This window comes from Asaia platycodi JCM 25414 (genome assembly GCF_000614545.1).
Lineage (GTDB): Bacteria > Pseudomonadota > Alphaproteobacteria > Acetobacterales > Acetobacteraceae > Asaia > Asaia platycodi.
In genome coordinates this window covers 401,717-452,832 of record NZ_BAKW01000001.1, presented here as the reverse complement: position 1 = coordinate 452,832, position 51,116 = coordinate 401,717, and the positions used below count along the sequence as shown (strand labels likewise).

The following is a 51,116-nucleotide window of genomic DNA, read 5'->3' as shown; positions in this document are numbered from 1 at the left end:
CTCCATCGGCGCAGCGAGCTGCACACCGCCAGAGCGACGGGCCGTCTCAGCGGCCTCGAGCGGGGCGCGGCGTGCCGCTTCCTCGCGCTCACGCTCGGCGACACGAATCTTGCGTTGTTCTTCGAGAGCCTCCTGCTTCGCCTGATCTTCGGCAGCAGCGGCCATCTGGCGCTCATGCTCTTCCGCCTCGCGAGCCATCTCGGCCTCACGCGCCACGGCCTCGGCACGCGCCTCTTCTTCACGCTTCGCTTCTTCAGCGGCGGAAAGAATGCGGATCTTTTCTTCTTCGATACGCGCCGCTTCGCGAGCGGCTTCCTTGCGCTGCTCTTCAAGCACGCGCTGGCGAATCGCGAGTTCGGCGGGCGTCAGGGCGCGACCGGCACCGGCGCGGCCACCACGGCCACCCGCTGCCCCACGACCATCCTTGCGCTCATTCGTCTCGCGCTTCTTGCGCACTTCCACCTGGACCACTTTCGAGCGGCCATGGCTGAAGCTCTGACGCACTGATCCTGCGTCTACCGTCCGCCCGAGTTCCATGCGCCCGCCCGGACGCAGGGACAGACGTCCCTTACCCTGGTCACCCTGAGCCTGGCGCCCTGATCCTGGACATTCTGGCCTTCTGTCTGGCCGCCCTGAGCCTGAGTGCCCTGGTTCCGTTCGTTGCCTTCGCTCATATACCTGCCTGTTCCCGTGCGAGCCGCTCAGTAGGCGGCTCAGGAACCAACCCATCGGTCAGCCCCAAAAATCGTTCATGCTCAGCCATCAGACGCTGCGCGAGCGCCCCTGGCGCTATCACAACATAGACCGCATGTTCCCGCCCGAATGCCGTCGCGAGCATCTGGGCCGGTAACGTCAGTACCGGAAGTTTATTATTTCCCGATATCAGACGCCGCAACTCATCCGGGCTTCCGCCCGATCCCTGGATCACCAGACCGGCTTTACCGCCAGCAATCCATTCGCGACACTTAACAAACCCACAGAGAGCCTGACCGGCCCGACGCGCGAGGCCAAGCCCCTGCACCAGCCGCGCTTCTATTCCTGAAACCAGTACCTGCGCAATATCCTCAGATACCTTTACCGGCTGACGCGCGGCTCTGGAGAAGAGATTGCGCGTCCGCGCCGTATCTAGCACATCCCGCCCGGCACTCAACCAGATTCCCCGCCCTGGCAGCTTTGCTGCCAGATCGGGGACCACCATGCCATCAGGCGAGATGACAAAACGCAGCATGACATCGGGGTTTCCACTCTTTCGAGTGACGATGCAGCGCCGCTGCGGGCCTTTCTCGTCATCTAGCTCGATCGGATCGAGCTCGTCTGACGATAGGGTGGCCTGTGCCTCTGTTTCGTGAAATTCAGACGTCGGAAGCCTCCCCTTCCTCGGGGGACTCGACTTCCGGCTCACCATCGAACCAGTGAGCACGCGCTGCCATGATGATCTCATTGGCAGCATCTTCGTCTATATTGTCATCCCCGAGCATTTCGACAAGCTCGTCACCGGCAAGATCAGCCAGATCGTCGAGGGTTTTCACCCCCTTCTCACCCAGCGTCACCAGCATGGCGTTGGTGAACACGCCCAGTTCGGCAATTGCGTCCTCAACGCCGAGTCCACGACGCTTGTCGTCAAGCTCCTGCTCCTTCTGCACGAGGAATTCTTCGGCACGGCGCATAAGCTCTTCGGCTACGCTTTCATCAAAACCTTCGATCGCGTGCAGCTCATCAGGATCGGCATACGCCAGCTCCTCGATGGTGTGGAAGCCCTCTGTCACCAGAAGGCCGGCAATCACATCATCGACATCCAGCGCATCGACGAAGAGCTGGGTGCGCTTGCGGAACTCTTCCTGTCGACGCTCCGATTCTTCCGCTTCGGTCAGGATATCGATATCCCAACGCGTGAGCTGGCTAGCCAGACGCACATTCTGGCCCCGACGACCGATCGCCAGCGAGAGCTGTTCGTTCGGTACCACCACTTCGACGCGACCGGCTTCCTCATCCATGACCACCTTGGTCACTTCGGCGGGGGCCAGTGCGTTCACCACGAAAGTCGCCGCCTGCGGGCTCCAAGGAATGATGTCGATCTTTTCGCCCTGCAATTCAGCAACTACCGCCTGCACGCGCGAACCGCGCATACCGACGCAGGCGCCCACCGGGTCAATCGATGCATCCTTGGAGACGACGGCCATCTTGGCGCGTGAGCCAGGGTCGCGGGCAACAGCCTTGATCTCGATGATACCGTCATAGATCTCGGGCACTTCCTGCGCAAAAAGCTTGGCTAGAAAGGCCGGATGGGTACGGCTCAGGAAGATCTGCGGACCACGCGTCTCGTCGCGCACGTCATAAATATACGCCCGCACACGATCGGAATTACGGAACGACTCGCGGGGGATCAGCTCATCGCGACGCAGCAGAGCCTCGGTATGGCCGATCTCGACCATGAGATTGCCGTATTCGGTGCGCTTGACCGTACCGTTGACGATCTCGCCGACGCGGTCCTTGAACTCGTTATACTGCTTTTTGCGCTCATATTCGCGCACGCGCTGCACGATGACCTGCTTGGCAGTCTGGGCTGCGATACGCCCGAAATCGATCGGCGGCAGCGGATCGACCAGATGCTCGCCAATCTTGATCTCAGGCTGGAATTTCAGCGCGATTGCATGTGGGATCTGCGTGTCTTCGTTTTCAACGGTCTCGACCACTTCGGTCCAGCGAGACAGTCGCACTTCGCCAGAGCGACGGTCGATCGTCGCTCGGATATCCTTTTCGTGGCCGTATTTGGCGCGCCCGGCCTTCTGGATGGCCTGCTCCATCGCCTCCAGCACTTCTTCACGATCGATGTTCTTTTCACGCGAAACGGCGTCTGCCACCAAAAGCAGCTCAGGACGGGTAACGGAGGTGTCCATCAGACGAAATCCTCAAATACGGAGCGCGAAACCGCGCAGAACGGCAAAAACGGGATAAGCGGAAAACTCAGTGTGTCTTGCGTCCGGGCTTGGATCCCTTGCCCGGCTTGGCAGGATTGAGCTTTGGCGTCTTGCGGCGCGTAGCCTCTTCTTCTTCTGCCCCTTCGTCTTCCGATGCAATGCCCAGCATGGCGGCACTCGCCTCGATCAGCGCATCGGTTAGCACGAGACGCGCCTTGCGAATGGTGTCGATCGGCAGAACGGCCTCTTCCCCGTCATCGAGACGGATGACAGCGGCATTCTCACGCGTTCCGGTGATGATGCCGGAGAAGCGCTTGCGACCATTGAGCGGCAGATCGAGTTCGGCCTTGACCAGGTGACCGGCAAAACGGTCCCAGTCCTTAAGGCGCGTCAAGGGGCGATCGATACCGGCAGAAGACACTTCGAGCGTCCAGGCGCCGGGGATCGGATCGTCAACATCGAGCACAGCGCCAACGGCATGGCTGATCTGCTCACAATCTTCGATGCCGATCAGCGAGCCATCGGCGCGATCTGCCATGATCTGGATGGTCGGGGTCTCACGCCCCAGGACGCTCAGACGCACGATCTCATAGCCGAGATCGGTCAGAGTCGGCTCGATCTGCTGCGCGATACGCGCCTCAAGACCGTTCAGGCTGGGAATTTCATTGGCCAAGACAAAAAAAGGCGGCCCGTCAAGGCCACCCCCCGATAAGACGAAAGATGAAAGGAATGGAGACTGTTTAGGCCAACATGTGGAAAGAAGCAAGACTCGCGTCCTAGATACCCAGAGCTGGAAGTCGTCACCAACAAACGTAACTTTTGATTACACTCCTTATGTAACACAGCTCTTGCCCAGACGCTGCGTCTCCTGCCAGACTTGGCGGGATGAATGACACTCCCGAGCCTCAACTCAAGCCGCTCCTCGACCGGTCGGGCAACCCTCTCCGGCAGTCCGGGAACGAACGCATGGGTCTGACACCCAAGCTTGTGATGGCAACAGCTATCATGGCCGCATGCATGGGTGGCGCGATGTGGCACAGATCAGCGCCCGGGACATCGTCTTCAGCCGCGGGAGCCCAGACAATCCAAACGGCCTCGCCCTCCCAAATCCGTTCAGATGCGGCCCATTTCGATGCACAGCTAGCGCTTATACCTACGGACAGGGCCGAGGCTGCGCTGGCAGAGACAGGATTCGACAAACAGCAGCGTACCGAGATCGTCGCGGCAGTCAGAAACAAGCGTATGCGTCTCGTGCGTATGCCGATTGCTCAGGTCTCTGGCGCTTTGGGACAGTCCGTCGCCATCACCTCCGGCAGTATGACGCAGAACCTTCTTCTCAAACCCGAACTGCAAACGGTCGTGGTACCCATCTACATGGCTGGAGAGATTGCGATCAATCCTTTGACCTCTCCCGCCGCAGGCGGTCTGGAATCAGGCATACTCACAACACTGGGGCCACTCATTCTGCCCCGCCTCACCAACATCAATCAGCAGATTGTTCTGGACGTTATCGTACAATGAAAGCTCTGCTGCCCGCCTTGAACCGTCTCATGCCCGTGATGATGGTGATCTTCCTGATACTCGCGAGCATTCAGGCCGCCGTCTCGCTTCATCTGTCCGGCGGGATGCTGCTTCGTTTCCTATCCTGGGCGAGAGACGCCTATCTTCCGGTCGCGGGTTTTGCGGCATTCCTCACTGTCTCCGGACTTCTCTATGAAGTTCGTTCTGCAAAACTGGCCCGCAAGGGACTTCGTCGTCGCAAAGGCTTCGTTATGGACATTCTTGCCCGCCTGACAAACCGTGTTGCCCTTGAGGAGCTTCTGGCCCAGGAGCAGAAGGAGGTCGCGATCAACGCCGAGGAACTCGCCGCAGGTCTGCGCGCCAAAGTTGTCGGGCAGGATCAGGTCTGTGAAGACATCGCCCAGCAACTTCGCCGACGCCTCGCATTGACGATACGAAACAAACCTGTCGGAATTTTTCTGCTTGCGGGTCCGCCAGGCACCGGCAAGACCTATCTCGCCAAGCAGATCGCCCGCCAGATGGAGCGCCCCCTTCTGCATTTCGACATGACCCAGATGTCGAGCCCCCACGCAGCCACGATGCTGTTCGGATCGCCCAAGGGCTATGTCGGCTCAGACAGCTTCGGCAAGCTCACCGGTGGGTTGCAGGAAAAACCTGACGCCATCGTCTTGCTCGACGAAATCGAAAAAGCCCATCCGGATGTGTTCAAGAAGTTCCTCACAGCCTGGAACGATGGCCATGTTACGGAAGCCTCAACCGGTGCGCAGATTTCCACCACGCGCGCGATCTTCATGCTCACCTCGAATATCGCCACCGAAGCCCTGACAGAAATTGCCGATCGTCTTCACGACGATGCTGACCGCATGCGCGCAGAATCGACGGAAGCGCTGCGCAAGGCAGGATTTGCACCTGAAGTACTCAACCGTCTCGACCGTATCTTCGTTTTCAGGCAGCTGCGGGATCTGGATCTCGCTCGTGTGGCCGCACTGGAAATCGAAGCCATGATCAAGGGCTATGGTCTCAATGTTGAGGCTGGCGGCATTGATGCCTATCTACTGTTCCAGCTCATGCAACGCCAGCAAAAACTGGGCGCCGGCGCTCGGCACGCGATCTTGTGCGCTCGATCGAGGATATGGTCAGCGAGAGTCTGATTCTCGCCCGCCAGAACGACGCCAAACTCGTTCGCCTGGTCATGGGAGAAGACGGCGTAAAGGCTGAAATTGCTGATGACAGCAAATCCCTGACAGCCCGACTTAGCCCCTGATCGCCACCAGGACGATAAATAGTGTCAGCTTTTCCTCGTTTATGGCGCCGAGCGCCTCTTTGGCGCTTCGCATTTTATGTGATGATCGTCTTCACAGTGTTGGGTCTGCTGTTCCCTATGCCCTGGATGCTTGCAAAGGCACCATGCTAAGCCGTATACCTGGCATGCAGCCTCCTGCTGGCACAGCACCATCCCGTACACAAAATTCGTCGGACCAAGAGGCTGCCTCACAAGACACTCAGGGACAGCAGAATACGCCCGATGACGGGACGAGCCGTTTGATCGCGCCGGACATCACTACCGCAATGGTCGGTTCTATCCCCTTCGGTGGTCATACGCTTCCACTTCCTGCCGGTGTCTGGCATCCCGTCGTAACCGGCCAGTACGGTGCCGGCGGACGGATGCTGATCAATATTCTTGTCAGAACAGACCGGGGAGTCGTTACGGGCGTCATCGTCGCCCGGACGGCGACCGAACAGCTTCCAATCGACATTGTGCAAGCAGCAACGAGCCACTGTCATGATGATCGCAATTACAGCGCGCAGATATTCGCAGATCGGCCAGATGGACGTAATGAATGTGCGTTTGTTGCCAACGCGGTCATGGGGCCCAACGGAGTAATCTCCTCTGACGAACTGATTCAGCTCGCTTTCAAACGTCTCTCAGCCCTCGGCTTTCCAATGCCATCGCTCTTCATCGTCGCGAACTGGATTCAGAGCAGCGGTGCAACGGATGCCAGCAAGGGCACGTCAGCGGTCACCTATCTCCTTTCCCCAACCAAGACGGGGACAGTTCAGCTTCTTGCTCCCCTGCCCTATTGGGACAAGGCGGCGCTTGCACAGGTGCCTGCTGCAGAGAGTTTCATACGCAAGTCCGACCGCTGGTTTACGCAATGGATTCCGCTGCTGCGTCGTTACATGACACATGACACCTCGACCGAGCCTGTACCGACAGAACTTTCGCGTGATCCAGCAGCGCCGCCACAATAAGGCAGCGATCATTGACCGAGATAGTGCACGTGGCGCGTTCTCATAGGTGTCTTTTGTCGAATATGTTTAATGGTTCGCGCGGGACAAGGCATTTACTTGGAAATCCCGCCAGAATTCCGGCGTTCCACCTACTTTAAACACCCGTCTTCTTTCCCGACGTTATTGTAGCCGAAATTCTGAAGCTTTCATGCTTGAAAGAAACGTTATCGGTGAAATCGTCGGTGCTCCCTCCAAGAAGCAGATGATCCTTCGAAGTCATCCTCCCGCGCCGCGCTATACCAAGGGGCTTACCCGCCCCGACGCAGCAGGATCACGCAGGCAGCCATCGCCACTCTTGTGGTACCAAGCTATTCCTATGCGATTACAGATACAAAAAACTCGCCGACGGGCATAGCGGCGTCATGAAATGACCCAGTGCTCTGCCTACCGGGTAGAAACACCCTCATCAGAGACAGCCCGTCACTTTGTAACAATACGGATCAGTGATGACCCGAGCGCATGAGGCTACGGCCGAGTCTTCGTTCGACGTGACGGGCAAAACGAACAAAGGGGAGGCCGAGCAGGAGATAGGCAGCACCGATCAGGAGACCTGTGCCAATATAGTCGTAATAAGTCGAAGAGAGGCGGATATAGGTCTTGGTCAGCTCGGTCAGCGTAATCACGCTGACGAGCGATGAATCCTTCAGCAGGGCGATGAAATCGTTGGTCATCACCGGCAGCACCGTGCGGAAGGCTTGTGGAATGATGACGAGGCGCAGCGCCTGACGCTGGGTCATGTTCAGCGCAATGGCGGCTTCCATTTGGCCACGCGGCACTGAAGACAGGCCTGCGCGATAATTCTCGGCTTCGTAGGCCGCGTAATTGAGACCAAGCGCAATCACACCGGCGAAGAACGGCGAGAGCTTTATGCCCATTCCCGGCAGGCCATAGAAAATAAACAAGATCTGGATGAGCAGCGGCGTACCGCGCACGATCTCGATATAGAGGCCGGTACCCCAGCGCAGCCAGGATGGCCCATAATGGCGTCCCAGAGCCAGCGTCAGCCCCAGACTGACGGCAATGACCATCGACAGCGCCGAGACCACCAGGGTCAATAGCGCCGCTTCGCCGATATCAGGCAGAAAGCCTATATAGCGCTTGAGCTGCCCTACCCAGCCGGTCTGGGCGCGCATCGCATCCCGATATCGTAGCCACTCCACAGGCTTTACGTCACGAACGACATGATCGCCCGTCATCTGGGCCATTTCCGGCGTCCAGAGATTCCAGCGCGCCAGAATGATCTGCAACGTACCGTCCTGCATCATCGCGCCCAACGCGCGATCGACCTCGTCATGCAGGGCCGTATTACCCTGCTTGAACGCGATGCCGTAACGGGTCTGGCCTACGGGGGGGCCGACAATCTCCAGATCGTCGGTGATACCGGCATAATATAGCGCGATCGGACCATCGAGCAGGAGCGCGTCGAGTCTGCCATTGCGCAAATCGGAAAACGCGTAGGTCTCCTCCTCATACGAACGCACCGTGATGCTTGATTCCCGCTGAAGCAGACGCTCTGCCAGGGTCTCCTTGATCGTCCCCACCACATGGCCGCGCAACGCCGCGAAACTGTTCAGATCCATGCGGTCGCGACGCACGACGATACGATCGCCTGTCACGTAATAAGGGCGTGAGAACAACGCCGCCTGAAGATGGTCCGGCGTCATCTCGATGCCATCGACCACCATCTGATACATGCCGCGTTGCAGGCCCGGAATCAGCCCGTCCCAGTCATTCTGGACAAATCTGGCCTTACGGTTCAGACGGCGGGCGATCTCCTGCACCATGTCATATTCGAACCCCTCAAGATGATTGAGGTCCGCAGGATCATGGAACACGTAAGGCACATTGGCCTCGCCATCCGACGCCCAGCTTAGCTCGGGCTGAGCCCTGTTCTGGTCTGAACCCGCAACAGCGGCCGTGGCCGCGCCGGGAGTCGCGGCGTCGGAGGCATAAGCGGGACGGCAGAACGCAGCCAGACACAGCGCCACGAGAAGAAACAGGGCGGCCCCAGACAGGCGACACCGCGCCTCAGTCGCTGCGGAGAGGCAGAGAGTCACAGCAACGTCCTCAGAAAGCGGCGTGTTCTTGGGTCTTCAGGAGCTGCAAAAAAGTTCTTCCGGGTCGCCACTCTCCACGATATGGCCGCCCTCGACATACAGAACCCGGTCGGATGCGGCCCGGGCAAAGCGCATGTCATGGGTCACGACGATCTGGGTCATGCCCTCGTCATCGAGCCTGCGCATGACCTGGAGCACCTCCTCAGCGAGTTCCGGGTCGAGCGCCGAAGTCGGCTCGTCATAGAGCATGACGCAGGCTTCATCGCCAATGCTCGCGCAATGGCAGCACGCTGCTGCTGCCCGCCGGACAAGGTCGAGGGATAGCGATCCGCCATGCCCTCCAGCCCGACCTTGGCAAGAAGCGAACGCGCCAGGGGCTCGATCTCGCCGAGTGGCTGGCCCTTCACCGCACGCGGCGCCATCATCACGTTATCCAGAACGGTGCGATGGGCGAACAGGTTGAAGGACTGAAAGACCATGCCGACATGCGCGCGCAGCGCATGGGCGCGCCGCTCCTGCGCACGACTCCAGCCGTGACCGGTCTGTTTATCGATTTCGACATCTTCGATGCGTAGCAGGCCGGAATCGGGAATTTCCAGAAAATTGAGGCAGCGGAGAAAAGTCGATTTTCCGCAGCCTGAAGGCCCGATGATCGAGACCAGCTCCCCTCGCTCAACGCAAAGCGACATGTCGTGAAGCACGACATGTCGCCCAAAGCTCTTGGTGATGTTTCTGGCGTCGAGAACGGACTCGGCGTTGTCAGTCAGTGTCAGTCATCCCACGCAGGACATAAGGGAGGATCCCTCCATGCCTGTAATAGGCAACTTCATCAAGCGTATCGATTCTGCAAAGAAGCTCGACCTGCTCGATTTCACCAGACTGACGCATAATCTTCATCAAAACGGTCATGCGTGGGGTGATTGCTTCGAGACCAACCAGCGAAATCGTCTCGGAGCCATCGAGCCCAAGCGTCTTGCGCGACGTGCCCTCCTGGAAGGTCAGAGGCAGAACGCCCATGCCGACAAGATTGGAACGATGGATGCGCTCGAAGCTTTCGGCGATCACGGCCTTGATGCCCAGAAGCCTCGTGCCCTTTGCTGCCCAGTCACGCGACGAACCCATACCGTATTCGCGCCCACCGAACACCACAAGCGGCGTGCCGTTCTGCTGATAGCGATGCGCCACATCATAAATCGAGGCCACCGTGCCATCGGGCAGGTATTTCGACATGCCACCTTCAACACCCGGCAGCATCTCGTTGCGAATGCGGATATTGGCGAATGTTCCGCGCACCATCACACGGTCATTCCCGCGGCGTGAGCGTAGGAATTATAGTCCGAAACGGAGACCTGATGCTCGCTCAGGAACTTGCCTGCCGGCGAAGAAGGCTTGATGGCACCCGCCGGGGAGATATGGTCGGTGGTGATGTTATCGCCCAGAAGCGCGAGGATACGCGCATTCTCGATGTCATGTGTCTCGCCCGGCTCCTTGGTCAGCCCTTCGAAATAGGGCGGCTTCTGGATATAGGTCGAGCTGTCAGACCAGGCGAACGTACGGGCGTCGCTGGCCACAGCGAGAGCCTGCCACTGCTTCGTACCTTTGGAAATGCTGCCATAGCGCTCAACGAAGCTCTCACGCGTGACCGAGGATTTGATGAGAGTGGCGATCTCTTCATTGCTCGGCCAGATATCGCGCAGGAAGATCTCCTTCCCGTCCTTCGAGATGCCGAGAGGCTCCTTCGTGATGTCCTTGCGCAGCGTTCCGAGCAGCGCATAGGCCACGACCAGCGGCGGGCTGGCGAGGTAATTGGCACGCACGTTGGGCGAGATACGCCCTTCGAAATTACGATTACCTGAAAGCACCGAGGTCGCCACCAGACCATTTCCCTCGATCGCATCCACGATCGGCTGGGCGATGGGGCCGGAATTGCCGATGCAGGTGGTGCATCCATAACCGACCGTCTCGAAGCCGAGCGCGTCGAGATCGGCACTCAGACCAGCCTTGTCGAGATAATCCGTCACGACCTGAGAGCCCGGCGCGAGCGAGGTCTTGACCCAGGGTTTCGGCTTGAGGCCAAGCGCGCGTGCCTTGCGCGCCACCAGACCGGCCGCGACGAGAACAGCCGGATTGGACGTGTTGGTGCAAGACGTGATGGCCGCAATCACCACGTCACCATGACCGATATCGTAATCCGATCCGGCCACGATGGCGCGTTTACGCACGTCGTCGGGCTTCACGCCGAGCGAGGCTGTCAGCGCCTTTTCAAAAGCCGAAGTCGCGTCGGTCAGAGCCACACGATCCTGCGGGCGCTTGGGCCCTGCCAGCGAGGGGATGATGGTCGACAGATCGAGCGAGAGCACCTTCGAAAAAACGGGCTCGGGGGTATCGGCGTCACGGAACATGCCCTGAGCACGCAGATAGGCCTCGGTCAGGTGAATACGATGTTCGTCGCGACCTGTCTGGTGCAGATAGTCCAGCGTCAGCGCGTCAACCGGGAAGAAGCCGCAGGTAGCGCCGTATTCCGGCGCCATATTGGCGATGGTCGAACGGTCGGCCACCGGCAGATGATCGAGAGCCGGGCCAAAGAACTCGACAAATTTACCAACCACGCCTTCAGCGCGCAGCATTTCGGTGATAGTCAGAACCAGATCGGTCGCCGTCGCGCCTTCAGGCAGCATGCCGTCGAGACGCACACCGATCACGTCAGGGATGAGCATGGCGATGGGCTGGCCGAGCATGGCAGCCTCGGCCTCGATCCCGCCAACACCCCAGCAGGACGCCCATGCCATTCACCATCGTGGTGTGGCTATCGGTGCCATAGAGCGTATCCGGATAGGCGTATTCCTTGCCATCGACCATGCCGGTCCAGACGGCCTGCGCCAGATATTCCAGATTCACCTGATGGCAGATGCCCGCACCCGGCGGCACGACGCGGAAATTTTCGAACGCAGTCTGGCCCCAGCGCAGGAAAGCATAACGCTCACCATTGCGCTCGAACTCGATCTCGACATTGCGTTCGAGCGCGTCGGCGCTGCCCGCCACATCGACCATGACCGAGTGATCGATCACAAGATCGACCGGAACGAGCGGGTTCACCTTCTCCGGGTCACCATCAAGCGCGATGATGCCATCACGCATCGCGGCCAGATCGACCACGGCGGGAACGCCCGTGAAATCCTGCATGAGGATACGCGCCGGTTTGAACGGCACTTCCTGATCGGAATGACCTTTTGCGGTCCAATCGACGATCGCCTGCGCATCTTCAGTGCGGTAGCTCAGCCCGTCTTCGAAACGCAGGACGTTTTCGAGCAGAACCTTGAGGCTGACAGGCAGGCGGGACAGATTGCCCAGCTTGGCCGCCGCATCCGGCAGAGAGAATATGTGGTACTTTCGGCCATCAACCTCCAGATCCCGCATCACGCCCAGGGAATCCCGTCCGACGGTTCTCATGGCTTGTCCTCCTGCCTTGTCATCTGGCCCCTTGGGGCTGGCCCTTCTATACAGTCTCGACCCTTATTCGCACAGAGTCGAATGAAACTCTCTCAGGAAGATGTTATTTCCGCACAATGTCAGGTTTTCCCTCGCCTCCAGCGTCTTGGCTGCATGTTCATGACGTAACCGTGATACGCGGCGGCAGGCTCGTGCTCGATCAGATCAGCCTCTCACTGAACCGGGGGGAGGCACTTTTGCTGACCGGGCCGAACGGCGCGGGCAAATCGACCCTGCTTCGCGTGCTTGCCGGACTCTGCCCCGTGCAGGCGGGCAGCTTCAGCTTCAATGGGCTGAGAGGCGGCACACCGGAGCAGGCTCTGGATATTGCCTATCTCGGGCATCTCGATGCGCTCAAGCCGGGCCTGACCCTGCGCGAAAATCTTGCGCTCGAGGCTGGCATCGGCGGCGGGCAGTGCGACGAGGCTCTCGAGGCTCTCGACCTGCTGACACTGGCCGATCTGCCACGCGGCTTCTCTCCGCAGGACAGAAACGGCGCGGTGCCTTCGCGCGCGTATTGCTGCGCCAGGCCCCGCTCTGGCTGCTCGACGAACCCAGCCTGGGGCTCGATGACAAGGCCATCGCAACACTCGGCGCCCTGATGGTGGCCCATCGCACGGCTGGCGGCATGATTATCGCAACCACCCATGTCACGCTCCCTCTGCCAGAGGCGCGCCGCCTCGTGCTGACACCGCAGGAAGCGTCACCATGGATCTGAGTATCTTTCTCGCTCTCATCGGGCGCGAATTACGCCTCGCGCTGCGCCATGGTGCCGATACCCTGGCCGTGCTGCTGTTTTTCGTGCTGTGTGGCAGTCTTTTCCCCCTCGCGCTCGGTCCCTCACCCGCCTTGCTGCACCGCATGGCGCCGGGCATCATCTGGGTCTGCGCCCTGCTAGCCAGCCTTCTGCCGCTTGACCGACTTTTCAGCGCCGAGCTTGAAGATGGCGGGCTCGACCATCTTCTTCTTCTTGGTCTCTCCCCCGCTTTCGTCGCTCTGGCCAAGATCATCTCCCATTGGCTGACCACAGGGCTACCGCTGCTGATAGCAGCAATACCGCTCAGCCTCATGCTCGGCAGCGCGCCGGACGATATCCCGCCGCTCCTCGCGGGGCTCGCTCTCGGCACGCCGCTTCTGTCGCTTCTGGGGGGCATGGCCGCATCCCTCGTGCTCGGCGCCCGCCGCGGTGGCGTATTGCTGCCTCTGCTCGTGCTTCCCCTGGCCACCCCTGTTCTAATCTTCGGCGCGGCTTCTGCCGATGCCGCAACGAACGGCCGCAGCTTTGGTCCCGAACTCGACTTTCTCGGTGCGTTTCTTGCACTCGCGCTCGTGCTCTGCCCTCTCGCTGCCGGGAGCGGCCTGAAAGCGGCGAGTTCATGAGGGGATGAGGACTTGAATTTTCAGCCCGATCACGTTCTCTAGCGAGGCTCCCACTCGTCCCGGAAGGTGTTCATGCGTTTTTCCCCGCTTCTCGCCAGCGTTGCCCTGCTGAGCCTCGCACCTTTCTTCGCTCACGCTGCGCCGGGCTATCTGCGTGACCCTGCCCTTGCCGGAACGACGCTCGTCTTTGATGATGAGCAGTCTCTCTGGCAGGTGCCGCTGAAAGGCGGGAGCGCAAGCCGGTTAACCGCTCCCATCGGCACGGATCCTCACCCTATCCTGTCGCCCGATGGCAGACAGGTCGCGTTTCTCGCCGATTATGACGGCCCGACAGAAATCTATGTCATGCCTATCGAGGGAGGGACGCCCCGACGCGTAACGTTCGAAAACCAGACTGTGATGCCTATCGGCTGGGACAAGAAAGCAGGCATTCTCTACAGCACGGCTCCTGCTACAGGCCCGGGTCTGAGCCGTATCGTCGTCGCCATTCATCCGGTCAGCGGGACGCGGCGCGTTTATCCTCTGGCAGATGCCAATGACGCGGCGCTGAGTGCCGACGGGCAGTGGCTCTATTTTACCCGCTTCGGCACCGCTGTCAGCCACGACCATCTGCGGCTCTATCGTGGGGGCGCCATGGCGCAGCTTTGGCGCTATCGCCTCAAGGGCGGCGCCGAAGCGAAGCGTATCGGCCCTCAAGACGCCAATCTACGCCGCCCCATGCTCTGGAACGACCGCCTGATCGTCGTGAGCGACAAGAATGGCCGCGACAATCTCTGGAGTTTCGCGCTTGATGGCAGTGACGGCCATCAGCTTACCCATCATGACGATTTCAGCGTCAGGCAAGCCAGCCTGAGCGGCAATGATGTGGTTTATCAGCTTGGTGCCGATCTCTATCATTTCGATCTGCAAAGCAGCAGCGACACGATCGTGCCGATCGACATCGCCAGCGGCCGCGCAGCGAGACGCCCGCTCTGGCTCGATAATCCCTTCGCCTATCTCACCGAGGTCAGCCTCGCGCCGAACGGCAAGCAGGTTGCCCTGACCCTGCGCGGCCATGTCGCTCTGGCCTCACCCGGCCCGCTGCGGCGCGTCACCCTGGCCAGCGCCGCCGCAACGCGGCTGCGTCATGCCACGCTCTCTCCCGATGGCAAAACGCTCTATGCGTTCAGTGACAAGGGCGGCGAGTCCGAACTCTGGGCATTTCCGAACTCGGGGAGCATCGAGGGCACGCAACTCACCCATGGCTCGAAAAGCGAACCAATGGGTCTGTGGATTTCACCCGATGGCGCCCACCTCGCCCATACCGATATCGCCGGGCGGCTCTTTCTCTATGATGTGGCGGCCCGTACAGACAAGATGATTGACGATGCCCGTCTAGACGGGCGCAGCGAATACGACTCCCTTACCTGGTCGAAAGACGGGCGGGCGCTGGCGTTTGCAAGAGCCCGCGGCGAGACCATACGGCGGCAGATCGCGCTCTATCCTCTCGATACGGGCGAGATCATCTGGGCAACCACCTCCGATTACGAATCCTACGCGCCGTGTTTCAGCCCGGATGGCAAGTTTCTATGGTTTTTGTCGGATCGCCTCTTCACCCTCAATAACGGCGGCCCCTGGGGTGACCGCAACCCGGCACCGGTCTACGCGCCGCGCACCGGCGTCTTCGCGCTCGCCTTGCAGAAGGACGGGCACTTCCCCTTCGCGCCGCGCACTGAACTCGACCAGCCTGCGCCAGCCCAGCCCGCCGATAAAGCTGCGGCCGCCCCGCCGAAAAAGCGTCCGGCACTGGACGCTGCGGGCCTCTCCACCCGCCTGTATCAGCTTCCGATCCCAGCGGGTGATTTCAGCAAAATAGAGATCGGGCCGGAATTTCTCTATCTCCTTGCCCACAAATCCGATCAGCCCGCCAGTAAGGACGACGATCTCGTCCTGAAGGTGCTAAAGATCGGCTCTGGCGAAGCCAAGCCCACCGATTTCGCTTCCGGTCTGCGCGACGTCGCCCTCACCCCCGACGGCAAGACGCTCATGCTCGTTTCGGGCAACGAAAAGCGCGCCCCCAAGATCCAGCTCTTGCCTGCCGCAGCCAGCCTTTCCGGCGTGAACGGCACCGACACGACAATTGCGCTCGATGGTTTTCGCCTTCGCGTCGATCCTGGCGCGGAGTGGCAGGGTCTGTTCAACGATGCCTGGCGTCTGCATCGCGATCATTTCTACGATCCTGCCCTGCATGGCGTTGACTGGGCAGCCATGCGCGAACGTTACCGCCCGCTTCTTTCACGGCTGGGCGACCGTTCGGATCTGGACGATCTTCTGGGTCAGATGATCGGCGAACTCAACGCCCTGCACTCTCAGTTCCGCCCGCCGGAGCCGCTCGCGCGTGATAATGCCGTGCTGATTGCAAGCCTTGGCGCCCATCTCACACGCCAGCCCGGCGGGTTTCTGATCGATCGACTCTATGAGGGCGACCCCAACCTGCCTGAAGACCGTTCGCCACTCGCAGCCCCTAATCTCGACGTGAAGCCCGGCGACCTGATTACCGCCCTCAACGGGCAGAACCTCGCCGATCAGCCCGATCTTTCCGCGCTTCTGGCCAATCAGCCAACCGGCAGGTTCTGCTGACCCTCAAGCGCAAGGACCGGGTTTTCCAGATCGTCGTCACCCCCATCGGCGCCAAACAGGACGCGGCGCTTCGCCTGCGTGCCTGGGAGGGCGACCGCGCCCGGTATGTCGCGACCGCCAGCCACGGCCATATCGGCTATGTGCATCTGCGCGCCATGGGCAAAGATGACATGGAACGTTTCACGCGCGACTTTTTCACCCAGACAGAGAAAGACGGTCTCGTGATCGATGTACGCCGCAATCTGGGCGGCAATATTGATTCCTGGGTGCTCTCCGAGTTGCTCCGAAAGGTCTGGATGTTCTGGTCCGATCACGGCAGAACCCCGCAAGGCAACATGCAGCAGACATTTCGCGGCCATATCGTCGTGCTCTGCGACGAATTCACCTATTCTGACGGCGAAACTTTCTCTCAGGGTGTGAAATCTCTCGGCATAGGCCCGCTTATCGGTGCACGCACCGCAGGCGCTGGCGTATGGCTGTCTGACGGCGACCGCCTTGCCGATAACGGCCTGCCTCGCACCGCAGAGCGTCCCTATTACGACATGAAAGGCCATTGGCTGGTCGAAAACCACGGTGTCGAGCCCGACATCACCGTCGAAAACATGCCGGTCGCAACCTTCAATGGCCAGGACCAGCAACTCGACAAGGCTCTGGAGACGCTTCAAACCCTGCTTGAAAAACAGCCCGTCGCCCCGATGGTGCCGCAGCCCTTTACGGGACAGGCTGAAGCCAGACCCGACTGAGGCGCGCTTGAAGCGGGGTTCGATGGGGCCCTGCTTCAAGCCCCGGAAAGGCGTTTGCCCCTCTCATCTTGTCAAATAGGGTTCCGGCAAGCAACGGCCCGTTAGCGGGAGACCGGCAGGAGTCCCGTCGGACGGGGCCTAGGTACTCGGCGAATAAGCAACAGGCGTCAGGATTGCGTTACGCATCGTTCCGAGCAGAGGGAGAATGCCTTTCGGCGGCCATGCGCCTGAGGCGACGGCTGCTTTCCTTTTCTCGGCACGATCGGCAAGATCGCCATATGGCCAGAAATGGGCGAGGCGTGCAGGACCGTCATTGGACATCATCACGGCATAAGCCGGCGAAATAGCGGCGCGCGCGGGAACGGCGGCTGCCATCAACGCGGCAACGTCAGCCTCACAACCTGGGAGGATGTCGTAGATGCGTGATTCATAAACGCCGCCATAAGTGCCGGGGGACGGCTTGGTATCGGCAATCAGTGTCCAGACCTGACGATCGATGCGTTCCACACCGGCTTCACTACCGGGCCAGACCAGATCAGCCGGGGTGGGGCTGAACATCACGACCACTTCGTTCAGATTGCCGAGTTCGGTCGTCCAGCACCCGAGAAAACCGGCGCGCCCAACGAGATGCGCTTCAAGCGCCGCTACGACATGGGGCACGCTGCCCGAGCGGCAGGTGAGAACGAAGGTTTCAACACAGACCGACATCGGGACTTTTCCTTGTTATTTTTGCTTATTTCTTAAGCGAGTCGACGAATTTTTCCAGCCAATGAATCGTGTAGTCACCCTTCTGGAACTGTGGGTCGGCCAGAATCTTGCGATGAAGCGGAATGACCGTCTTCACGCCATCCACCACGCATTCATCCAACGCACGCTGCATGCGCGCAATGGCTTCGGCGCGCGTCGGGGCGTGAACGATCAGCTTGGCAATCATGCTGTCGTAATAAGGCGGCACGCGATAACCGGCATAGATAGCGCTATCGATACGCACACCGAGCCCGCCCGGCGCGTGGAAAACCTTGATCGTGCCGGGGTTCGGCATGAAGGTCTCGGGATCTTCGGCGTTGATACGGCACTCGATGGCATGACCGCTGAAGGTCACGTCCGACTGCTCGTAGCCGAGAGCCTGCCCAGCAGCCACGCGGATCTGCTCACGCACCAGATCGACGTCGCAGACCATTTCGGTCACGGGATGCTCGACCTGAAGGCGCGTATTCATCTCAATGAAGCAGAACTGACCATCCTGATACAGGAATTCCAGCGTGCCGGCATTGCGATAGCCCATCTTCTTGAGCGCGGCGGTCGCCGTCTCGCCGATGGCATCACGCTCTTCTGCGGTCAGCACGGGCGAGCCAGCCTCTTCGAGCAGCTTCTGGTGACGACGCTGAAGCGAGCAGTCGCGCTCACCGAAATGCACGACATTACCATGCGTGTCGGCCATGATCTGAAGCTCGATATGACGTGGTTTGTCGAGATATTTCTCGAGATACACCTCGTCATTGCCGAAGGCAGCACGCGCCTCGGTGCGCGCCACCGACCAGGCTTCTTCGATCTCGGCTTCGCTCTGCGCCACCTTCATGCCACGACCGCCGCCACCGGCGGCTGCCTTGATCAAGACAGGATAGCCGACCTGGGCAGCCACTTCGCGGGCAGCAGCGAGATCACGCAAGGCGCCATCGGAACCCGGCACAAGCGGCACGCCAAGCTCACGCATGGTCGTCTTGGCCATGATCTTGTCGCCCATTGTACGGATGTGATGAGCCGTCGGCCCGATGAACACGAAGCCGTGCTCTTCGACCGTTTCAGCGAAATCGGCATTTTCCGACAGGAAGCCATAACCTGGATGGATGGCTTCGGCGCCGGTGATCGTGGCGGCCGAGAGAATAGCCGCAACGTTCAGGTAGGACTCACGCGAGGATGGCGGCCCGATGCAGACCGCCTCATCCGCCAGTCGGACATGCATGGCGTCGGCATCTGCCGTGGAATGCACGGCAACCGTTGCAATGCCCAGTTCACGGCAGGCGCGCAGGATGCGAAGCGCGATTTCGCCGCGATTGGCGATCAGGATCTTGGAAAACATCTGGCCCCAGACTCAGTCAATGATGCTTATTCAATGATGGCGAGAGCTTCGCCAAACTCAACCGGGTCGCCGCTGGCCACCAGGAAGCGCGTCAGCGTGCCGCTGCGGGGCGCCTTGATCTGATTGAAGGTCTTCATGGCCTCGATCAGCATGATGGTCTGACCGGCGGTCACGCTCTGGCCTTCGTGCACGAAAGGCGGTGCGGCCGGATCGGGCGTCAGATAGGCGATGCCGACCATCGGGCTGCTCACAGCGCCGGATGATTGGCGGCATCGACAGGTGCCGGGGCCGCAGCCGCTACAGGAGCCGCCACTGCAGGCGCCGGGGCCGCAGCATGAACGATCTGGCCGCCAGCACTACGCACCACGCGGATGCGGTTGTCCTTTTCGGCAACCTCGATTTCGGTCAGACCGGTTTCGGTCAGGATGTCAGCCAATGCCCGGATGGCATCTGCGTCCACGAGCATACGGCTCATCGTTCGTCCTCGTCTTCGATCATGTCATAAAGTGCACGCAATGCCATGGCATAGCCACGCACGCCAAACCCGCAGATTACGCCAATGGCGGCCTGAGAGGTATAGGTATGATGGCGAAAGGCATCGCGGCGATGGATATTGGAGATATGGACCTCGACCGTCGGCAGCCCCGTCGCGAGCAACGCGTCCAGAAGTGCGATGGACGTATGGCCGTAAGCCGCCGGGTTGATCACGATACCACGCGCCCGCCCTCGACACTCCTGAATCCAGGAAACGAGTTCGCCTTCGATGTTCGTCTGACGAAAATCGATGGCGACGTCGAGCTGCTCGGCAGCCTGAATGCAGACCTGTTCAAGGTCGTCCAAGGTCGCATGGCCGTATATTTCCGGCTGGCGCATACCGAGCATGTTGAGGTTGGGGCCGTTGAGCACGGCAATCATCGGGCGAATCATGAGTGCAGCCCGTAGCACTTTCGCTTGGGCCGTAAAAGCCTTCCCGCTTCAGAGGGCGAGATTACGCCTCATTCCTGCCGCGTTTCTCCGTTTTTGTGGTGGACAGGAAACAGACGGCACTCTCTTTCTAACGGGTGTGGTTTCATAAAAAGACCCGGATACACATCACGATTTCGCGTTCCGGGCCGATCGTGTTAGGGTCGCTCCTCGCCGTCCCGGCTTGTCGGGGCATTCGATCGTTCGGAGTTACTGAGCAAAAGGCTGTTAGCTGTCGTGAAATCCTCCAAAAGCAGAACGCGTACTTTCAGATCCACGGAACGCAGAAAAATGCGTCTCCGCGCCCGAATCGGAGGTTTGGCTCTGCTTTGCACGGCTTTTGCGCCGAAGCATAGCGCGCATGCGACTGGCAAGACCGATGTCACCACGATTACAGGCCCCTCTGCGGAACACGCTCCTTGGGCTTCTTCCGTCAAGCTGGCTCTTGCTCGTCGCGCCCATCGCATCGCCCTTGCCAGTCATAATGTACTCGCGTGGTCAGAGCACGGGGTCGCAAGCTGGTACGGCAAGCGTCTGGTAGGACATCGCACCAGCAGTGGCGAGAGGCTCGACAGCCATGCCCTGACAGCAGCCCACCCGACCCTGCCGATGGGCTCGAAGGTTCTGGTGCAGAACGAGGATACGGGCCAGTCCGTCATCGTAACTGTCAATGATCGTGGTCCCTTCAACAGCCGCATCATCGATCTGTCTCATGCAGCAGCCGCAGAGATCGGCATGTTGGGAAGCGGCACTGCGCATGTGAAGCTGGCGCCCATTCCGTCGGATACGACGATTGCGGAAGATCAGCCGCTCGAAGTGGCCGAAGCCGAGGCTGAGGATACCAACGAGCAGGCTCTAGATGCCGTCACGCCGGTTGTAACCCCTCATGCCAGCAAGGCGCCGGCCGCGCACCACTCACGCCGTCACAAGTAAAAAACGAGGCTGCCTCTCAGAAGAGAGCCCCCCTCTTGTTTCGCCATTGAAAAGGGCGTGGACCTCTCGGTTCACGCCCTTTTTCCATTCCAGACAATGTTGCGTTGCTCCGCTCCAGCTCAGACCTCGGAGGCCGCCGCTTCCGACGGCTCAGCTGTTGCCTGAACGCGGGTAAGCCCGGGGACTTTGGGGTTGAAGCCTTTCATACGGTCTTCAAGACCAGCATTCAGCTCAGCCCCGAAAAGCACGACATAGGTGCCCACGAAGAACCACATCATGATGGCGGCGACAGCACCGAGGGGGCCATAGGTGGATCCGTAGCTCGCGAAGTGACTGACGTAATAGGAGAAAGCAAGCGATGTCAGCACCCATAGCAGGGTCGAAACGAGCGAACCCGGCACGATCCAGCGCCAGTCGGGCTTGTCGCGGCAGGGGCCGTATCGGAACAGCAGCGTGACCGCGATGAATACGAAGAGCAGCATCAAGGCAGGGGCGCCGAAATGCACGATATAACGGGTGCTGTAGCTCATCAGATAATCGGTGAGATACAGGATCTCGGGTGGGAGATTGCGCAAGCCGAAGCGATTGAGCAGATCGGGCAGGTAATCGACCAGAGCCGGGAAGGCGACCATCAGTGCTAGCGTAAGGCACGCGCCGATTACCGCCCCGAATGTGACCCCTAGCGCGAGAAACTGGAACCGGAAAAAACCGCGTGTCTCCAGAACATCATAGGCAAGGTTCAGCGCCGACAGCACTGATTTGGTGCTGGCAGAAGCCGACCAGAGCGCAATCGAGATAGAAAAGATCAGCCCATGGTCAGAGAGGCATGAGGTTGACCGATCAGGGTGTGGATCTGCGAGGCGATCAGCTCGAAGGCCGTCGGGGGTAACAGACTGCGCAACACGTTGAGTTGCGGTTCAACGGTCTGCAGATCGAAAACCAGCCCATAGACCGAGATCAGCGACGTGATAGCCGGAAAGAGAGAGAGCGTCGCGTAAAATGCGCAGCCTGCCGCCGAGAGACTCGTCTGGCTGGACCCGAGATTGCTCAGCGTCTGGCGCAAAACGAGCTTCCAGCCACCAAACGGCATGTGGATAGGACTTTTCGCCCCTGTGCCCGGCGCTTCGCGACCGAGCGCCTCGACAGTGTCCCCTTCCGATAGGCCCGACGCAGCTTCACCATGCGCCGCATGGTCGCCAGAGACTTTCCGTGCTTCGACCGCGCCGCCCGATTCTGCCGCTTCCTGTGACATCTGGCTTCGTAGGGTGGGGGTTTCGTCCACGCAGTATTCCTTCCTCTGGTTGGCTCGATCCCTGCCCCCGCTATGCATCATTGATGCACCCCGGGACACATGATCTGTCGCTGCCTCTCTATAGTTACGCAAGGCGCATGATACCAGCATGACGCGGTGGCGGCGGAAACGTTGCACCGCGTTTCGCGTTACGGCGGCGTGACCATGCGTCCAGTGCAGAAAAAAGAATTGGGGTCCATTTTTTAGTTGCATGAGGGGGGGTTTGGTCCCATATGCGCCCCACGCAGCAACGCACGTGCCACTGGCCCTCTGTAGGTTACGCAACGACGTCAAGCGTTCTGGCAATCGGGCTGATCCTGCTCTTTCTTGAGCAACCAGCCTCGTCCTGATCGCCGGTCCGTTCGACCGTTTCGCAACAATTCCGCCCGTGGAGATTCGGGCGGATTTCGGGAGGAGTGACTCATGACTCCGAAAATTGTCCGCTATCTTGCCGAGCAGCAGCCGGCTACCCCTTGCCTGGTCGTTGATGTCGACCACGTCGAAGAGCGTTATCACGCCCTGCGTGATGCCCTGCCTCTGGCACATATCTATTATGCCGTGAAAGCCAATCCGGCCGCGCCCATCCTGGAGCGTCTGGTGCGCTTGGGCTCGTCTTTCGACGCAGCCTCCATCGGCGAAATTCATCAATGCATGGCTGCCGGTGCGCAGGCCAGCCAGATCTCGTTCGGCAATACCGTCAAGAAGGTCTCTTCCATTCGTGAAGCCTTCGGTCTGGGCGTCGATCTCTTCGTTTTTGACAGCGAAGAAGAGCTGGCCAAACTCGCCGAGCATGCGCCCGGCTCGCGCGTGTTCTGCCGTCTGGCCGTTGAGAATGAAGGCGCCGACTGGCCGCTTTCGCGCAAATTCGGCACGACAATTGCCCACGCGAAAGACCTCCTGCTTCAGGCCGTTGATCTCGGGCTGGAGCCCTATGGTCTCTCCTTCCATGTCGGCAGCCAGCAGACCAGCACGGCCGCTTATGAAGCGGCCATTGCCAAGGTCGCCATGCTGTTCACGGATTTGTCGGCAGCAGGCATCGACCTGAAAATGGTCAATCTCGGCGGCGGCTTCCCGGTACGTTATCGCGACGACATTCCCGAGATCGAGCAGTTCGGTCTCGCCATCGGCCGCGCCATGACCGAGCATTTCGGCAATGCGCTGCCGCAAATGCTGATCGAGCCGGGCCGCTTCATGGTGGCAGAAGCAGGCGTTGTCTCGACCGAAGTCGTACTCGTCAGCCGCCGTGGCGGCAAAGAGAGCGACCCACGCTGGGTCTATCTCGATATCGGTCGCTTTGGCGGTCTGGCAGAGACCGAAGGCGAGGCGATCCGCTATCGTTTCCGCACGCCACATGATGGCCTGCCCACTGGTGAAACCGTCGTGGCCGGTCCGAGCTGCGATGGCGTGGACATCATGTATGAGAAGAACCGCGTGCTGTTGCCGCATGCGCTGACGTCAGGCGACCGCATCGAATTGCTGACAACCGGCGCCTATGTCACCACCTATTGCTCGACCGGCTTCAATGGTTTCGCTCCGCTGAGCGAGCATTACATCTAAGCCCGAAAGGGCTGCCTCTTCCCGAGGCGTTGCGATCGGAACACGAAGCGCCCGCGACCGGAACATTCCGCCGCGAGGCGCCTTTGCTGTTTTCGGCGCGGCCGCGCCATTCAACGGCCTCTACAGACCCGAAAACCGCGAGTTCCCTCACCGGGAAGGATGCCCTAGTTTCGGGCTCCCTCTTCCTGTTGTTGTCGGTTGTCTCATGAAGCGTCGTGATTTCCTGCTCTCCAGCCTCGTGACCGGTCTCGTTCTTTCCGATGCGACACGAGCCGCCCCGACAGCTCACGGCGAGGGTCATGTCGGCGCCTCAAACAGCCTGACCGATGTTGAGGGGCTGACCGTCGGACAGGCCCAGAGTGCAGAAACACGCACCGGCGTGACGGTCATTCTGCCCGATAATCCTGCCCCCTGCGCGGTTGACGTGCGCGGCGGCGGCCCCGGCACACGCGAGACCGATGCCTTGAATGGCTGGAATCTGGTGCATCGAATCGATGCCCTCACCCTCTCTGGCGGCTCGGTCTACGGGCTGGCCGCCGCCGATGGGGTGGCGGCATGGCTCGGCGCCAGAGGGCGCGGTTTTGCCATGAAGCGGGTTGAGGGCGTGCCTGTCTCACCGATCGTCCCGGCGGCTATTCTCTATGATCTCGATAATGGTGGCGATAAATCCTGGGGCGAGACACCCCCTTATCGGGCCCTCGGTATGGAAGCCGTGCGCCATGCCGGGCGTAGTGTAACGCTCGGGACGGTCGGCGCGGGGTATGGCGCCATGGCCGGTCGGCTCAAGGGCGGTATCGGTACGGCCTCCTGGGTGAGCCGTGACGGCTATACAATCGGCGCCATCGTGGCGACCAATAGTCTGGGTTCTGTCACCCTGCCGCATGAAAAACATTTCTGGGCGGCCCCTTTCGAACAGGAAAGCGAGTTCGGCGGTCTTGGCGTATCGCCGTCGCGAATTGCGCCGGAAGACTTGAGCGGCACCAAACTAGACCCGCAGCCACGGGCAAATACCACGCTGGCCTGCATCGCGACCGATGCCAGGCTTACGCAGGATGAGCTCAAGCGGATTGCCATGATGGCGCAGGACGGACTGGCGCGCGCCATTCATCCCGTTCATTCGCCCTTCGACGGCGACACGATCTTTGCGCTCACGACAGGCCTCAGGAAGGTGCCCGAAGAAGGGCGTGCCCTGCTTGTCGCGCGACTTGGCAGCATCGCTGCCGATGTGCTCGCCCGCGCGTGGCGCGTGGCGTCTATAGCGCGACACAGCCCCCCGGCATGAAATCGACCCTGTGGTCCAGCCTGCCCGGCTGATGCTCTCCAAGCAAGTCACGCGTCGGTGACGCAACGGCGCTGCGTCCTGCGCCTTTTCTCTTCATGCCATGGCGATACGCGCCATGCTGAATCTGGCGCGATCGTGTCCTGGCAGAGCGCCTTGCGCTGACTGACCTTTGCAGGCGGCCTGCGTACATCGTGTTCCCCGTGAAGCTTCGGCAGACGTCGCGCATACGGAGCCTGCAGCTGATCACGTTAGGTTCAGGGGATCTCGCATCGTTGGGAGGCATGTGGTTCACTTCCCGGCCAGCGGTTTCCCGTGAAACCACAAGCTTCATGTCTGGAGACAGGCCCATGACCAAAACGCTCTCCATTGCCCTTTCGGGGCAGGATCTGCTCGATCACCCCTTTCTGAACAAGGGTCTGGCCTTCAGCCGGATGAGCGCGATGCCTTCGAGCTGCATGGGCATTTGCCGCATGCCGTCCAATCTCTGGATGAGCAGGTCGAGGCGGCGCTGAAATTTCTCGATGCCCTGCCCTCGCCTTTCGCCCGCCATGTGCATCTGCGCGAGTTGCAGGACACGAACGAAACGCTGTTCTATGCGCTACTCACCCGCAAGATCGATACAATGCTGCCGCTGGTCTATACGCCAACGGTTGGCGAAGCCTGTCAGCGTTTTTCGGAAATCTGGCAGCGCCGCGCGGGCTTTTCCTCAGCTATCCCGAGCGCGAGTCGATGGAGGATATCCTCTCGAACCCCGCCTATGACGATGTGCGCGTGATTGTTGTCACCGATGGCGAGCGCATTCTGGGCCTTGGCGATCAAGGTGCAGGCGGCATGGGCATCCCCATCGGCAAGCTCTCACTCTATACCACCTGCGCCGGCATCTCGCCTGACCAGACCCTGCCGATCCTGCTCGACACCGGCACCAATAACGAGGACCTGCTGCAAAACCCGGCCTATATCGGCTGGCGCCATGAGCGTATTCGGGGCGCGGAATACGACGCCTTCATCGAACGTTTCGTAACCGCCGTTCAGACACGCTGGCCGCATGTTGTTCTACATTGGGAAGATTTCAGCGGCGTCAACGCGGCCCCTCTTCTCGAACGCTATCGCGACCGGCTGTGCACCTTCAATGACGACATCCAGGGTACGGCAGCCGTCACCACCGCGGCCATTCTGAGCGCTAATGCCGCGCATGACGGCAAGCTGAAAGACGAAACCATTGTCATGCTCGGCGCCGGTTCGGCAGGTGTCGGCATTGCCAACCTGCTGCTTCAGGTCATGCGTGACGAAGGCGCAACGGAAGAAGAAGCGCTGGCGCGTTTCTATATGCTCGACCGCAAGGGCCTGCTGACGGAAGGGCGCAAGGGCAGCAACTCCGGGCAGGAGCTTTATTCGCGCAAGGATTGGGGCGATCGTGGCACCGATCTGGAAACCGTCATTCGGGAAACGAAGGCCAGCATTCTGATTGGCGTGTCGGGCGTCAAAGGACTCTTCACCGAGGCTCTGGTGCGCGAGATGGCCGAAAACTGCAAACGCCCGATCATTTTCCCCCTTTCGAACCCGACCTCGCATTCGGAAGCCACGCCGGAAGACATCATGCTTGGTCGGAGGAACGCGCGCTGGTCAGCACCGGCAGCCCCTTTCCGCCGCTCGATCTGCATGGCCGCACACATCGTGTCGACCAGACGAATAATGCCTATATCTTTCCCGGTCTCGGGCTCTGCCTACTGGCAACCGGTGCCACACGCGTGACGGATGCCATGTTCATGGCTGCGGCACGGGGGCTTGCTTCGCTTTCCCCACTGCGCAGCAACCCGGACGGCAATCTGCTGCCGCCAGTCACGCAAATGCGAAAGGTCGCACTGGCTGTTGCCGAAGCTTCCGCCAGACAGGCGCGTGAAGATGGCGTATGTCCTCATTTCAGTGACGAGGAACTGCATGACCGCATCCAGTCTCTCGTCTGGACGCCCGAATATTGTGTTTATGAGAAGATCTGACATGACCGACACACGGATCGAGAGCGACGGCCTCGGCGAAATCGCCATTCAGGCCGACAAACTCTGGGGCGCGCAAACGCAGCGCTCGCTTCATTATTTCAGCATCGGCCGCGAGCTGATGCCACGCGAGATGATCGAGGCCTATGCCATCGTCAAGCGCGCCTGCGCGAGTGCCAACCATCAGAGCGGTCGTCTGGGCGAGACGCAATGTAGGCTGATCACTACGGTCTGTGATGAAATCCTGGCCGGTCAGCACGCCGACATGTTCCCGCTTCATGTATGGATGACCGGCTCAGGCACCCAGTTCAACATGAACATCAACGAGGTCATTTCGAACCGCGCCTGCCAGCTTTCCGGCGAGGCTTTGGGCAGCAAGCGCCCGGTTCACCCCAATGACCACGTCAACATGTCGCAATCGTCCAACGACAATTTCCCGACTGCCATGCATGTGGCTGTGGTTCTGGGCAGCCGTCGCAGACTGGTTCCGGCCCTGACCCGCCTGGCGGAATCCATCGAGGCCAAGGCCGAAGAGTGGAAGGATATCGTCAAGATTGGCCGCACCCATATGCAGGATGCCGTGCCGGTCACGCTGGGTCAGGAATTCCACGGCTATGCCGGTATGCTGCGCGAAAACATCGCCCGCATTCAGGAAGCCGAGAAAGGTCTCTACCTCTCGCTCTTGGCGGCACCGCACTCGGCACCGGCATCAATACCGATGCCCCCTTTGCTGGTCGCGCCTGCGCTGAGATCGCGCGCCTGAGCGATGCGGCCTTCATCAGCGGCGAAAACAAATTTGCCCTGCAAGGCGCGCATGATGCGCTCGTACATTTTTCGGGTGCGCTCCGCACCACGGCAGGCGCGCTCTACAAGATCGCGAACGACATCCGCCTTCTCTCCTGCGGCCCGCGCGCCGGCTTTGCCGAGCTTCATCTGCCCGAAAACGAGCCTGGCTCGTCCATCATGCCGGGCAAAGTCAACCCGACCCAGGCCGAGGCTCTGGCCATGCTGGCTGTGCAGGTCATGGCCAATGACGTGGCGGTCGGTTTCGGTGGTGCCGGTGGTCTGCTGGAAATGAACGTCTACAAGCCGCTCATTATCCAGAATATCATGCAGAGCATCACCCTGCTGCATGACGGCAGCGAGAATTTCCGCACCTTCCTGATTGAAGGCACCAAGCCGAATCTCGCTCGCATCGAGCGCTATGTGGCAGAGTCCGTCATGCTGGTGACAGCCCTTGCCCCCACCATCGGCTACGACACGGCCTCAAAAGTCGCGCATCACGCTATGGACCATGACTGCACGCTGAAAGAGGCTGCCCTGGCCCTGAACGCGGTAAGCGAGGCCGACTTCGACCGTCTGGTCGATCCGCGCACCATGCTGGCACCGAACTTGAAGGGGAAGTAAGGGAAAGCGGGGCTCTGCCCCGCATCCCGGAAAGGGGCAGAAGCCCCTTTCATCCCGTTTTTATTTAACCGTAGTGTTTGTGCTGATGAACTCTGTAAACCGCTACTGCCCGTTTCTCAGATACTCCTTGGGCTAGAAAGCGGCTGACCGGGTCAGTAAACCTTGGAAGCAAAACACCGCCACGCAATCGGTGACGGAAAATATCGTCAACTACCTCATGTGAAGCTTCTCAAGGCACTGGCACATCGCGTTACGTCTTCTGTGACCGAGGCAACACCTCAGGCCGCTTTCAAAAAGAACTTCGAGACAGAAGCTTGCGGCCAGTCATACCGCCTGAACGCTACGAGATGGCGGACACCAGTCCATGGCGGGCGTATCGCCACGGGTATCTTGTTAGGAACACCTTGGCACTTTGCAGGAACTCTGGACCTGACAAGTGCTAGAATTCTGCATCGATAATTGCCTGATCCAGATAAGGCATAATTTTCGAGAGGTAGGAATACGTCTCGCAGTATTTTTTCTCAGCCATATACGGCCTATCGAAAACGTCAGTCACGACTTTTCCCAGTTGTTCATCACTACCGGATAGTAAGACGTGCGCGTCAGAACCTCCATATGAAACACCTGGATGAATTCGGTAGCAATCAGCGAGTTGGTCAATCCACAATTGACTTCTGATTGAAGCCAACTTCATAGGCTCGAGCTTATGCTTGCGAAACAATTCGTTGTAAACGACCGTTGCGTTTTCAGCAGATCGCCTCTTAATCGCATCAAGATATCCATCAGGAAAAGACCCATCGATGCGCTGACTACTGTGATCACTGGTTTTCGAGAGAGCTTCGCGAATATAGGCGCCCAAACCCGATACTGACAGTGGAAGATCGATGTGCATTACGGGCGTATCAGGATCACTAGTCGATGTGTCAGCAGCCCATTGAATGCTAATGAAACACTTCTTCGTCCTTTTTAGTTGAATGCTCCGCCGCCTATCTATCTTTTTCCACGTCTCAAATTGATTAAGCATCGCACTCTCTTTTGGTCTGGCAACGAGCTCAAATTGATCAAAATTGACTGACCATCCATGTTCAAACCACTTCCCGTTTTTCCGTCTATAAGCAACCTGTCCTCCCTGGCGCCCGGAGCCAGGGTCGCCGCAATCCAGTATCAATGCAGGTCGGCCACGCATGAAATCAGGCCCCAAAATCCATCTCTGTTCGTCCGCTGTTGCCTGTTCGGCCACCGACCTCTTTGGCCTGACAAGATCCCCGATCAAAAAATTATCGCTCAAATCCAGCCTCCAAACTCTATTGCCTTGCACTATCACCGCACCACGAAACGGCGTTCAAAAACCTTTTTTTACCGACAAAGCGCTGTATTATCACTAATTACTACAATACTCACACATTCAATAAAAGAGACGGCTGGCTCGCCTTGAAACGGTATAGCTGGGCGCGTCATATGCACATTCCAATTGGATCGCTTCGCGCATTGCACCCCCTTCCGAGATTGTTATACTGTTCCAAACTCGAAAGGACTTTGCATGTCGCGCAAGACACTTGTTGCGGCGTTGCTGGCTTCGGCCTACTTCGCCCTTCCCCTTCTCCCCGCTGCTCATGCGGCTGAGCCCGCCAAGAGCGAGGCGCCGAAGGAGGGATTGGCGGCGCTGCTGCCTGCGGATTCCATCACCAAGCATCATCTGACCGCAGGCGGCCAGAGCATTGCCTATACTGCCCATGCGGGCACGGTCACGCTGCGTGACAAGGAGGGCAAACCCTCCGCCAAGGACTTCTACGTGGCCTGTACTAGGGACGATGCGAATGCCCAGACGCGCCCGGTCTCATTCTTCTTCAATGACTCAGTTAATTAATAGCCTCTTAGCCTTACTTTGGTCGCTTTGCGCCGAAGCGCAGCGCGCCTTTCTCAGGGGCTCAGGCGATTTTCCAAGGCATCCTGCTCCTCATGCAGCGCTCTGGAACGCGCGCGCCCAAACCAGCCAGATAATCCCTGTTCGCTTCTGCCTCCTTCCGCCACGCTTCACGATCAATCGTCATGAGGGGGGCCAGATCGTCTTCGTGTATGGCCAGACCATCCAGATCGAGCTGCCTTCAGCGGGTACGTTGCCAACCGGCGTGGCGACCGCTTCTGCTGAGCCTTCCAATCTTTCGACAATCCATTTCAGCACACGAATATTGTCGCCAAAGCCAGGCCAGATAAACCGGCCGTTTTCATCGGTTCTGAACCAGTTGACCATGAAGAAGCGCGGCATATGGGCTTTGTCGACCTGCTCGTTCTGCGCGAAGCTCAGCCAGTGCGCGAAATAATCGCCCATGTTGTATCCACAGAACGGATTCATCGCGAACGGATCGCGGCGCAGGCTTCCGAGATCGTGCTCTGAGGCCGCCGTGCTCTCCGAGGCGAGGGTCGCGCCCATATACACGCCATGTTCCCAGCTGAAGGCTTCAGTCACCAGCGGCACAGCGCTCGCCCTGCGTCCGCCCACCAGAATGGCTGAGAGTCTGACGCCTTCGGGGCGGCACCATTCCTCAGCGAGGGACGGGCATTGCTCGATAGGCGCCGTGAAACGGGCATTCGGATGCATGGCGGGGCCGGAATCCGGATCCCATGGGCGACCACGCCAGTCTGTCAGACCCTGAGGCGGTGTATCGGTCATGCCTTTCCACCATACCGTGCCCTCTTCGGTCAGGGCTGCATTGGTGAAAATGCTGTTGGCCCGCATGGTCTGCATGGCATTGCGATTGGTTTTTTCGCTCGTGCCGGGGGCCACACCGAAAAATCCGGTTTCCGGGTTGGAGGCGTAGAAATACCCATCGGCCCCGACGCGCATCCAGCAGATATCATCACCCAGTGTCTCGACTTTCCATCCCGGCAAGGTGGAATCGAGCATGGCGAGATTTGTCTTGCCACAGGCACTCGGAAAGGCACCCGCGATGTAATGAACCTTGTTTTCCGGCGATGTGACCTTGAGAATGAGCATATGCTCGGCAAGCCAGCCTGATCGCGCGCCATGACGGAGGCAATACGCAGCGCAAGGCATTTCTTACCCAAGAGGGCATTGCCGCCATAACCTGAACCGTATGACCAGATCTCACGGCTTTCCGGAAAATGGAGGATCCATTTTTCATCGTTGCACGGCCAGCCTGTATCCGGCTCGCCCTTGCTGCGCGGCGCGCCGACAGAATGGATACAACGGGCAAAAAACTCGTTCTCACCGAGGGTTTCAAGCACGTCACGGCCAATACGCGTCATGATGCGCATGGAGAGAACCGCATAGGCGCTGTCAGTCACCTGCACGCCAATAACCCGGTTTTCTGCCTCGATCGGTCCCATGCAGAACGGCACGACATAGAGCGTGCGCCCGCGCATACAGCCTTTAAAAATTGCCTGCATCTTAGCGCGGCCTTCTTCGGGCGCTATCCAGTTATTGGTTGGCCCGGCCTCTTCCTTCGAAGCAGCGCAGATAAACGTCCGGCCTTCAGTGCGCGCCACGTCATTGGGGGCGGAGCGCGCCAGATAGGAATTGGGATAATGCTCGGGATTGAGCGCCACCATCGAACCGCGCGCGACCTGTTCGGTGGCAATCCGGTCCCATTCAGTTTGCGTTCCGTCGCACCAATATATTCGGTCGGGCTCGCAAAGGGCGGCAATTTCTTCAACCCAGAGACGCACATGCGCAGGAATGTGCAGCGTATTTTCCCGCGTATTTCCTCGACGCTTACCATCAATATGCATTGATTTTCTCCCTGTATGAAGAAAATCAAGCCGATATTGACAAAGAAACCTAATTCGAATTTCTGATGCGATATAAGATTTTGTTTTCCATCGCACCGTCTTCTCTCAGTCTTTAGAGCGGGGTACATGGCAGATCACCCTTCAGGGACAGATTCCGTTCACCGTGTCGTGACGAGCAGTCAGGCCGTGCCCGAGCTGAATTTGCGCCATATCCGCGCCGTGATTATCGCCGCGCAGGAAAACAGTCTGAGCGCTGCCGCATCGGCGGTCGATCTCTCACAGCCCGCCCTCACCCAAGGCATAGCCAGCATTGAGACAAAACTCGCTGTCCGGATTTTCGAACGCCTGCCTCACGGGCTGAGACTCACGCGGGAGGGAGAGAAAATTGTCATCCGCTTTCGCCGTGCGCTCGATTATCTCGGCGATGGCTTAAAAAGCAGCAGCGTTGGTCCTCGCCGCCCAAACCGGCCGGAGAATCATCTGACCCTCGTGCAGGTCAAGGCGCTCCTCCTGCTCTCCGAGACAGGCGGCATCGCGGCGGCAGCCGTATGGGCGATCTGTCGAAACCCGCCATTCTCCGCCCTCTGAAAGCGCTCGAGATGCTGAGCCAGATCGAGCTTATGGAGAAAAACGGACGTATTCTTACCCTGTCCCGCGCCGGTCATCTTATGGCCAGAAAATTCAGGCTCGGCATCAATGAACTCGTCATTGCGTGCGTGAGGCGACGCGCCAGGCAGATCACATTTCAATCGGTGCCATGGCGCTTGCGCGCTCCATGCTGCTACCGGTCGCATTGGCGGAACTGGCGCGCACTGCGCCTCTTGCACGAATGAATGTCGTCGACGGCTCGGCCCGAGAGTTATTCTCCGCCCTGCGCAACGGCGTGCTCGATCTTGTTATCGGTGCCCTGCGCGAAGAGCCCCCTCCCGAACTGCGTCAGGAGCTTCTCCTGCGCGATCGTATCGCCGTGATCGGCAGAGTTGATCACCCTCTCGCAGGACGCAGGCCCAGCCTTGAAGACCTCGCCCAATACCCATGGATCGTCGGGCCGCACACATCCTATCTTCTCGAACGGTGGCAGCAGATTTTTGACCGCGCCAGTATCGAGCGCCCCAAGGCACCAATACAATGCGCGTCGGTTACAACCATACGTGGCGTTCTGACACGTAGCGATTTTCTGACCCTGCTTTCCCGCGATCAGATCGCCATCGAAATGGCGGCAGGATTGCTCACCCCTATCGAATCCGAGATCCCCGACACCATACGCACGATCGGTGTCTTTACGCGCAAGGGCTGGTTGCCCAGCGCGTTGCAGGAACGATTCCTGACCCAGCTCCGCAACATAGCGAAAACGCTGCATACAGAACGCGCGTGACAGAAACGTACATCTCGACGCGAATAGATCAGCAGGCTCACGAGGGTGCGGAAATATCCTCCGGCGCATTTCAAGACATGGCTGATAGCAGGACGATGGTCAGCGCAAAGCGCGAAAACCATCGTCCCAACCGGGTTGTTACTCCCCAACCTCTGACGTCAGGATACGGGCAGCTTCGTCTGATCGAAGCGCCCGGACTAGGCCGATCATGTAGAACGTCAGCACAATGGAGAAGGGCAAGCCACAAAGAACGACAGCCATCTGCATGGCGTCGAAATTGCCGGCGATCAGAAGCCCGAGACTGATCACTGCGATAGCGGCAACCCAGACGAGACGCATCCAGACCGGCGCATCCTCATCCGGCGCACTATCGCGCATCGACAGGCTGGCGATCATGAAGGCGCCTGAATTCACCGGGGTCAGAAACAGCACGAAGCTCGCGAATACCGCGACCGTGGCAATAACATCGCTCAGAGGCAGGGTTTCGAGCAGACGATAAAGCGCCATCGGAGGATCGTTCTGGACAGCATCGACCAGCACGGCACCCGCGCCACTCCTGACGAGATCGATCGCTGTATTGCCGAAAATCGCGAGCCACACGAGGGTGAAACCAAGCGGGATGAAGGTGACACCAAGCACAAGCTGCCTGATTGTGCGCCCCTTGGAAATACGCGCGATAAACAGGCCGACAAAGGGTGTCCAGGCAATCCACCACGCCCAGAAAAAAAGCGTCCAGGCCGCCATCCATTTCTCAGCATGACCATAGAGATACATATTGAACGTCGATGGAATAAAGGAGGCCAAATAATCGCCCGTGTTCTGCACAATCCCCTGAAAAATATGCTCCGTGGGACCGGTGCTCAGAACGAAAAGCAGGATACCACACAGAATAGCCAGATTGACGTTTGAAAGCAGGGCGATCCCCTTATCCACTCCCGCCACAACCGTCACCGCAACGGCCATCATCATGACGATTGTAATGGTGATCTGGACCGGCATGGTCATCGGGATGCCAAACAGGTGATGAAGCCCGAATGCACCAGAAGCGCACCGATGCGACATTGGTCACCATTGACACCATGGTGGCGAGCACACCCAGACAATCGACCAGATCGCCGAGGCTGCCATTAATGCGATCACCAAAGATCGCCACCAGCGGTGAGCGCAAGGCAAGCGGCAGACCCTTGCAATAGGCAAAATAGGCAAGGGTCGTCGCGACCATTGCATAGAGCGTCCAGCCATGCAGCCCCCAATGAAGGAAGGTCAGGGCCATAGCCCCATGCGCGGCCTCCACCGTGGCTGCAGGCCCTTGCGGCGGCTTCAGATAATGATCGAGCGGCTCATACGCACCATAATAGATGAGCGCGATGCCTATCCCTGCTGAAAACAGCATCGTCGACCATGAAAGCGTCGAGATCGCCGGTTTCGACCCCGGTTCCCCCAAGAGCACATCGCCATAACGTGAAAAGGCGAGCCAGCAGACAAGACCCATGCAAACGGCAATGAGCACCATATAGAACCAGCCGAACGCGCCCACGACAACAGACTGGGTCAGATCGAGCGCGGTCCGGCTCTGTGACGGCCAGAGCATGCACGCCAGCCCTGCCAGCGTCGTGATAACCGCCGAAATAAAAAATACCGGCCTGTTAACACTCATTTTTTTCGATCTCATACATGACGCAACTTGGGACGTCATCTGAGTGCTCCATCTCTATTCTGCTCAGATCAAGCTGCCAGTCCCCTGACTGGATACAGACCGCCATACCGAGTGTCCCTCTCAACGCTCCTGTTATTCTCATCACGCCAGTTGTGACCGGGCAGACTCGAACGCAGGGTTGAATTACATCTTGGTTATCTTTATTGAACGCTCAATCAAATTAAATCTTTCGGGAGGTGGAGCTTACATGCCGAAAGTTGGAATGCAGCCTGTCAGACACCAGCAGCTAATCGACGCCACATTCAAGGTAATCGAGGATAGCGGCCTTAGTGACGTCACACTTTCCTCCGTCGCAACGGAAGCCGGTCTGTCAGCAGGTATTGTTTCACACTATTTCGGCAACAAGGATGGATTACTTGAGGCAGCCATGCGTCAGATTCTCAGGGATTTGCGCGAGGCCGTTCTTTTCCATTGCATCCACGCGCGGGATCAAACGCCGCGAACTCAGCTCAGGGCCATCGTTCACGGCAATTTCGCCCCGAGCCAGACAAGTCCAACAGCCATGCGCAGCTGGCTCGCCTTCTGGTCGGCCAGCCTGAACAACCCTCAATTCAAAAGATTACAGCGTGCCAATGACAGGCGTCTGCACTCTAATCTCGCCTATCAGTTCGGGCGAGAGATGGACCGGAAAAGCGCACGCAATGCCGCAACCGGCCTTGCAGCCTGATCGATGGCCTCTGGCTTCGTGGCACGCTCGCCGGAGGGCAGTTCGATACGGAGCAGGCTCTCAGCCTCGCTTTCGATTTCATCGACCAGCACTTCCCCTCACCCGATCGCGGCCCATCCGCAAACCTCACTAAACGGAAAAAATCATGACCACGCAGAGCGAGCCGCTTTTCATAAACGGCACACATGCCCAAACGAGCACCGGGCGCACAATCGAAACGGTCAACCCTGCGACAGGTGACGTTATCGCCAGCGTGCAGGTGGCAGGCGCAGAGGAAATAAATGCGGCAATAACCAGCGCGGAAAAAGGACAGAAGATCTGGGCTGCAATGACAGCCGTCGAACGGTCGCGTATTCTCAACAAGGCTGTCGCCATTCTGCGCGAGCGCAACGATGAGCTTGCCCGACTGGAAAGTCTCGATACGGGAAAGCCGTTCTCGGAAACCAGCACGGTCGATATCGTCACCGGCGCGGATGTTCTCGAATATTATGCGGGTCTGGCCCCTGCCATTGAGGGCATTCAGGCGCCCCTGCGTGAGACGAGCTTCTTCTACACCAGACGTGAGCCGCTCGGCATTGTCGCCGCAATCGGGGCCTGGAATTATCCCATCCAGATCGCGCTCTGGAAATCGGCGCCCGCGCTCGCTGCTGGCAATGCGGTTATTTTCAAGCCGAGCGAAGTGACCCCTCTCACCGCGCTGAAACTCGCAGAAATCTATACTGAAGCCGGTCTCCCCGATGGTGTTTTCAACGTCGTCGTCGGGTCAGGCAGAGAAGTGGGCAGCCTGCTGACTTCAGACCCCCGTATCGACAAGGTGTCTTTCACGGGCAGCGTCCAGACCGGCAAAAAAGTTATGGCCGATGCGGCGTCCTCAAGCCTCAAGGACGTGACGATGGAGCTTGGCGGCAAATCGGCGCTGGTTATTCTGGAAGATGCCGATATCGCCCGTGCTGCCGATATAGCAATGATGGCGAATTTCTACAGTTCGGGTCAGGTGTGCACGAACGGAACGCGTGTCTTCGTTCCTGCGTCGCTTAAAAAGGCGTTCGAGGCTGCGGTCGTTGAGCGCGTTGCGCGCATTCGCGCAGGCGATCCAATGGATCCCGCAACCAATTTCGGCCCGCTAACGAGCTTTGCCATATGGACTCCGTCCTGAGGCATATCGAAGCAGGCAAAGTCGAAGGGGCCACGGTTCTGGCTGGGGGTCATCGACTGACGGGCGCAACATTCGACCGTGGTGCCTATGTTGCTCCAACGGTCTTTACCGATTGCACCGACACCATGCAGATCGTCCAGGAGGAAATCTTCGGGCCGGTAATGAGCATCCTCACCTATGAGACCGAAGACGAGGTCATCGCCCGTGCAAATGCCACGAGTTTCGGGCTCGCTGCGGGTGTCGTCACCCAGGATATCGCTACGGCCCATCGCGTCATCCACGCCATGCAGGCGGGTATATGCTGGATCAACACATGGGGTGAGAGTCCGGCCCAGATGCCTGTCGGTGGCTACAAGCAATCCGGCATCGGACGTGAAAACGGTATTCAGACCCTGCTCGCCTATACCCAGGTGAAATCGATACAGGTCGAGCTCGCTCCCTTTGTCTCGGTATTCTGATCGCAGATCACGCCGACACTTGCAAAACTGAAATAAAACCAAGACGAGTACGAAGATTATGGCCAAGGAATACGACTACATCATCGTAGGCGCCGGTTCTGCCGGTAATGTGCTGGCTACGCGCCTGACCGAAGATGCCCATGTGAGCGTGCTGCTCCTTGAGGCTGGCGGCCCGGATTACCGCTTCGATTTCCGCACGCAGATGCCCGCAGCGCTCGCCTATCCGCTGCAGGGTCGACGCTACAACTGGGCCTATCTCACAGACCCCGAGCCGCATATGAACCATCGGCGCATGGAATGCGGTCGCGGCAAGGGACTTGGAGGATCCTCCCTCATCAACGGCATGTGCTACATTCGCGGCAATGCCATGGATTACGATAACTGGGCGTCGCTCCCCGGTCTGTCGGACTGGAGCTATCTCGACTGCCTGCCCTATTTCAAGAAGGCAGAGAGCCGCGATATCGGCGGCAATGACTATCATGGCGATAGCGGCCCGGTGCAGGTAACGACCCCCAGCCACGACAATAATATTCTGTTCCGCGCCATGATCGAGGCTGGCGTGCAGGCAGGATATAACCGCACGGACGATCTGAATGGCTATCGTCAGGAAGGCTTCGGCCCGATGGATCGTACGGTCACACGAAAAGGGCGTCGTTCCAGCACGGCACGCGGCTATCTCGATCAGGCACGCTCGAGACCCAATCTGACCATTGTGACCCATGCGGTCGCTGACCGTATCCTGTTCTCCAATAACCGTGCTGTCGGTGTAACCTGGCTGCGCAAGGGCGAAAGAGAAAGCGCCAATGCCGGGCGCGAAGTCGTCGTGTGCAGCGGCGCCATCGCCTCACCCCAGCTATTGCAGCGTTCAGGCGTTGGCCCCGCCGCAATTCTGCGCGCCCTCGGCATTCCGGTGGTTAAGGATTTGCCCGGCGTCGGGCAGAACCTGCAGGACCACCTGGAAATGTATATCCAGTATGCCTGCTCCCAGCCTGTCTCACTGGCTCCCGCTCTGAAAACCATCAACCAGCCCGCGATCGGCGCGGAATGGCTCTTCCTCGGGACCGGCATCGGTGCCAGCAACCAGTTCGAGGGCGGTGGCTTTATCCGGTCGGAGCCAAGCTTCGAATGGCCCAATCTCCAATACCACTTCCTGCCGGTTGCAATCAGCTATAACGGCACCGGTGGTGTGACCGAACATAGCTTCCAGATGCATGTGGGCTCGATGCGGTCACCGAGCCGGGGCCGCATTCAGGTCACCTCACAAGACCCGAACCAACACCCCAGCATTCTGTTCAACTACATGGCGCATGAGCAGGATTGGCGGGAATTCCGTTCTGCCGTTCGAATCACCCGCGAGATCTTTGCTCAGTCCGCCCTCGATCCCTATCGCGGCCGGGAAATTTCTCCGGGACAGCATCTGCAATCGGATGACGATATCGATGCCTTCGTCCGGGCTCATGCAGAGACGGCTTATCATCCATCCTGCTCCAACAAGATGGGCACCGACCCCATGGCGGTCGTCGATCATCAGGGACGGGTTCACGAAATGGAAGGCCTTCGTGTGGTGGATGCTTCCATCATGCCGATCATTCCCACGGGCAATCTGAATGCGCCCACGATCATGATCGCGGAGAAAATCGCCGATCTCATGCGCGGAAAAGCACCGCTGCCCCGCTCGACCGCGCCCTATTACATAGCCTCCGAACACGAGAACTGATCCGGCGTGTGTCGTGAGCGTCAATCGCACGATGAGACGATGGTCGGGAGTATCCCTGCTTGCAGGGATACTCCTCCTTCCGGAGATAAGCTGGGCTGAGTCCCCCTCCTCCGGCAAAGACGAAACACCCGGCACCGCCGGCTTTTCCCGAAGGAGCTCGCGCGACGAAAAACAGGTTGCATCAACACCCTCAAATGCCGAGTTGGCACCCATCCACCCTTTGTCGGGGTCAGAAAGACAGGCGCCCCCGACCACGCCCTCTGGTTCGAAAGCCGATTATTGGGACGGCCTGGTTGCCCATATGACCGTAGAGGCCGGAATTGCCGCAAATCCCTGGACAAAATCCGGCAGGAATTTCGCGCAATTCTATACGGATCGGGCCAATACGGTCGTTTTGAACCAGATCGTCGGCTCTGTTTCTCACCCGGTAACCAGCGTTGGATCCGGCTATGGCATCGGCTTCATGGTCGAACTGATGTATGGTTCAGATTCCCGTTTCATACCGACAATTGGCATGGCCGACGGCATACTGACGGGCCTCTACCAGCTGGTGCCCCTGCAATCGCATATCGATGTCCATACTCCATGGATCATACCGCGCGGTATCGATTTTCAGCTGGGGCAGATGTTCGGCATGCTCGGAACGGAAGGGACTTCCGCTCTCACCCGGCCATTTTACACGTACAGCTATGCCGCCGACTATATCGTGCCCTTTGAAACAGTCGGTGTGATGTCCACGACCCATCTGAGTGATAAAATCGACTTGTTTCTCGGTATCGACGCGGGCAATTCCACGACCTTCGGCAATGCAGGCAATAATAACAGACCCAAAGGCACAGTCGGCTTTTCTTTTTCCCATCTCATGAACGGCAAGCTGGACGGGCATCTCATCGGACATTTCGGGCCACAGGGAAACAACAGCCGTCCTGTCACCTCCCCGGAAGGTTGGGTAAGCGCCGGTATGGGCCGGGTTGCCAACAACCTGATGCAATATAACGGCGATTTTCTGCTCACCTATCATTTCAACGACAGGCTGAGTGTCATGCTCGACACGATCTATATGCATGACAATGCCAATCGCGACGATCTCTACGGGTTCATTACCTATATGTCGTGGGACCTCAATCCATCGCTAAGGATCAATCTCCGGGGTGAGGTCTTTCGTGACAATACGGGAGCCGTCATCGCTTCCTATGAGGGCACGACGTCGAACCTCAACGCGATAAGAAATCGTCCTTATGCCTATTACATTGCGCCCCCCACCACTTACGGCGCTCTAACTGCCGGAGTGACCTACAGGCCGGATTTCGTGAACAAACGCCTTAGACTGGGACAATTCACGATCAGGCCTGAAATCCGCCTCGATAAATCGCTCAACGGCACACGTCCTTTCAATCGCTCGGCAACAGTGGCCGACCCGGTAGTACGCAACGGCACCAACAATATGTTCTGGTTCTCTTGCGATGCGATCTGGTCGTTCTGATGAATAACGACGCGCCCCTGCCTGTCCCGATGCTAAAGAACTTGAGGCGGGACAGGCAAACGCGCCCGCCATTTCTGACAACACCATGAAACGCTCGACTGAAAATCCCGGTTTCCGGCGGTGTTTGCAGAGTAACGGTGTCACCGAATACCCGAGAGGCAATTGATCCGGTATGGCCGTCGCAGCAAGCCTTCTGCTTTTTGCCGATCTGACACGCCTTTCGCTGCAGGACCTGCCCGCAGGAGCTCTGATACGACAATCAGGATCGGTAGAATATCTCTCTGTTGCGAAGACCAGCAACCCGGTCTCGCTGCGCCAGGGCAGCAGGCAAGTAAAAACACCTTCGCGTTCGACCGAAAAGCAGCACGGCGCCCTGTCACTAGGGGTCGCTATCCGGGGACGTTACGATTTGCGATTCAATGATCGTGGAAAGCGAGGTCAGGATCGCACGTCTAGTCACCTGTCTTATGACACGCTTATACTGACTGCCGATTACGATACGCCGGTTATTTTCGGTGCTGCCCAATACAGACTTTATGGGGGCAGCTTTCTTTACGGCAAAAACGCGGGTTACCAGAACTACCCTGGAGAGATCAGCTTTCCTTTATATGGCTATGTCGGGGCCAACATTACCCGTTCGACCAAAATCAGCGTCGGCCTTGCTCCGGTTCCCTTCGACGACCGCTGGTGGGGATCGTCATTCCTGAACAGCATTGGATTCATCTACGGGCTTGAGGAGGTCTATAATCCTGGTCTCGTCGCAAGCCACACTGCCGGCAAATGGTCATTCGACGCCGGTTTTTTCCCTACAATTGCCCCCAATGCGGTCGGGCGCAGTGCTGGCAGTGCCCGCTATTCCGTCAACATCGCCAAAAATGGCGCCTCGATCGATAACGGGTCGGATAATACGGAGCGCAACATGACAGTCGGACGCGTGCGCTATCAAACGGCTTCTGGCACAGACAGAAATTTCACGCTTACCGGGTCAATCTGGCTCTCCACGATCCGTAATCATGACACGCGCAGAAGCGGACAGCGCCGCGCTTTCTCCCTTAGTCTGAAACGTGAGACCGGACCATGGCGTTTCAAGCTTCAGGGGGTGCGTCAGGATATGAGCCTCAACAACCCCTACTCGAATGGATTTGTGACAGTTGGCGATTATGACTCACTTTATAACATCGCGAGCCGCACTACTATTCTATTTGCAGAAGTTGCGAGATCGCTCGATACAGGGAAACTCCCGGTTAAACTCAATCTTTTCGTCAATTATGCAGATGTCTGGAAAGATATCACCCCTCACGCGCCCAACACTCAAAGACTGAGCCTGGGCGCTTACTGGTCAGACAAGGCGACCAACCGGTTCCGGGTGTGGTCCGAATTCTATCTGAGCCGCAACGATCCCTATATTGGAGCTGGCCAGTTCACCAATGGAGCGGGCTCGGGTGGCGACAACCGATACAAATCTGCCTTCCTGATCGTTTTCGGTTATTATCTCTAGCATCGGCAAAAAGGCCGAAGATCCGGCGAGTGCATCAAGGGAGCATGCCGTATCCCTCTGATTGGCTGCTAAGCAATACGCTCGCATCATACTCAACGTCATCGTTCAATCCTCCGGCGCTTGTAAGCTCTTCTGGGCTCCTTACTGTGTCGTCCTGTGCTCGGTAAGGCCTCATCGACCTTCCCGCATTGCACCGCCTTTCGAGACTGTTATACTGTTCCAAACTCGAAAGGACTTTGCATGTCGCGCAAGACTCTTGCTGCGGCGTTGCTGGCTTCTGCCTGCTTCGCCCTTCCCCTTATCCCCGCCGCACACGCGGCTGAGCCTGCCAAGAGCGAGGCGCCCAAGGAGGGATTGGCGGCCCTGTTGCCGGCAGATTCCATCACCAAGCATCACCTGACCGCAGGCGGCCAAAGCATTGCCTATACCGCCCATGCAGGCACGGTCACGCTGCGTGACAAGGAGGGCAAGCCCTCCGCCAAGGTCTTTTACGTGGCCTATACGAAGGATGGGGCAAATGCCCAGACGCGCCCGGTCTCGTTCTTCTTCAATGGCGGGCCCGGCGCGGGCACGGCCTATCTGAATCTCGGTGCCGCTGGCCCACGCGTGCTGCAATTCCCGGCAGATCACCCGGAAGATGGCGCGCGTGCCCATCTGGCCGATAACCCCGATAGCTGGCTGCCTGCCACCGATATGGTGTTCATCGATGCCGTGGGCACGGGCTACTCCCAGCCGACAGACCCGAAAAAAGCCGCTGAGCAATTCTACAGCGTGACCAAGGATGGCGAGGCTTTTGCCAAGGCCATTGCGCTCTGGGTTGGCGAAAACGGGCGTCAGGGTTCACCGCATTATCTGGTGGGCGAGAGCTACGGTGGCATTCGCTCGGCACAGGTGGCCGATGCGTTGCAGCAACAGCAGAACCTCATCGTCAATGGCATTGTGATGATCTCACCCGCCATCCAGATGCAGTTTCTGGACAACACGAACAACCCGATGGCCTCGGCCATGGCGCTACCCACTTTCATCGCTTCGCATCTGTCGCAAACCGGCAAGCTGACGCCGCAGGCGGTGGATGAAGCCTATCACTATGCGCTCGGCCCGTATCTGACCACCATCGCCAATGCCCCGCCCAAGGGAGATGACGCGAAGAAATTCTACGCCGATCTCGCCGCTCGCACCGGCCTGCCGGTAGAAACTATCACCAAGGAAATGGGCGAGCCCAACCCGTTTGCGCATGACGTGCGCAGCCGCGATGGCCGCCTGTACGGCATTTACGATTTCACCCAGTCGATCCCCGATCCCTATGCCGATGGCATCGAGAATGGCCAGAGCCCGGAAATGACGCTGTCCGGCTTCGGGCGCGCCTATGGCAATGCCTATAGCGGCTATCTGGCCAATGAGCTCGGCTACAAGACAGATCTCACCTATGATCTGCTGAGCATGGACGTGAATGGTGCTTGGAAATTTACCAGCTCCGGCTCACAGCTGACCGATCAGGTCGGTATTATGCGCAAGATGTTGGCGCTTGACCCCAGCCTGCATATCTTCATTGCCAATGGCTATTTCGATATGGCCTGCCCGTTTGGCACGACGCGCTGGACCAAGGACCATATCCCGGTCGGTGCTGACCGTATCGCGCTACATCTCTATGAAGGCGGCCATATGCTTTACACCCGCCCTGCCAGCCGCGCCGCGCTAACGCGTGATGTCAGCACGTTTTACAGCGATACGTCGAAATAAGACCCTCCCCCATCACGGTGACAAAGAGCACCGTGATGGGAGACGCAGCCTGGATACCCTCCATGCGACGGTCTCGCGCTGAGGAGACGTCACGCATCAGGCTTCAATGATACTCAAGCCTGATGCGTTTCCTTCCCTCCATCGGCGAAAACAGCAATGGCTTCCTCAACATATTTTTTCTGGGGGAACGCGCCGAGCCAGGCCAAACCGCTTTCGAGCTGCATCTCGTCCATGGTGTCGTAGGAGGACTGCACGTCAATGTAGCCCTTGGCCAGGTTTAGTGCGTAGGACGGGATAATGCCCCAGCCGCCACTATGAACGAAAAGATCTCGCAAACCGCCATAGGAGTTGTATTCGATCAACTGCGGCGGTGGCTCCAGATCACGGGAATAGAGTAGAGCATCAAACCTGTCGCGCATGGCGATTCCCTTCTGCGGCAGTATCCAGAGATCCTCTCGATATACCCCCCAGTTTTCCACAATTTCTCGCACAGACCTTGCTCCGTGCTGCGATACGGCAACGCAACCGGCATGCAGCATGGGCAGAAACGAAACATGGCTATGACGGTCCATCTGGAAGGAATCGATGAAAATCATATCGAGTTCGCGCCGGTTGAGCATCTCGATCAGCGTGTTGCGCTCGCGATGAGTGATGCGAATGGTCCGATCCGGGCTGGCTTTCTTGATGGCCGACACACCACTCATGATGCGCGCCTCCAGACCCATGGCCTGTACGCCAATCGTCAGCGTGCCCATTTCAACTTCCCTGTATTCATTGACCATTTTGACAAGCTTATCGAGCTCATGACCGATCGACCGGCTCGATTCCACGACCAGCGTGCAGATATCGGTCGGTTGCATGCCGTGATGCGAGCGGATGAAAAGCTGTACACCGAGAATGCGCTCGATTTCCAGGCAGGATTTGGACAGTGCTGCAGGTGTCACATTCAGTTTCGCCGCTGCCGCCACAAGCGACTGCGTCTCACAGATAACATCGATAAAATGTAGATATCTGAGTTTGATTTTCCTGATGATCTGCTCATTCAAACTCTTCATTAAAACTTTTCCCCACCATCCAGTTCATGCACCTCTCGAGGCAGCCCAAAATCCGATCCTTCACGTCCATTCAGACCCGTCCACGTTCTTCACGAGGGCCAGATCCTCTGACTTTGCTCAGACCAAACCACACGCATCTGTGATCAACGCAGGTCAATTGTCTGTGATCGCAAGAATTTTCCAGTTTTTTGCACCTGTGACTCCGCAAAAACAGAATGAGACCGTCTGATTCTCAGCAAAGGGCGACGCACGCGCCGACGTCCTTGCCAACCTGGCACCAGGCAAAAAAGCTTCATTTTCAGTCTGTAATTGAAGTTTCATCACTTCGAGAGGACGAATGGAATACCCGCTTTACCTCGTCTGAACAGAGCAAAATAGCGTTCGGACGCGCTTGTCTCGGCCCAACCAAGTCGTGGCGCAGTATGACACTGCATTGCACCATGCATGAACCACCACAACTTTAACTTTTAGTTGAACACCATGAACCAGAATTCGGTTTCTTGGCATCTGTTTTTCTTCCAGAGGAAGAGCTCTTGGTTATCAGATAGAAAACTAGACAATAGATCAGGATAAATATCAGAGCATATCGTGCTTATGACGGTTAATACTGGAACTACTTGATCGATCTTCTGTCGACTCCAAGCGACTTACTATCGATCGACCGGTATATGGGCCATGCCTTTGAATATCGTCGACGCACCGCGCCCAAATTGCAGGAAGGGAGAGACAGCATGCAGGTCGATACGACGAAGGAGGCCAGCGACACGCTCGCCAGCACCGAAACAGGAAAGAATATCGGAATTTGGGACGGCTACCTTTCCTCCGGACCAACGGATCTCGCAACAAGCGGCACGACATCAGGCTCTTTGTTCAGTGGCGATAAGGGGCGCCTGACGGTCAATTATGATGATCGCAGTTTCACCTATCAGGCTGCCGACGGAACCATCACGACGCTCAATCGACAAGACGTTCTCGCTGCCCGGCATTTCGAACACAGCCTTGGGGGGCGGCACACTTGCCTTTACCGATGAGCAGGGAAAGCTCTGGATCTTCTCGCAAAATGCCGCTGCGGCCAATTCACGTTGGACTTATTATGCCACGAGCGGCGGCATATTGAATGTTGTCGTAACCAATCCGGGTGGCGGCGCCATACAGACAAATGGCGCAGCCTCGTCAGATCTTTGGTTAAGTGAACAGAAATACGCCATTCAATCACCCCCAGTACATATCATGAAATGGACAGGCTATCTCAGCGGGGATCCAACGAAACTGGGCACATCTCAGCAAAGCGGCTCACTGGTCAATCCCGCACAGGGGGAGCTCTTCGTCGATTATACCAATCGCAGCTTCACCTACCAATCCGCTGATGGCACCCAGACGACGGGAAAAATCGTCGCGACCTTTCCGATATCCGGCGGGTATGGCCTGACTCTCGGCGCAGGTATTCTGGCGTTCACGGACGAGCAAGGACAGCTCTGGATCTTCTCCCAAAATCCTGCAGGTGCCAACGCCAGATGGACCTATTATCCTACAACCGGGGGAGGCCTGCTCAATATTGTGACAAAGGGGCCGAACGGCAGCGGGGCTGTACAATCGGCAGGTAATGCCTCCACAGATCTTTGGTATGACGAGCGCGAATACGGCACAGCCGTGCCCGAAATCTGCTATCTTCCCGGCACACTCATCGCTACACCGCAGGGCCATAGGCCGATCGAAACCCTGAGCGCAGGCGACGAGGTTTTCGTTCTTCGCGGCAGCGCAATCGTGTCTGAAAAGATTATCTGGGCGGGTTCAGGGCTCTGCACGACGCGCACAACCCGTTATAGGGATCTCGCAGGTTACCCTGTGCGCATCCGTGCCGGTGCGCTCGGCGATGCGCTGCCTCACAAAGACCTGTTTGTGACCCCCGAGCATTGCCTCTTTCTCGACGGTGGCCTCATTCCTGCGCGCATGCTGGTCAATGGGCACTCGATCACCTACGAAGAAACGCTCTCCACTTACAGCTATCATCACATTGAACTGGCACGTCACGGCCTGATTTTCGCTAACGGCGCCCTGAGCGAAAGCTACCTCGATACCGGCAACCGTTTCATTTTCGGATTCCAGACAAAGATATCGCCAACTGTTGAACCCGGAAAATCGCGCTCCTGGCAGAAAGACGCCGCAGCGCCGCTCATGACGGATCAGGACTTCGTCGAGCCGGTCTGGCGCCGATTAGCCGCACTTTGCGGTGCACCCACATGCAGCGCTCGTCCTTCCTGCCCCTCTGAGGAAATCGCTCTCGAAACGCTAGACGGACAGACTATCCTGCCCCTACGCACGCGCGATGATGGCTATGTGTTCCGTTTTCATCCGAAGGGGCAGGCTGTTTATCTCAAAGCGCCGACGCGCAGACCCTGCGACACAATCGGTCCATTTCTGGATGATCGTCGTGAACTGGGGGTGCTGGTGCAAGGCATCCAGATCTTCACACCGGAAGACTGTTTCGATATCCACCCGAACAGCATATCCGGGGCCAGAACCGGCTGGAACGATATCGAAGCCCAGACCCAACGCTGGACAAAGAGCAAAGCGCTCATTCCGCTGGGAAAGGCCGAACTCAATGAGCCCGTGGTCCTATTCATTTCCGCCGTGACCAGCACGAACATTCAGAAAGAGCGGCACGCGCTCTAGATTTTCTATGTTGAGAGGGACACCTCCCTCTCAACACGCATTCTGCATGCATTCGCAGCAGCTTACTTCGAACTCAGAGCGTTTATCATCCCCCGCTCCATATTGGTCGCTTGGGGGGCGATCTCACCGTTCTGTATTGCTCATCAGAAGAAGCCAAGCTTTTCTTCGCTGTAGCTCACCAGAAGATTTTTTGTCTGCTGATAATGGTCGAGCAGCATTTTGTGGGTTTCGCGACCGATACCCGATTTCTTGTAGCCGCCAAAGGCCGCATGAGCCGGATAGGCGTGATAGCAATTGATCCAGACACGGCCGGCCTGAATGCCGCGCCCCATGCGATAACAAGTATTAGAATCCCGGCTCCAGACGCCAGCGCCAAGACCGAACTCAGTATCGTTGGCGATGGCAAGCGCTTCTGCTTCCGTCCTGAACGTCGTCACAGCCAGAACAGGACCAAAGATTTCCTCCTGGAAAATCCGCATCTTGTTATGGCCCTTGAAGACTGTTGGTTCGATATAAAAACCGTTTTCCAGGCCTTCACCCAGTTTTGCAGCGCTACCACCCGTCAGCACCTTGGCGCCTTCCTCCTTGCCGATCTGGATATAGGACAGGATTTTATCCTGCTGCATCTGCGAATTCTGCGCCCCCATCATTGTCTGGGGATCAAGTGGGTCACCCTGTCTGATCGCCCGAACGCGCGGAAGCACTTTTTCCATAAAGCGGTCGAAAATGGATTCATGTACCAGAGCGCGGCTCGGACAGGAGCAGATCTGCCCCTGATTGAGCGCGAACATGGCAAAGCCTTCTATCGCCTTGTCGAGATAGGCATCATCGCTATCCATGATATCAGCAAAAAAGACGTTGGGCGATTTGCCGCCTAGTTCGAGCGTCGCCGGAATGAGGCTTTCTGCCGCCGCATGCGCGATGGTCTTGCCCACGCCCGTCGAACCCGTGAATGCCACCTTGGCGATGCGCGAACTCTTGGCGAGATAATCGCCCACGTCACGCCCCGTGCCGTTGACGATATTCAGCACACCGGGCGGGAACAGATCGCCGATGATGTCGAGCACGACCAGAATGCTGGCGGGCGTCGTCTGGGCAGGTTTCATCACCACGCAATTTCCCGCCGCCAGCGCCGGGGCAAGTTTCCATGCTGCCATCAGGATAGGAAAATTCCACGGGATGATCTGTGCAACGACACCGAGCGGCTCATGAAAATGATAGGCCACCGTCGTGTCGTTGATCTCACCAAGACTGCCTTCCTGCGCCCGAATACAGCCCGCAAAATAGCGGAAATGATCGATGGCGAGCGGAATATCGGCGTTGAGCGTTTCACGGATGGGCTTGCCGTTATCCCAGGTTTCAGCGCGGGCTATAAGGTCAAGATTGGCCTCCATCCGGTCGGCAGCCTTGAGCAACAGCAAAGCGCGATCAGCAACTGAAGTCTTGCCCCAGGCGGCACGCGCCTGTTCGGCGGCGTCCAAGGCAAGATCGATATCTGCCGGGGTCGACTGAGGCACCTGACAAAGCACACGACCATCTACGGGAGAATGGTTGTCGACATAATGGCCGGAAACCGGCTCGCGCCATTGCCCCCCGATGAAATTGCCATAGCGTTCGCGGAACGGGGGAGCAGCCTTCAAGCCGGACATGACGACGATCCTCTTGCTGATGGCGACGCAAGTTCAGGTGCATTTCGCACCGCAGGAAGACCGGAAAAGCCTCCGCGAGCACCGCCTCGAAACAAAATTGACGTTACAGTTAACATCGATAGTGAGAGAACCACGAATTGCCGGACAGGGTTACTCACCCTCGCGCGAGGTCACCGCTTCGTGAAAATCGGGAAGCCCGACGAAGGTGACACGCATGCAGGGCAAGCCTTATCGGTGACGTCATTCCAGACCTGTAGTTCATCTTCAAAGCGCTGTGTCTCGCGCAGAACGAAAAATTACCCCACATCGGTGTTTCAGCGCCTGATATCAGGGCGCATCCATCAATTTCGGTGCGGCAAAGCGGCGGTTTTGCAGGACTGGCAGGTCACGTCGCGCTTTTTGCAACTGGGCCAGGTCGAGTGTCTCGATCACCAGCCCGGTGACACACTGCGAGCCGCGATGACGACACCCAGCGGATCGATGATCATGCTGTTACCGATATTCTGCGGGCCGCATTCTCCTGCTCCCAGCACGAAGCAGGTATTTTCGAGCGCACGCGCCGCCAGCATCAATTCCCAATGACGCTCCTTCCCCGGCCCGCGCAGCCAGGCAGCCGGAACAACCAGGATCTCGGCACCTGCAAGCGCCAGGTAACGCGCGATTTCAGGAAAGCGCACGTCGTAGCAGGTCATGAATCCGATCTTCATGCCGTCCAGCGTCAAAACGGGTGGCAACTCATGACCGGGCGCGATCAGCCGGGATTCCTGCATGGCGAAAGCGTCGTAAAGATGCAGCTTCTGATAGCGCGCAATGAGTGTGCCATCGTGCATGACCACCAGCGTGTTATGGAAACGTCCTGCACCGTCTGGCACATTGACGCAAAAGGCGAGCATGATGCCCTCGCTCGCAGGAAGCAGTCCGGAGACGAAAGGGCCATCCAGTGGCTGTGCGGTGCGCAAAACATGGTCCGGGTCTGACGGATCGCGCGCCAGTATCCCCTCCGGCAGGACGACAAGTCGAGCACCGCCCGCTTTAGCATCGGCAATCTGCGAAAGGCACCGCTCGAGATTCGTCTCCCATGAGGTCGACACTACCAACTGCCCTAGCGCCACACGCATGAGTACCCTCCACCAATCGCCTCGTCAGTGATGCTAGACGTTATGCCATTAGGGTCCAATTGTTTTTTGTAGGGAACAAATATTCAACGGGATTCATACCGAAGCGTGGTCGGAAAATAGAAAACTCAGTATATATTCAATGAATAGATATGATATAGAAAAATTATCGTGAGGATAGAAACCTTATCATCTTTATTATCTATAGAAATATCAGGTTGGTCAGCGACTCTCTTCTTTACCCAGCTCCAGGGAATACGGGGGGATCTGGCTTGACGAGCTGCAAGAGCCTTTTATTTCTCGCAGTACCTCAGGAGAAGAAGATCATGTCATCGCGTTTGAAGGCGGGCTTGCTCGCAACTACGCTCTGTGCCCTCCCCCTTTCAAGCTATGCTGAAGCCAGATCCGCTCTCGACGCGCGGGTCGATGTCACGCTCGCCAAGCTTGGTCGCCCCCAACTCGAGGCGCTGATTGTCACCCATATTCCCGAACTGATGCAAAACCCTGCCGATGCAGGCGACGCTCAGCATTCTGCAG

General features: G+C 58.3%; 37 protein-coding genes and 10 pseudogenes (1 of these 47 cut by a window edge). 25 read left to right on the top strand and 22 right to left on the bottom strand.

Going from position 1 to position 51,116, the window contains the following annotated elements:
* From JCM25414_RS24225 to rimP, 4 genes are all read right to left on the bottom strand, one after another.
* The coding region (locus JCM25414_RS24225) for a translation initiation factor IF-2 associated domain-containing protein (protein WP_242403255.1) at positions 1–537 on the bottom strand (537 nt) is incomplete at its 3' end.
* Between the two features lie 133 nt (positions 538–670).
* Positions 671–1,405, bottom strand: a complete 735-nt coding sequence (locus JCM25414_RS01970) for an RNA-binding protein (RefSeq protein ID WP_081775745.1) — start codon at positions 1,403–1,405, stop codon at positions 671–673.
* Positions 1,353–2,897 (bottom strand): transcription termination factor NusA, encoded by a 1,545-nt coding sequence (gene nusA, locus JCM25414_RS01965; RefSeq protein WP_025840558.1) that lies wholly within the window; start codon positions 2,895–2,897, stop codon positions 1,353–1,355. The genes JCM25414_RS01970 and nusA overlap by 53 nt, the downstream gene beginning before the upstream one ends.
* Positions 2,898–2,964: 67 nt before the next feature.
* A complete protein-coding gene (rimP, locus tag JCM25414_RS01960; RefSeq protein WP_025840557.1) occupies positions 2,965–3,591 on the bottom strand; it encodes a ribosome maturation factor RimP in 627 nt (208 codons plus the stop codon).
* Positions 3,592–3,884: 293 nt separating this feature from the next.
* Between rimP and JCM25414_RS16145 the strand changes: the two genes are divergently transcribed.
* The 3 genes and pseudogenes from JCM25414_RS16145 to JCM25414_RS01945 all read left to right on the top strand — a co-directional run bounded on the left by JCM25414_RS16145 (position 3,885) and on the right by JCM25414_RS01945 (position 6,692).
* Positions 3,885–4,439 (top strand): hypothetical protein, encoded by a 555-nt coding sequence (locus JCM25414_RS16145; protein ID WP_025840556.1) that lies wholly within the window; start codon positions 3,885–3,887, stop codon positions 4,437–4,439.
* Positions 4,436–5,703 (top strand): annotated as a pseudogene (locus JCM25414_RS16140) (AAA family ATPase). Before JCM25414_RS16145 ends, JCM25414_RS16140 begins: the two are co-directional and overlap by 4 nt.
* 278 nt (positions 5,704–5,981) lie before the next feature.
* A complete protein-coding gene (locus JCM25414_RS01945) occupies positions 5,982–6,692 on the top strand; it encodes a hypothetical protein (protein WP_148300900.1) in 711 nt (236 codons plus the stop codon).
* A gap of 479 nt (positions 6,693–7,171) precedes the next feature.
* Here JCM25414_RS01945 and JCM25414_RS01940 read toward each other — a convergent pair whose 3' ends face one another.
* From JCM25414_RS01940 to acnA, 3 genes and pseudogenes are all read right to left on the bottom strand, one after another.
* On the bottom strand, positions 7,172–8,788 hold the full coding sequence (locus JCM25414_RS01940; RefSeq protein WP_025840554.1) for an ABC transporter substrate-binding protein/permease: 1,617 nt from the start codon (positions 8,786–8,788) through the stop codon (positions 7,172–7,174).
* A pseudogene (locus tag JCM25414_RS16135) lies at positions 8,785–9,477 on the bottom strand (amino acid ABC transporter ATP-binding protein). The gene JCM25414_RS01940 and the pseudogene JCM25414_RS16135 overlap by 4 nt, the downstream one beginning before the upstream one ends.
* Positions 9,478–9,547: 70 nt before the next feature.
* Positions 9,548–12,238: pseudogene (gene acnA, locus JCM25414_RS16130) on the bottom strand (aconitate hydratase AcnA).
* Positions 12,239–12,354: 116 nt separating this feature from the next.
* On the opposite strand from acnA, the pseudogene ccmA reads away from it, so the two are divergent.
* The 3 genes and pseudogenes from ccmA to JCM25414_RS16120 all read left to right on the top strand — a co-directional run bounded on the left by ccmA (position 12,355) and on the right by JCM25414_RS16120 (position 16,276).
* Positions 12,355–12,995 (top strand): annotated as a pseudogene (ccmA, locus tag JCM25414_RS16125) (heme ABC exporter ATP-binding protein CcmA).
* Entirely contained in the window at positions 12,986–13,657 is a 672-nt protein-coding gene (gene ccmB, locus JCM25414_RS01920) for a heme exporter protein CcmB (RefSeq protein ID WP_035442397.1), read from the top strand. The pseudogene ccmA and the gene ccmB overlap by 10 nt, the downstream one beginning before the upstream one ends.
* Before the next feature lie 72 nt (positions 13,658–13,729).
* Positions 13,730–16,276, top strand: coding sequence for a S41 family peptidase (locus JCM25414_RS16120; protein WP_051535624.1), 2,547 nt, complete (start codon positions 13,730–13,732; stop codon positions 16,274–16,276).
* Here JCM25414_RS16120 and JCM25414_RS23250 read toward each other — a convergent pair.
* Positions 16,252–16,422 (bottom strand): hypothetical protein, encoded by a 171-nt coding sequence (locus tag JCM25414_RS23250; protein ID WP_159101692.1) that lies wholly within the window; start codon positions 16,420–16,422, stop codon positions 16,252–16,254. The genes JCM25414_RS16120 and JCM25414_RS23250 overlap by 25 nt on opposite strands.
* 9 nt (positions 16,423–16,431) lie before the next feature.
* Between JCM25414_RS23250 and JCM25414_RS21225 the strand changes: the two genes are divergently transcribed.
* Positions 16,432–17,019 (top strand): S41 family peptidase, encoded by a 588-nt coding sequence (locus tag JCM25414_RS21225; RefSeq protein WP_148300899.1) that lies wholly within the window; start codon positions 16,432–16,434, stop codon positions 17,017–17,019.
* 138 nt (positions 17,020–17,157) lie between these two features.
* On the opposite strand, the gene JCM25414_RS01910 is transcribed toward JCM25414_RS21225, so the two are convergent.
* The 4 genes and pseudogenes from JCM25414_RS01910 to aroQ all read right to left on the bottom strand — a co-directional run bounded on the left by JCM25414_RS01910 (position 17,158) and on the right by aroQ (position 20,026).
* Positions 17,158–17,727: an NIPSNAP family protein gene (locus JCM25414_RS01910; RefSeq protein WP_025840552.1), complete on the bottom strand. Its 570-nt coding sequence runs from the start codon at positions 17,725–17,727 to the stop codon at positions 17,158–17,160.
* A 25-nt stretch (positions 17,728–17,752) separates the two neighbouring features.
* On the bottom strand, positions 17,753–19,099 hold the full coding sequence (gene accC / locus JCM25414_RS01905) for an acetyl-CoA carboxylase biotin carboxylase subunit (protein ID WP_025840551.1): 1,347 nt from the start codon (positions 19,097–19,099) through the stop codon (positions 17,753–17,755).
* 26 nt (positions 19,100–19,125) lie between these two features.
* A pseudogene (locus tag JCM25414_RS16115) lies at positions 19,126–19,574 on the bottom strand (acetyl-CoA carboxylase biotin carboxyl carrier protein).
* Positions 19,571–20,026, bottom strand: a complete 456-nt coding sequence (gene aroQ, locus JCM25414_RS01895; RefSeq protein WP_023979560.1) for a type II 3-dehydroquinate dehydratase — start codon at positions 20,024–20,026, stop codon at positions 19,571–19,573. Before aroQ ends, JCM25414_RS16115 begins: the two are co-directional and overlap by 4 nt.
* A gap of 354 nt (positions 20,027–20,380) precedes the next feature.
* On the opposite strand from aroQ, the gene JCM25414_RS16110 reads away from it, so the two are divergent.
* The gene (locus JCM25414_RS16110) at positions 20,381–20,995 is read left to right on the top strand and encodes a septal ring lytic transglycosylase RlpA family protein (RefSeq protein WP_242403254.1); all 615 of its coding nucleotides are present in this window, start codon (positions 20,381–20,383) and stop codon (positions 20,993–20,995) included.
* 119 nt (positions 20,996–21,114) lie between these two features.
* On the opposite strand, the gene JCM25414_RS16105 is transcribed toward JCM25414_RS16110, so the two are convergent.
* Together JCM25414_RS16105 and JCM25414_RS26910 are read right to left on the bottom strand one after the other, a co-directional pair.
* A complete protein-coding gene (locus tag JCM25414_RS16105; protein WP_408734857.1) occupies positions 21,115–21,750 on the bottom strand; it encodes a YihY/virulence factor BrkB family protein in 636 nt (211 codons plus the stop codon).
* Between the two features lie 50 nt (positions 21,751–21,800).
* Positions 21,801–22,277: a YhjD/YihY/BrkB family envelope integrity protein gene (locus JCM25414_RS26910; protein WP_408734856.1), complete on the bottom strand. Its 477-nt coding sequence runs from the start codon at positions 22,275–22,277 to the stop codon at positions 21,801–21,803.
* Between the two features lie 432 nt (positions 22,278–22,709).
* On the opposite strand from JCM25414_RS26910, the gene JCM25414_RS01880 reads away from it, so the two are divergent.
* From JCM25414_RS01880 to JCM25414_RS16090, 5 genes and pseudogenes are all read left to right on the top strand, one after another.
* Positions 22,710–23,843 (top strand): type III PLP-dependent enzyme, encoded by a 1,134-nt coding sequence (locus JCM25414_RS01880; protein WP_025840548.1) that lies wholly within the window; start codon positions 22,710–22,712, stop codon positions 23,841–23,843.
* A 205-nt stretch (positions 23,844–24,048) separates the two neighbouring features.
* Positions 24,049–25,125: a P1 family peptidase gene (locus tag JCM25414_RS16100; RefSeq protein WP_242403253.1), complete on the top strand. Its 1,077-nt coding sequence runs from the start codon at positions 24,049–24,051 to the stop codon at positions 25,123–25,125.
* Positions 25,126–25,472: 347 nt separating this feature from the next.
* The gene (locus JCM25414_RS24220; RefSeq protein WP_242403252.1) at positions 25,473–25,637 is read left to right on the top strand and encodes a hypothetical protein; all 165 of its coding nucleotides are present in this window, start codon (positions 25,473–25,475) and stop codon (positions 25,635–25,637) included.
* 110 nt (positions 25,638–25,747) lie between these two features.
* A pseudogene (locus tag JCM25414_RS26300) lies at positions 25,748–27,122 on the top strand (NAD-dependent malic enzyme).
* A gap of 1 nt (position 27,123) precedes the next feature.
* Positions 27,124–28,526: pseudogene (locus JCM25414_RS16090) on the top strand (class II fumarate hydratase).
* 439 nt (positions 28,527–28,965) lie between these two features.
* Here JCM25414_RS16090 and JCM25414_RS01860 read toward each other — a convergent pair.
* Positions 28,966–29,814 (bottom strand): hypothetical protein, encoded by an 849-nt coding sequence (locus JCM25414_RS01860; protein WP_148300898.1) that lies wholly within the window; start codon positions 29,812–29,814, stop codon positions 28,966–28,968.
* Between the two features lie 252 nt (positions 29,815–30,066).
* Between JCM25414_RS01860 and JCM25414_RS01855 the strand changes: the two genes are divergently transcribed.
* Positions 30,067–30,393, top strand: coding sequence for a hypothetical protein (locus JCM25414_RS01855; protein WP_025840546.1), 327 nt, complete (start codon positions 30,067–30,069; stop codon positions 30,391–30,393).
* Positions 30,394–30,573: 180 nt separating this feature from the next.
* Here the strand turns inward: JCM25414_RS01855 and JCM25414_RS24200 are convergent, their stop codons facing one another.
* Together JCM25414_RS24200 and JCM25414_RS24195 are read right to left on the bottom strand one after the other, a co-directional pair.
* On the bottom strand, positions 30,574–31,581 hold the full coding sequence (locus JCM25414_RS24200) for a phosphoenolpyruvate carboxykinase (GTP) (protein ID WP_456303445.1): 1,008 nt from the start codon (positions 31,579–31,581) through the stop codon (positions 30,574–30,576).
* A 23-nt stretch (positions 31,582–31,604) separates the two neighbouring features.
* Positions 31,605–32,276, bottom strand: a pseudogene (locus JCM25414_RS24195) (hypothetical protein); the annotation flags it as partial.
* A 126-nt stretch (positions 32,277–32,402) separates the two neighbouring features.
* On the opposite strand from JCM25414_RS24195, the gene JCM25414_RS16080 reads away from it, so the two are divergent.
* Positions 32,403–32,864 carry a helix-turn-helix domain-containing protein gene (locus JCM25414_RS16080; protein ID WP_035442395.1) on the top strand — a complete coding sequence of 154 codons (462 nt, stop codon included), beginning with the start codon at positions 32,403–32,405 and terminating at the stop codon, positions 32,862–32,864.
* Between the two features lie 124 nt (positions 32,865–32,988).
* Positions 32,989–33,651: a LysR substrate-binding domain-containing protein gene (locus JCM25414_RS16075; protein WP_051535622.1), complete on the top strand. Its 663-nt coding sequence runs from the start codon at positions 32,989–32,991 to the stop codon at positions 33,649–33,651.
* A 138-nt stretch (positions 33,652–33,789) separates the two neighbouring features.
* Here the strand turns inward: JCM25414_RS16075 and JCM25414_RS25700 are convergent, their stop codons facing one another.
* Positions 33,790–34,656, bottom strand: coding sequence for a BCCT family transporter (locus JCM25414_RS25700; RefSeq protein WP_199897566.1), 867 nt, complete (start codon positions 34,654–34,656; stop codon positions 33,790–33,792).
* The gene (locus JCM25414_RS25695) at positions 34,577–35,308 is read right to left on the bottom strand and encodes a BCCT family transporter (RefSeq protein WP_199897565.1); all 732 of its coding nucleotides are present in this window, start codon (positions 35,306–35,308) and stop codon (positions 34,577–34,579) included. Before JCM25414_RS25695 ends, JCM25414_RS25700 begins: the two co-directional genes overlap by 80 nt.
* 247 nt (positions 35,309–35,555) lie before the next feature.
* On the opposite strand from JCM25414_RS25695, the gene betI reads away from it, so the two are divergent.
* The 6 genes and pseudogenes from betI to JCM25414_RS01810 all read left to right on the top strand — a co-directional run bounded on the left by betI (position 35,556) and on the right by JCM25414_RS01810 (position 44,087).
* Entirely contained in the window at positions 35,556–36,035 is a 480-nt protein-coding gene (betI, locus tag JCM25414_RS16065) for a transcriptional regulator BetI (RefSeq protein ID WP_242403248.1), read from the top strand.
* Between the two features lie 145 nt (positions 36,036–36,180).
* Positions 36,181–37,649 (top strand): annotated as a pseudogene (betB, locus tag JCM25414_RS16060) (betaine-aldehyde dehydrogenase).
* Positions 37,650–37,707: 58 nt separating this feature from the next.
* Positions 37,708–39,366: a choline dehydrogenase gene (betA, locus tag JCM25414_RS16055; protein WP_035442393.1), complete on the top strand. Its 1,659-nt coding sequence runs from the start codon at positions 37,708–37,710 to the stop codon at positions 39,364–39,366.
* Between the two features lie 85 nt (positions 39,367–39,451).
* Positions 39,452–40,849: an outer membrane beta-barrel protein gene (locus JCM25414_RS01820; protein WP_408734858.1), complete on the top strand. Its 1,398-nt coding sequence runs from the start codon at positions 39,452–39,454 to the stop codon at positions 40,847–40,849.
* Positions 40,850–41,021: 172 nt separating this feature from the next.
* Positions 41,022–42,347 (top strand): hypothetical protein, encoded by a 1,326-nt coding sequence (locus JCM25414_RS01815; RefSeq protein ID WP_025840544.1) that lies wholly within the window; start codon positions 41,022–41,024, stop codon positions 42,345–42,347.
* 240 nt (positions 42,348–42,587) lie between these two features.
* A complete protein-coding gene (locus tag JCM25414_RS01810; RefSeq protein ID WP_025840543.1) occupies positions 42,588–44,087 on the top strand; it encodes a S10 family peptidase in 1,500 nt (499 codons plus the stop codon).
* A 113-nt stretch (positions 44,088–44,200) separates the two neighbouring features.
* On the opposite strand, the gene JCM25414_RS01805 is transcribed toward JCM25414_RS01810, so the two are convergent.
* Positions 44,201–45,142, bottom strand: coding sequence for a LysR family transcriptional regulator (locus tag JCM25414_RS01805; protein ID WP_025840542.1), 942 nt, complete (start codon positions 45,140–45,142; stop codon positions 44,201–44,203).
* A gap of 617 nt (positions 45,143–45,759) precedes the next feature.
* Here JCM25414_RS01805 and JCM25414_RS23245 point away from each other — a divergent pair.
* Entirely contained in the window at positions 45,760–46,173 is a 414-nt protein-coding gene (locus JCM25414_RS23245; protein ID WP_159101689.1) for a hypothetical protein, read from the top strand.
* Complete coding sequence (locus JCM25414_RS21220) at positions 46,142–47,815, top strand: Hint domain-containing protein (RefSeq protein WP_025840540.1); 1,674 nt, start codon at positions 46,142–46,144, stop codon at positions 47,813–47,815. The genes JCM25414_RS23245 and JCM25414_RS21220 overlap by 32 nt, the downstream gene beginning before the upstream one ends.
* A 143-nt stretch (positions 47,816–47,958) precedes the next feature.
* On the opposite strand, the gene exaC is transcribed toward JCM25414_RS21220, so the two are convergent.
* Both exaC and JCM25414_RS16045 read right to left on the bottom strand, forming a co-directional pair.
* On the bottom strand, positions 47,959–49,464 hold the full coding sequence (gene exaC, locus JCM25414_RS01790) for an acetaldehyde dehydrogenase ExaC (protein ID WP_025840538.1): 1,506 nt from the start codon (positions 49,462–49,464) through the stop codon (positions 47,959–47,961).
* A 428-nt stretch (positions 49,465–49,892) separates the two neighbouring features.
* Entirely contained in the window at positions 49,893–50,582 is a 690-nt protein-coding gene (locus tag JCM25414_RS16045; RefSeq protein ID WP_242403244.1) for a nitrilase-related carbon-nitrogen hydrolase, read from the bottom strand.
* A gap of 400 nt (positions 50,583–50,982) precedes the next feature.
* Between JCM25414_RS16045 and JCM25414_RS21205 the strand changes: the two are divergent.
* Positions 50,983–51,116 (top strand): annotated as a pseudogene (locus JCM25414_RS21205) (glycoside hydrolase family 3 protein); its annotated part runs 1,629 nt beyond the window's last position; the annotation flags it as partial.

What these genes read in the sequence shown, in the direction of transcription:
- JCM25414_RS25695 (WP_199897565.1), bottom strand. Translation starts at nt 35,308, where the DNA reads ATGAGTGTTAACAGGCCGGTATTTTTTATTTCGGCGGTTATCACGACG.
- JCM25414_RS01880 (WP_025840548.1), top strand. Translation starts at nt 22,710, where the DNA reads ATGACTCCGAAAATTGTCCGCTATCTTGCCGAGCAGCAGCCGGCTACC.
- ccmB (WP_035442397.1), top strand. Translation starts at nt 12,986, where the DNA reads ATGGATCTGAGTATCTTTCTCGCTCTCATCGGGCGCGAATTACGCCTC.
- JCM25414_RS16100 (WP_242403253.1), top strand. Translation starts at nt 24,049, where the DNA reads ATGAAGCGTCGTGATTTCCTGCTCTCCAGCCTCGTGACCGGTCTCGTT.
- JCM25414_RS23250 (WP_159101692.1), bottom strand. Translation starts at nt 16,422, where the DNA reads ATGCACATAGCCGATATGGCCGTGGCTGGCGGTCGCGACATACCGGGC.
- JCM25414_RS01970 (WP_081775745.1), bottom strand. Translation starts at nt 1,405, where the DNA reads ATGGTGAGCCGGAAGTCGAGTCCCCCGAGGAAGGGGAGGCTTCCGACG.
- JCM25414_RS16080 (WP_035442395.1), top strand. Translation starts at nt 32,403, where the DNA reads ATGGCAGATCACCCTTCAGGGACAGATTCCGTTCACCGTGTCGTGACG.
- JCM25414_RS24220 (WP_242403252.1), top strand. Translation starts at nt 25,473, where the DNA reads ATGACCAAAACGCTCTCCATTGCCCTTTCGGGGCAGGATCTGCTCGAT.
- JCM25414_RS01910 (WP_025840552.1), bottom strand. Translation starts at nt 17,727, where the DNA reads ATGTCGGTCTGTGTTGAAACCTTCGTTCTCACCTGCCGCTCGGGCAGC.
- JCM25414_RS01815 (WP_025840544.1), top strand. Translation starts at nt 41,022, where the DNA reads ATGGCCGTCGCAGCAAGCCTTCTGCTTTTTGCCGATCTGACACGCCTT.
- JCM25414_RS16145 (WP_025840556.1), top strand. Translation starts at nt 3,885, where the DNA reads ATGGGTCTGACACCCAAGCTTGTGATGGCAACAGCTATCATGGCCGCA.
- JCM25414_RS16120 (WP_051535624.1), top strand. Translation starts at nt 13,730, where the DNA reads ATGCGTTTTTCCCCGCTTCTCGCCAGCGTTGCCCTGCTGAGCCTCGCA.
- betA (WP_035442393.1), top strand. Translation starts at nt 37,708, where the DNA reads ATGGCCAAGGAATACGACTACATCATCGTAGGCGCCGGTTCTGCCGGT.
- JCM25414_RS16045 (WP_242403244.1), bottom strand. Translation starts at nt 50,582, where the DNA reads ATGCGTGTGGCGCTAGGGCAGTTGGTAGTGTCGACCTCATGGGAGACG.
- JCM25414_RS24200 (WP_456303445.1), bottom strand. Translation starts at nt 31,581, where the DNA reads ATGCCTTGCGCTGCGTATTGCCTCCGTCATGGCGCGCGATCAGGCTGG.
- betI (WP_242403248.1), top strand. Translation starts at nt 35,556, where the DNA reads ATGCCGAAAGTTGGAATGCAGCCTGTCAGACACCAGCAGCTAATCGAC.
- JCM25414_RS01855 (WP_025840546.1), top strand. Translation starts at nt 30,067, where the DNA reads ATGTCGCGCAAGACACTTGTTGCGGCGTTGCTGGCTTCGGCCTACTTC.
- JCM25414_RS01805 (WP_025840542.1), bottom strand. Translation starts at nt 45,142, where the DNA reads ATGAAGAGTTTGAATGAGCAGATCATCAGGAAAATCAAACTCAGATAT.
- JCM25414_RS25700 (WP_199897566.1), bottom strand. Translation starts at nt 34,656, where the DNA reads ATGACCATGCCGGTCCAGATCACCATTACAATCGTCATGATGATGGCC.
- exaC (WP_025840538.1), bottom strand. Translation starts at nt 49,464, where the DNA reads ATGTCCGGCTTGAAGGCTGCTCCCCCGTTCCGCGAACGCTATGGCAAT.
- JCM25414_RS01810 (WP_025840543.1), top strand. Translation starts at nt 42,588, where the DNA reads ATGTCGCGCAAGACTCTTGCTGCGGCGTTGCTGGCTTCTGCCTGCTTC.
- JCM25414_RS21225 (WP_148300899.1), top strand. Translation starts at nt 16,432, where the DNA reads ATGGGCAAAGATGACATGGAACGTTTCACGCGCGACTTTTTCACCCAG.
- aroQ (WP_023979560.1), bottom strand. Translation starts at nt 20,026, where the DNA reads ATGATTCGCCCGATGATTGCCGTGCTCAACGGCCCCAACCTCAACATG.
- nusA (WP_025840558.1), bottom strand. Translation starts at nt 2,897, where the DNA reads ATGGACACCTCCGTTACCCGTCCTGAGCTGCTTTTGGTGGCAGACGCC.
- accC (WP_025840551.1), bottom strand. Translation starts at nt 19,099, where the DNA reads ATGTTTTCCAAGATCCTGATCGCCAATCGCGGCGAAATCGCGCTTCGC.